General features: G+C 69.3%; 54 protein-coding genes, 1 tRNA gene and 3 pseudogenes (2 of these 58 running past the window's edge). 36 read left to right on the top strand and 22 right to left on the bottom strand.

Annotation, left to right across the window (positions count from 1 at the left end):
• From GEV43_RS12120 to GEV43_RS12110, 3 genes are all read right to left on the bottom strand, one after another.
• On the bottom strand, positions 1-494 hold the start of the coding sequence (locus GEV43_RS12120) for a hypothetical protein (RefSeq protein ID WP_160820780.1). Its footprint begins 712 nt before the window's first position; the window shows 494 of its 1,206 coding nt (coding positions 1-494); the start codon lies at positions 492-494; its stop codon lies off the left edge, out of view.
• A complete protein-coding gene (locus GEV43_RS12115) occupies positions 487-1,011 on the bottom strand; it encodes a SigE family RNA polymerase sigma factor (RefSeq protein ID WP_160820779.1) in 525 nt (174 codons plus the stop codon). Before GEV43_RS12115 ends, GEV43_RS12120 begins: the two co-directional genes overlap by 8 nt.
• Positions 1,012-1,214: 203 nt before the next feature.
• Complete coding sequence (locus tag GEV43_RS12110; protein WP_160820778.1) at positions 1,215-3,422, bottom strand: cyclic nucleotide-binding domain-containing protein; 2,208 nt, start codon at positions 3,420-3,422, stop codon at positions 1,215-1,217.
• Positions 3,423-4,235: 813 nt separating this feature from the next.
• Here GEV43_RS12110 and GEV43_RS12105 point away from each other — a divergent pair.
• The 5 genes from GEV43_RS12105 (at position 4,236) to GEV43_RS12085 (ending at position 12,777) form a co-directional block, all read left to right on the top strand.
• Positions 4,236-5,108, top strand: a complete 873-nt coding sequence (locus GEV43_RS12105; RefSeq protein WP_160820777.1) for a helix-turn-helix transcriptional regulator — start codon at positions 4,236-4,238, stop codon at positions 5,106-5,108.
• 253 nt (positions 5,109-5,361) lie between these two features.
• Complete coding sequence (locus GEV43_RS12100) at positions 5,362-5,574, top strand: DUF397 domain-containing protein (RefSeq protein ID WP_160820776.1); 213 nt, start codon at positions 5,362-5,364, stop codon at positions 5,572-5,574.
• A gap of 326 nt (positions 5,575-5,900) precedes the next feature.
• Positions 5,901-6,896: a triacylglycerol lipase gene (locus tag GEV43_RS12095; protein WP_160820775.1), complete on the top strand. Its 996-nt coding sequence runs from the start codon at positions 5,901-5,903 to the stop codon at positions 6,894-6,896.
• Between the two features lie 394 nt (positions 6,897-7,290).
• Positions 7,291-10,194 (top strand): FAD-binding and (Fe-S)-binding domain-containing protein, encoded by a 2,904-nt coding sequence (locus GEV43_RS12090; RefSeq protein ID WP_206681140.1) that lies wholly within the window; start codon positions 7,291-7,293, stop codon positions 10,192-10,194.
• 1,047 nt (positions 10,195-11,241) lie between these two features.
• On the top strand, positions 11,242-12,777 hold the full coding sequence (locus tag GEV43_RS12085; RefSeq protein ID WP_206681139.1) for an alpha/beta hydrolase: 1,536 nt from the start codon (positions 11,242-11,244) through the stop codon (positions 12,775-12,777).
• Positions 12,778-12,816: 39 nt separating this feature from the next.
• On the opposite strand, the gene GEV43_RS12080 is transcribed toward GEV43_RS12085, so the two are convergent.
• On the bottom strand, positions 12,817-13,647 hold the full coding sequence (locus GEV43_RS12080; RefSeq protein WP_160820773.1) for a maleylpyruvate isomerase family mycothiol-dependent enzyme: 831 nt from the start codon (positions 13,645-13,647) through the stop codon (positions 12,817-12,819).
• Between the two features lie 215 nt (positions 13,648-13,862).
• Here GEV43_RS12080 and GEV43_RS12075 point away from each other — a divergent pair, with 215 nt between their 5' ends.
• From GEV43_RS12075 to GEV43_RS12065, 3 genes are all read left to right on the top strand, one after another.
• Positions 13,863-15,080 carry a cytochrome P450 gene (locus GEV43_RS12075; RefSeq protein WP_160820772.1) on the top strand — a complete coding sequence of 406 codons (1,218 nt, stop codon included), beginning with the start codon at positions 13,863-13,865 and terminating at the stop codon, positions 15,078-15,080.
• Positions 15,081-15,123: 43 nt separating this feature from the next.
• Entirely contained in the window at positions 15,124-16,530 is a 1,407-nt protein-coding gene (locus GEV43_RS12070) for a hypothetical protein (protein ID WP_160820771.1), read from the top strand.
• A gap of 10 nt (positions 16,531-16,540) precedes the next feature.
• Positions 16,541-16,614, top strand: a tRNA-Gln gene (locus GEV43_RS12065).
• Between the two features lie 11 nt (positions 16,615-16,625).
• Here the strand turns inward: GEV43_RS12065 and GEV43_RS12060 are convergent.
• The gene (locus GEV43_RS12060) at positions 16,626-17,249 is read right to left on the bottom strand and encodes an alpha-ketoglutarate-dependent dioxygenase AlkB (RefSeq protein ID WP_160820770.1); all 624 of its coding nucleotides are present in this window, start codon (positions 17,247-17,249) and stop codon (positions 16,626-16,628) included.
• A gap of 37 nt (positions 17,250-17,286) precedes the next feature.
• A complete protein-coding gene (locus GEV43_RS12055; RefSeq protein WP_309239599.1) occupies positions 17,287-17,910 on the bottom strand; it encodes a L,D-transpeptidase family protein in 624 nt (207 codons plus the stop codon).
• A gap of 218 nt (positions 17,911-18,128) precedes the next feature.
• Between GEV43_RS12055 and GEV43_RS12050 the strand changes: the two genes are divergently transcribed.
• The 5 genes from GEV43_RS12050 (at position 18,129) to GEV43_RS12030 (ending at position 25,309) form a co-directional block, all read left to right on the top strand.
• Positions 18,129-21,239, top strand: coding sequence for a DUF3427 domain-containing protein (locus tag GEV43_RS12050; RefSeq protein ID WP_160820769.1), 3,111 nt, complete (start codon positions 18,129-18,131; stop codon positions 21,237-21,239).
• A gap of 139 nt (positions 21,240-21,378) precedes the next feature.
• On the top strand, positions 21,379-21,738 hold the full coding sequence (locus GEV43_RS12045) for a hypothetical protein (protein ID WP_160820768.1): 360 nt from the start codon (positions 21,379-21,381) through the stop codon (positions 21,736-21,738).
• Entirely contained in the window at positions 21,735-23,387 is a 1,653-nt protein-coding gene (locus tag GEV43_RS54805) for a YDG/SRA domain-containing protein (RefSeq protein ID WP_160820767.1), read from the top strand. The genes GEV43_RS12045 and GEV43_RS54805 overlap by 4 nt, the downstream gene beginning before the upstream one ends.
• Before the next feature lie 170 nt (positions 23,388-23,557).
• On the top strand, positions 23,558-24,223 hold the full coding sequence (locus tag GEV43_RS12035) for a hypothetical protein (RefSeq protein ID WP_160820766.1): 666 nt from the start codon (positions 23,558-23,560) through the stop codon (positions 24,221-24,223).
• Positions 24,224-25,309 (top strand): XRE family transcriptional regulator, encoded by a 1,086-nt coding sequence (locus tag GEV43_RS12030; RefSeq protein WP_160820765.1) that lies wholly within the window; start codon positions 24,224-24,226, stop codon positions 25,307-25,309.
• A gap of 73 nt (positions 25,310-25,382) precedes the next feature.
• Here GEV43_RS12030 and GEV43_RS12025 read toward each other — a convergent pair whose 3' ends face one another.
• A complete protein-coding gene (locus GEV43_RS12025) occupies positions 25,383-25,952 on the bottom strand; it encodes a pentapeptide repeat-containing protein (protein ID WP_309239598.1) in 570 nt (189 codons plus the stop codon).
• Between the two features lie 300 nt (positions 25,953-26,252).
• On the opposite strand from GEV43_RS12025, the gene GEV43_RS12020 reads away from it, so the two are divergent.
• A complete protein-coding gene (locus GEV43_RS12020; RefSeq protein ID WP_160820764.1) occupies positions 26,253-27,398 on the top strand; it encodes an MFS transporter in 1,146 nt (381 codons plus the stop codon).
• 196 nt (positions 27,399-27,594) lie between these two features.
• Positions 27,595-28,581 (top strand): DUF418 domain-containing protein, encoded by a 987-nt coding sequence (locus GEV43_RS12015; protein WP_160820763.1) that lies wholly within the window; start codon positions 27,595-27,597, stop codon positions 28,579-28,581.
• Between the two features lie 31 nt (positions 28,582-28,612).
• Here the strand turns inward: GEV43_RS12015 and GEV43_RS12010 are convergent, their stop codons facing one another.
• Entirely contained in the window at positions 28,613-30,181 is a 1,569-nt protein-coding gene (locus GEV43_RS12010) for a hypothetical protein (protein WP_241683483.1), read from the bottom strand.
• An 80-nt stretch (positions 30,182-30,261) separates the two neighbouring features.
• The gene (locus tag GEV43_RS50055) at positions 30,262-31,002 is read right to left on the bottom strand and encodes a hypothetical protein (protein WP_241682871.1); all 741 of its coding nucleotides are present in this window, start codon (positions 31,000-31,002) and stop codon (positions 30,262-30,264) included.
• A gap of 280 nt (positions 31,003-31,282) precedes the next feature.
• Here GEV43_RS50055 and GEV43_RS12005 point away from each other — a divergent pair, with 280 nt between their 5' ends.
• The 3 genes from GEV43_RS12005 to GEV43_RS11995 all read left to right on the top strand — a co-directional run bounded on the left by GEV43_RS12005 (position 31,283) and on the right by GEV43_RS11995 (position 33,830).
• On the top strand, positions 31,283-31,663 hold the full coding sequence (locus tag GEV43_RS12005) for a hypothetical protein (RefSeq protein WP_160820762.1): 381 nt from the start codon (positions 31,283-31,285) through the stop codon (positions 31,661-31,663).
• 332 nt (positions 31,664-31,995) lie between these two features.
• On the top strand, positions 31,996-32,808 hold the full coding sequence (locus tag GEV43_RS12000; protein WP_160820761.1) for an SAM-dependent methyltransferase: 813 nt from the start codon (positions 31,996-31,998) through the stop codon (positions 32,806-32,808).
• Positions 32,809-32,942: 134 nt separating this feature from the next.
• A complete protein-coding gene (locus GEV43_RS11995; protein WP_241682870.1) occupies positions 32,943-33,830 on the top strand; it encodes a helix-turn-helix transcriptional regulator in 888 nt (295 codons plus the stop codon).
• A gap of 383 nt (positions 33,831-34,213) precedes the next feature.
• Here the strand turns inward: GEV43_RS11995 and trxA are convergent, their stop codons facing one another.
• The 3 genes from trxA to GEV43_RS11980 all read right to left on the bottom strand — a co-directional run bounded on the left by trxA (position 34,214) and on the right by GEV43_RS11980 (position 36,085).
• Positions 34,214-34,528 carry a thioredoxin gene (gene trxA, locus GEV43_RS11990; protein ID WP_160820760.1) on the bottom strand — a complete coding sequence of 105 codons (315 nt, stop codon included), beginning with the start codon at positions 34,526-34,528 and terminating at the stop codon, positions 34,214-34,216.
• Entirely contained in the window at positions 34,410-34,904 is a 495-nt protein-coding gene (locus GEV43_RS11985; protein WP_206681137.1) for a MerR family transcriptional regulator, read from the bottom strand. Before GEV43_RS11985 ends, trxA begins: the two co-directional genes overlap by 119 nt.
• 776 nt (positions 34,905-35,680) lie before the next feature.
• Complete coding sequence (locus GEV43_RS11980; RefSeq protein WP_160820759.1) at positions 35,681-36,085, bottom strand: ATP-binding protein; 405 nt, start codon at positions 36,083-36,085, stop codon at positions 35,681-35,683.
• A gap of 187 nt (positions 36,086-36,272) precedes the next feature.
• On the opposite strand from GEV43_RS11980, the gene GEV43_RS11975 reads away from it, so the two are divergent.
• Both GEV43_RS11975 and GEV43_RS56015 read left to right on the top strand, forming a co-directional pair.
• Complete coding sequence (locus GEV43_RS11975; protein WP_160820758.1) at positions 36,273-37,121, top strand: helix-turn-helix transcriptional regulator; 849 nt, start codon at positions 36,273-36,275, stop codon at positions 37,119-37,121.
• A pseudogene (locus GEV43_RS56015) lies at positions 37,118-37,354 on the top strand (DUF397 domain-containing protein); the annotation flags it as partial. The gene GEV43_RS11975 and the pseudogene GEV43_RS56015, both read left to right, overlap by 4 nt.
• Before the next feature lie 162 nt (positions 37,355-37,516).
• On the opposite strand, the gene GEV43_RS50045 reads toward GEV43_RS56015, so the two are convergent.
• From GEV43_RS50045 to GEV43_RS11955, 4 genes and pseudogenes are all read right to left on the bottom strand, one after another.
• Positions 37,517-37,666, bottom strand: a complete 150-nt coding sequence (locus GEV43_RS50045) for a hypothetical protein (RefSeq protein WP_241684127.1) — start codon at positions 37,664-37,666, stop codon at positions 37,517-37,519.
• A 284-nt stretch (positions 37,667-37,950) separates the two neighbouring features.
• Positions 37,951-38,091 (bottom strand): annotated as a pseudogene (locus GEV43_RS56010) (PadR family transcriptional regulator); the annotation flags it as partial.
• Between the two features lie 268 nt (positions 38,092-38,359).
• Positions 38,360-38,575 carry a hypothetical protein gene (locus GEV43_RS11960; protein ID WP_160820757.1) on the bottom strand — a complete coding sequence of 72 codons (216 nt, stop codon included), beginning with the start codon at positions 38,573-38,575 and terminating at the stop codon, positions 38,360-38,362.
• The gene (locus tag GEV43_RS11955) at positions 38,575-38,832 is read right to left on the bottom strand and encodes a hypothetical protein (RefSeq protein ID WP_160820756.1); all 258 of its coding nucleotides are present in this window, start codon (positions 38,830-38,832) and stop codon (positions 38,575-38,577) included. The genes GEV43_RS11960 and GEV43_RS11955 overlap by 1 nt, the downstream gene beginning before the upstream one ends.
• Positions 38,833-39,082: 250 nt before the next feature.
• Here GEV43_RS11955 and GEV43_RS11950 point away from each other — a divergent pair, with 250 nt between their 5' ends.
• On the top strand, positions 39,083-39,427 hold the full coding sequence (locus tag GEV43_RS11950) for a hypothetical protein (RefSeq protein WP_160820755.1): 345 nt from the start codon (positions 39,083-39,085) through the stop codon (positions 39,425-39,427).
• Here GEV43_RS11950 and GEV43_RS11945 read toward each other — a convergent pair.
• Complete coding sequence (locus GEV43_RS11945; protein ID WP_241682869.1) at positions 39,400-39,903, bottom strand: RidA family protein; 504 nt, start codon at positions 39,901-39,903, stop codon at positions 39,400-39,402. The genes GEV43_RS11950 and GEV43_RS11945 overlap by 28 nt on opposite strands.
• 169 nt (positions 39,904-40,072) lie before the next feature.
• Between GEV43_RS11945 and GEV43_RS56005 the strand changes: the two are divergent.
• The 5 genes and pseudogenes from GEV43_RS56005 to GEV43_RS50030 all read left to right on the top strand — a co-directional run.
• A pseudogene (locus GEV43_RS56005) lies at positions 40,073-40,330 on the top strand (helix-turn-helix domain-containing protein); the annotation flags it as partial.
• Positions 40,331-40,423: 93 nt separating this feature from the next.
• On the top strand, positions 40,424-40,783 hold the full coding sequence (locus GEV43_RS50040; protein WP_241682868.1) for a hypothetical protein: 360 nt from the start codon (positions 40,424-40,426) through the stop codon (positions 40,781-40,783).
• Positions 40,783-41,742, top strand: coding sequence for an MBL fold metallo-hydrolase (locus GEV43_RS11935; protein WP_175250028.1), 960 nt, complete (start codon positions 40,783-40,785; stop codon positions 41,740-41,742). Before GEV43_RS50040 ends, GEV43_RS11935 begins: the two co-directional genes overlap by 1 nt.
• Entirely contained in the window at positions 41,742-42,095 is a 354-nt protein-coding gene (locus GEV43_RS50035) for an alpha/beta fold hydrolase (protein WP_241682867.1), read from the top strand. Before GEV43_RS11935 ends, GEV43_RS50035 begins: the two co-directional genes overlap by 1 nt.
• Positions 42,092-42,496: an alpha/beta fold hydrolase gene (locus GEV43_RS50030; protein ID WP_241682866.1), complete on the top strand. Its 405-nt coding sequence runs from the start codon at positions 42,092-42,094 to the stop codon at positions 42,494-42,496. The genes GEV43_RS50035 and GEV43_RS50030 overlap by 4 nt, the downstream gene beginning before the upstream one ends.
• A 153-nt stretch (positions 42,497-42,649) precedes the next feature.
• Here GEV43_RS50030 and GEV43_RS11925 read toward each other — a convergent pair whose 3' ends face one another.
• Positions 42,650-44,071: a DHA2 family efflux MFS transporter permease subunit gene (locus GEV43_RS11925; protein WP_309240011.1), complete on the bottom strand. Its 1,422-nt coding sequence runs from the start codon at positions 44,069-44,071 to the stop codon at positions 42,650-42,652.
• Between the two features lie 332 nt (positions 44,072-44,403).
• Between GEV43_RS11925 and GEV43_RS11920 the strand changes: the two genes are divergently transcribed.
• Complete coding sequence (locus GEV43_RS11920; RefSeq protein WP_160820752.1) at positions 44,404-45,213, top strand: SAM-dependent methyltransferase; 810 nt, start codon at positions 44,404-44,406, stop codon at positions 45,211-45,213.
• A gap of 60 nt (positions 45,214-45,273) precedes the next feature.
• Here GEV43_RS11920 and bla read toward each other — a convergent pair whose 3' ends face one another.
• Positions 45,274-46,251: a class A beta-lactamase gene (bla, locus tag GEV43_RS11915; RefSeq protein WP_160820751.1), complete on the bottom strand. Its 978-nt coding sequence runs from the start codon at positions 46,249-46,251 to the stop codon at positions 45,274-45,276.
• Between the two features lie 318 nt (positions 46,252-46,569).
• On the opposite strand from bla, the gene GEV43_RS11910 reads away from it, so the two are divergent.
• From GEV43_RS11910 to GEV43_RS11895, 4 genes are all read left to right on the top strand, one after another.
• Positions 46,570-47,091, top strand: coding sequence for an AAA family ATPase (locus GEV43_RS11910; RefSeq protein ID WP_160824471.1), 522 nt, complete (start codon positions 46,570-46,572; stop codon positions 47,089-47,091).
• A 134-nt stretch (positions 47,092-47,225) separates the two neighbouring features.
• Positions 47,226-48,059 (top strand): AraC family transcriptional regulator, encoded by an 834-nt coding sequence (locus GEV43_RS11905; protein ID WP_309239597.1) that lies wholly within the window; start codon positions 47,226-47,228, stop codon positions 48,057-48,059.
• 39 nt (positions 48,060-48,098) lie between these two features.
• Complete coding sequence (locus GEV43_RS11900) at positions 48,099-49,517, top strand: aspartate aminotransferase family protein (protein WP_206681134.1); 1,419 nt, start codon at positions 48,099-48,101, stop codon at positions 49,515-49,517.
• 67 nt (positions 49,518-49,584) lie between these two features.
• Positions 49,585-50,232: a hypothetical protein gene (locus tag GEV43_RS11895; RefSeq protein ID WP_160820750.1), complete on the top strand. Its 648-nt coding sequence runs from the start codon at positions 49,585-49,587 to the stop codon at positions 50,230-50,232.
• Here the strand turns inward: GEV43_RS11895 and GEV43_RS11890 are convergent.
• Positions 50,227-50,970: a TetR/AcrR family transcriptional regulator gene (locus tag GEV43_RS11890; RefSeq protein ID WP_160820749.1), complete on the bottom strand. Its 744-nt coding sequence runs from the start codon at positions 50,968-50,970 to the stop codon at positions 50,227-50,229. The genes GEV43_RS11895 and GEV43_RS11890 overlap by 6 nt on opposite strands.
• A 181-nt stretch (positions 50,971-51,151) precedes the next feature.
• Between GEV43_RS11890 and GEV43_RS11885 the strand changes: the two genes are divergently transcribed.
• From GEV43_RS11885 to GEV43_RS11865, 5 genes are all read left to right on the top strand, one after another.
• A complete protein-coding gene (locus GEV43_RS11885) occupies positions 51,152-51,985 on the top strand; it encodes a S1 RNA-binding domain-containing protein (RefSeq protein ID WP_160820748.1) in 834 nt (277 codons plus the stop codon).
• Positions 51,986-52,115: 130 nt separating this feature from the next.
• Complete coding sequence (locus tag GEV43_RS11880; protein ID WP_160820747.1) at positions 52,116-52,664, top strand: YciI family protein; 549 nt, start codon at positions 52,116-52,118, stop codon at positions 52,662-52,664.
• A 133-nt stretch (positions 52,665-52,797) separates the two neighbouring features.
• Complete coding sequence (locus GEV43_RS11875; protein ID WP_160820746.1) at positions 52,798-53,109, top strand: hypothetical protein; 312 nt, start codon at positions 52,798-52,800, stop codon at positions 53,107-53,109.
• A 129-nt stretch (positions 53,110-53,238) separates the two neighbouring features.
• Complete coding sequence (locus tag GEV43_RS11870) at positions 53,239-53,823, top strand: N-acetyltransferase (RefSeq protein WP_160820745.1); 585 nt, start codon at positions 53,239-53,241, stop codon at positions 53,821-53,823.
• 471 nt (positions 53,824-54,294) lie between these two features.
• Positions 54,295-55,293 carry an NBR1-Ig-like domain-containing protein gene (locus tag GEV43_RS11865; RefSeq protein WP_241683480.1) on the top strand — a complete coding sequence of 333 codons (999 nt, stop codon included), beginning with the start codon at positions 54,295-54,297 and terminating at the stop codon, positions 55,291-55,293.
• A gap of 107 nt (positions 55,294-55,400) precedes the next feature.
• Here GEV43_RS11865 and GEV43_RS11860 read toward each other — a convergent pair whose 3' ends face one another.
• A complete protein-coding gene (locus GEV43_RS11860; RefSeq protein WP_160820743.1) occupies positions 55,401-56,345 on the bottom strand; it encodes a SpoIID/LytB domain-containing protein in 945 nt (314 codons plus the stop codon).
• A gap of 33 nt (positions 56,346-56,378) precedes the next feature.
• Positions 56,379-56,439, bottom strand: the final stretch of a protein-coding gene (locus GEV43_RS11855) for a peptidase inhibitor family I36 protein (RefSeq protein ID WP_160820742.1). Its footprint extends 827 nt past the window's final position; only the last 61 of its 888 coding nucleotides appear in the window; the start codon falls outside the window, past its right edge; its stop codon occupies positions 56,379-56,381.

Here is a 56,439-nt window from a genome sequence, read left to right as displayed (position 1 = left end):
CTGCCGTCGGCACCCGCGAGCCACACCCCGCGCCGGGGCGTGACCGTGCCCTCGTCGTCCACCGATTCCGCCGTCCCGAGTACGGACCCGTCCCTGCCCAGCGCCACCGCCCGGAACCGGTCGCCGTTCGGCAGCACGCGCGGAACGACGGCGGGACCGTTCGGAGCGGGACCGGCCGCCCCCGCGCCGTTCCCGTCGCGCGAGGCGGAGACGCTGGCGGGGCCGCGACCGTTCCCGTCCGCCGGGAAGCCGAGGACCATGGGGAACGCCGCCGCCACGACCGCGCAGCCCACGGCCGCCGCGGTCGCCCGGCGCCGACGCCTGCGCGCGGCCGTCCCGGCGACGATCCGCCGCCCCAGCCCCTCCGGCAGGCGGCCCAGTCCCTCCGGCGGGCGGCCCAGTCCCTCCGGCGGGCTGCCCGGCTCCGGCGGGCGGCCCGGGTCCGGAGCGGGACGGGAGAGGCCCTCGGCCACCCGGCGTTCGAGATCATCCACGTGAGATCTCCCGCACGCCGCCGTCCACCCGTTCCTGGAGGGCCTGCTCGCGCAGCTTGGCGAGGGCGCGCGCGGCCTGGCTGCGGACGGTCCCCGGCGTGCAGCCGAGAACGCGCGCGATCTCGGCGTCGTCGAGCTGGTCGACGTAGCGCAGCACCAGGACGGCGCGCATCCGCGGCGGCAGCCCGGCGAGCACCGCGTCGAACCCCGCCCCGCCCGTCACCCGGTCGAGGTCCTGGTCGTCGACCGGCCGGTCCGGCGGGCTGGCCATGAGCCGCTCGCGCCCCGCGCGCCGCCGGCCGTTGGCCACGATCCGCACCATGACGGTCCGGACGTACCCCTCCGGGTCGTCCTTGCGCCGCACCCGCCACCAGCCGACGCCGGTACGGGTCAGCGCCTCCTGCACGAGGTCCTCGGCGTCGTGCCGGTTGCCCGTCAGCACGCAGGCGTACCGGAACAGCGCGGGCAGGCGGTGCTCGACGAACTCCTCGAACGGCCCGAGATCACGCTGCGGCACGACGCACCTCCTCCCTCCCAGGGACACCTGAGGCGCCCGTTCTGCTGCACGCCGCCCCAACCCGGTACGAACCGATCCCGTCCCCGCCGCCCACCGCGCCTTCGCGGCGGACCCGGGAACGGGACGGTCATGAGGTCGAGGACAGGGGGCCGGGGTCAGGGGACCGGGATCGGGGTCAGGGGGCCGGGGTCAGAGGATCAGGGTCAGGGGATCGGCGGGACGGTGGCCTCGGACAGATGCATCCAGCCCGTCAGCTCCGACTCCTTCACCGTGCAGTTGACGAGCTGGTAGCCGGCCGGGTTCACCTGGCCGGGCGCCTGCGCGATCACCGACTCGTACACGAACGTGGAGGCGATGAACCCCAGGTCGGCCTGCGTGATCGCCAGCCAGTCCTTCAGGACGGGGGCCTCCAGCAGCCGCGCCGTGCGGATGATCGCCGAGCCCGTCACCCCCTCCGCGTCCGGCATCACCGGCCCGACGTGCAGCGCGACGCGGAGCTGGATGCGCACCGCCGCGCTCGCCCGGCGGTTGTGCCGCCGCAGCCCCGCGGTCAGGACGGCGAGCATCGGGTCGACCACCGAACGCGTCGGCATCCACGGCGGGACGACGATCAGCGCCCCGTCGCCGCGGTCCTCCCGGTGGCACGCCTCCCACGGCACGTTCGACGCCTCGAACGCCTCCCGCGTCAGGTCGTACATCGCGCGCCGCATCGCCAGGCGGTCGTCGTCGTTGCGGTGCAGGGCCCCGAACCCCGCGATGTCGGTGAACAGGATCGAGCACATCTGGCCCGCCCACGCGGGCGGACCGGCCGGCTGCCCCGGACGCGGCGCGGCGTACGACTCGTACCGCGCGGGGATGGGCGGCGCGTTCCGGCGCGTCCGCTCCATCGGAGGCCACGCCTCCGCATGCGGCGTCTGCGCGCTCCCGTGCGGCGTCCACGCCTCTCCGCGCGTCGCCTGCGCAGCCCCGTAGGCGGTTCCCGTCGGACCGGCCTCCGGCCCGCGCACGTCCCGCGGGTCGTATCCGTCGCGCGGGTCGTACGCGTCGCGCAGGCCGTAATCGTCGCGCGGGTCTCCGTTGCGCGGGTCTCCGTACGGTACGCCTTCGTACATCACCCGCACGTCTTCGTAGAACGTGTAGGGAGGCCGCAACCCGGCGTACGGAGCCTGCGCGTCCTCGCTGGGAATCCCCGCCGGGCCGTACGGCCGCCCGGGAGGCTCGGTCAGCCGGTCGTACATCTGCCCTTCGAGAACGGTCAGCACGCGCCGGTGCGCGTAGAGGAACGCGGCGAAGTCGCGGGTCGGGAGCCGCAGCGCCTGCACGTCGTCCAGCGCGATGATCGTCGCCGAGCGCCGGTGCAGGGAGAGCGCGGCCCGTTCGCCGATGAGGTCGCCGGGACCGCGCGTCGCCAGCACGCGCTTCAGCCCGGCCCGCTCAACGCAGACCTTGACCTCGCCCGCGAGGATCACCAGCACGTGGTCGGCGACGTGGCCTTCGCGCCACACCACCTGCCCGGCCGGGTACAGGTCGGAGGACGCCGCCGCGGCGAGCGCGGCCCGCTCCCCGGTGGTCAGCGCCTGCCAGAACGACACCGTGGACACGTGGCCCCCGTGCCGCACGTGGTGCCCGCCCTGGGCCACCCCGTACGCCTCGCCGGGGAACGGCACGGCCTGCCCCGGGACCGGCCCCGGCTCCAGGCCGTACACCCCGTCCCGGCCGTACGTCTCGTCGTGGTCGTACAACTGGTCGCGGTCGTACGCCTCGTCGCGGTCGTAGTCGGTCTGGGCTTGGACCTGCGCGTGCGCCTCGGCGAGGGCCTGCGCGTACGCCTGCTGAGGGGAGAGGTCCGGCCGCGCCATGGGCTGGGTCTCGGCCGCCGCCCGAACCTCCGCCGGAAGCCGGGCCGGTGACTGCGGACGTGAGGGCAGGCAGGAAGGCTGCCCGCACTCCTGCGGGTCGTCGTACTCCTGCGGGTCGTACTCCTGCGCCTGCGCGCCGGGGTCCTCCTCCCGCGACTCGGATTCGGGCTGGGGCTGCGCTTGGGGCTGGGGGTGGGTGCAGGGCTGGCCGGACGGCTGCCCGGAAGTCTGAACGGAGGGGGAGGGGTGAGCGAAGGGCTGGGTCGGCGCCGTCGCCTCGGACCGGTCGGACCGGGTCTCCGGCTCGGCCTGGAACTCGGACGAGGTCCCGGACGGCGTCCCGGTCCCGGGCGGCGTCCCGGTCCCGGGCGGCGTCCCGGACGCGGCCTCGGGCTCGGGCTCGGTGCCGGACGACGGAGGCCGGCACGGCGGCTGGGGGTGGCTGCGGGGGCGCTGTCGGGGAGGGTGGGGCGGGCTGGCGACATCGACCGGGTGCCGGGGCGTACGGGTGATCAGGTCGGGGTCGTGCCGGCGCAGGTGGTCGGCCATCATCGCGCCCTCCTTTCGCGGCCGTCGTACTCGGCGGGCGTGATCGGGGACGGGAGGCTCGCTGGTCGGCCGGTCGTGGTCAGGGGACGGTTTCGGATGGTTGGCATGACGAGAACCCCAAGTCGAGTAACACGTCTTCCGTCGCCTCGTCCGTTCTCATGGCGGGGGTCTGCGGGATCGGATCGTTCGCAGCGGGAAGTCGTATCGCCTATGGCCTGGACGGCGTGATCGCGGTTAGACTGGGGGAAACCGTTGGGGATGTTTCGCCTGGTCAGAGCGGTGCTCCGGCGATGTCGCAGCGCAGCTCCGAGGGCCGGGTGAACGCGTCCCCGGTGGTCCCGAGAGAGCCGCTCCCGCTTTTCGCCGATCCTCCTGGCTCGCGACCCGATGATCGGCGGGAAGTGGGGGCGGTTCGGTTTATGCGTGCCCTGGTGTACGAGTGTCGGAATCCGTTTTTCGACCTCCTGATCGGTGGATCCGCCGCCGGGGAGTGCCGTCGCCCCTGTGTGCCGCCTCCTGTGCCGCCTCGCTCCTCACCCAGCGTGGAGATCCTGCTGTCTTCAGCTAGCAGGTTGCCCTATGTCGGCACGATCCCTGCTAATCTGCTACCTAGCACGCTACAACATAGTCCGCCGACATGCAGCACCCTGCCAGCTCGATCTGGAGTGTCCGGCGACGCAGCGGGGGTTTGGAGACGGTAGGTGAGATCCGTTGCCCGGAGGTACGTGCCGGTGTGGCGTCACGTACTCCGCCGGGTCCCGGACTGCCATGTAGCAGATGTGTTCCTAGCACCTACTACACAGAGTGAGCGAACCTATGGCCAGTGATCAGGGGCCGGTCGTGCAGAGCGCGCTGCTGCGCACCGAGCTCGTCAGGCTGCGCAAGGAGAAGGGTCTGACGCAGGAGCAGGTCGCGCGGCAGCTCGAATGGTCCCCGTCGAAGCTGATCCGGGTCGAGGGCGGCAAGAACGCCATCACGCGCACCGACCTCCAGGCGCTCCTGACCACCTACGACGTCACCTCCGAGAGCCGGCAGGACGCGCTCCAGGCGCTGGCCCGCGGCGCCCGCGAGCCCGCCTGGTGGAGCGCCTACAAGGGCGAGTTCGACGACGTGTTCCTGAGCTTCGTGGGGTACGCGGCGGGCGCCTCGATCATCCGGCACTTCCACGGCGCGGTCGTCCCGGGGCTGCTCCAGACCCCCGAGTACGCCGAGGTGCTCAACACGGGCATGGTCAGCCAGACCGGCCAGGCCCTCGGGGTGAAGCTGCGGCTCCAGCGCCAGCGCGAGCTCGCCAAGCGCCAGGACCCGCCGCGGCAGTACTACATCGTCGACGAGGCCGTGGTCCGCCGGCACGTCGGCATCCTGGTCGATCCCGCGATCATGCCCAACCAGCTCCGGCACATCGCCGACTCCGCCGACGCCGACGACAACCTCACCGTCCGGGTCATCCCGTTCAACGCGGGGGCGCACCTCGGCCTGCAGGGCCCGTTCACGCTGCTGGAGTTCGACGGCGGGCTCAGCGACGTCCTCTACCTGGAGGGCCGGCCGGGCGCCAGCATGATGGTCACGGGCGACGACGAGCGGATCGCCGAGTACCGCGACAGCTTCGAGTCGCTGCTGGAGCAGGCCCTCCCCGCCGACAGGTCGATCGAGCTGATCCGGCAGGCGGCCGAGGACCTGATGGCCTGACCGGCTCCCACCGTTCACGTTTCCGGAGGTGACAGCCCGATCGGGCACCCATAAGGCGACCGGCCCGCATAAGCACAGAGCGTGATCTTGTGTTCCCGTGTAGGCGGAAGAACTGGAACCGTTTACACTCGTGATCGGGAAATTTTCCACAAGGTCGTGGTTAGTTGTGCCCTGCTGAGCTCCCGCCAGGTGGGTTTCTTGTCCGATCGTTCGGTACGACGCGGCCCGCCGGCACTGGATGGAGGGTCGCTGGATGATCTATCGGTCGAATCGGGGGACGGCGCCGACCTGGCGCAAGAGCAGCGCGAGCCAGTCGGCGGACGAATGCGTGGAGGTGGCCGCGCTGGGGCCGTCGGTGCTGATCCGCGACTCGCGCGATCACGCCGCCGGCACGCTCGCCCTCGATTACGCACAGTGGAACGCGCTCCTGCGCGGTATCCGCAACGGTGACCTGGAGCGCCGCTGAGTCGCACCTGACTCGGCTTTCGTGTTCCGAGTGGGAATGGCGGTCGACGCCATCCCGACCACCCCAACCCAATCCGCCCCGCACCGACGACCCGCCTCCCCGCCCCGGCCCTCGCCGCCTCCCCGCGCAGTTCGCCTCCTTTGGTGACGCCTCGCGGAAGGCGGCGGGGTCCGCCTGCGTCAATGCGGTCACTTTCGGCGATAGTCTCATCGCTCTCCGTCCAACCCCTTGCTCCTTATTGGATTCCGGGTCTAAGGTCAGCTCGCCCGTGAAGCAAGTGAGCGCTTGCGGGCCCTGTGCGACGGAACGGACCCCTGGAGGTCGGCATGGCCGGTGAGCTGCGACGATCACGTGAGGCGCGGGAGCGCTCGGCGTTCCGGATCCGGCGGCGGCTCGCGGCGGCCGGAGTCGCGCTCGGCCTCGGCGCGTCCGCGCTGGCCGGGGCCGCGGCCGTGCAGGCGCCCGCGCACGCCGAGACGCCGAAGTACCCGGTCGGCAACGTCGGCACCGCGTTGCAGAACTTCCTCACCAGCCCCGACAAGGTGGCGGGCGCGAACGACTGGTCGTGCAGGCCGAGCGCCGAGCATCCGACGCCGGTGGTGCTGACGCACGCGACGGGCGTCAACCTGGGCGCGAACTGGGCCGTCCTGTCGCCGATGCTCGCGAACGCGGGCTACTGCGTCTACGCGTTCAACTACGGCATGGCGCCGATCTCGGCCGACCGGGTCGGCGGCCTGGGCGACATCCCGACGTCGGCGAAGGTGATGAGCGCGTTCGTCGACAAGGTGCTGGACGCGACGGGGGCGTCCAAGGTCGATGTCGTAGGCCACTCGCAGGGCGGCATGATGCCCGGCTACTACATCAAGCGGCTCGGCGGCGCGGCCAAGGTGCGGACGTTCGTCGCGCTCGCGCCCAGCAACCACGGCACGACGCTCCTCGGCCTGGTCAACCTGGGGCGGCAGCTCAACCTGCTGGGATTCGTCAACCAGGGGTTCCAGGCCGTCGGGACGCCGTCGCTGGTGCAGCAGCAGGAAGGCTCGGACTTCCAGAAAGCGCTGTTCGCGGACGGCGACACGGCGCCGGGCCCGCGGTACGTGGTGATCGAGACGAAGAACGACCTGGTGGTCACGCCGTACACCAACGCGTTCCTCAAGGGCCCGAACGCCACCAACATCCTCGTCCAGGACCAGTGCCCGAAGGACTACGTGGGCCATGTCGGAATGTTCAACGACAGCCCCGTACTCCAGAACGTCATGAACGAGCTCGGACCCCGACGGCCCGGATTCGCGCCGACCTGCACCGACTACGGCCTCCCAGTCTGAACGCCGACCGCCCCGGGACGCCGGGCCCCGGGGCGCCGGAGCCCGGGGCGGCGGGGCACCGCGGCTGCGGCTGCGGCCTGCGGGCGCGGTGATCGGGGGCGGCGCGGGCGGCGGGGCGCTGCGGCGGCGTAGCGCCGCGGGCGGTGGGTGCTGCGGCGGCATAGCGGTGCGGGCGGGGTGTGGCGGCGGCGCGGCTGCGGGACTGCGGGCGCGGTGACTGGGGTGGCGCGGGCGGGGTGGCGCGGGCGGCGGGTGCTGCGGCGGCGTAGCGACGGGGTGCTGCGGCGGCGGGGCGGCGCGGGCGGCGAGGAGCTGCGGCGGCGTAGCGGTGCGGGCGGCGGGTGCTGCGGTGGTGGGGCGGGGTAGCGGGGCGGCGCGGGCCTACGCTGGGGGCGTGCCTGATCGCGCTCGCCGGCTGGACGCCGCGCTCCCTGGGGTGTTCCGCACCGATCTGACCGTCCGCACCGCGTACTCGTCCGACGCGTCGATCTACCGCCGCGTCCCGGTCGCGGTCGCCGAGCCGCGGTCGGCGGACGACCTCGCGCGCGTGCTCGAACTCGCGGCGGACGAAGGGCTGCCGGTGACGATGCGCGGCGGCGGGACGTCCATCGCGGGCAACTCCGTCGGCTCCGGGATCGTCGTCGACACCTCGCGGCACCTGCGCCGGATCCGTTCGATCGACCCGGGCGCGCGGACCGCCGTCGTGGAGCCGGGCGTCGTGCTGGACGACCTGCGCGCCGCCGCCGGACGGTACGGGCTGACGTTCGGGCCCGACCCGTCCAGCCACTCGCGGTGCACGCTCGGCGGGATGATCGGCAACAACGCCTGCGGGTCGCACAGCGTGGCGTGGGGCGTCACCGCCGGCAACGTCGAGGCGCTGCGCGTCCTGCTTCCCGGCGGACGCGAGCTGAACGCGGAGCGCGGCACGTCCGGCGACGCGCGGATCGACGCGGAACTCGCCAGGCTGCGGGACGCGCACCTCGGGCCGTTGCGCACGGAACTCGGCAGGTTCAGCAGGCAGGTGTCCGGCTACGGGCTGCACCACCTGCTCCCCGAGAACGGCTTCCACGTCGCCAAGGCGCTCGTCGGCGCGGAGGGCACCTGCGGCCTCGTCACCGAAGCGACCGTCCGCCTGGTGCCGGTGCCTGCGGCGCGCGCGCTCGCCGTCCTCGGATTCCCGGACGTGTACGTCGCGGCGGAGGTCGCGCCGTTCGCCGCGCGCACCGGCGCGCTGACCGTGGAGGGCATGGCGTCCGACCTGCTCACCGCGCTGCGCACCCAGCCCGGACGGACGGACGCCGGGGCCGACCTCCCGCCCGGCGGCGGCTGGCTGTACTGCGAGGTCGGCGGCGACACCCCGGCCGCCGCCCGCGACGCCGCGCACGCCCTCGCCGAGTCCGTGCGCGAACGCGTCCCCGAGACGACCTCCGTCGTGGTGGACGACCCCGCGCGCATGCGGGCGCTGTGGTGGATCCGCGAAGCGGGATCCGGCATCGTGACGCGGCTCCCGGACGGCGGCGAGGCGTGGCCCGGCTGGGAGGACTCCGCAGTCCCTGCCGAACGGCTCGCGGGATACCTGCGCGACCTGTACGGGCTGATGGGTGAGCACGGGCTGCGCGGCGTTCCGTACGGGCACTTCGGCGAAGGCTGCCTGCACCTGCGCGTCAACTGGGCGTTGCAAGAGAAGAGCGGCGTCGTCGGCTACCGGGATTTCATCACGGCGGCTGCGCGCCTCGTCGTCGCGCACGGCGGATCGGTGTCGGGAGAGCATGGCGACGGACGGGCGCGTTCGGAACTGCTGACGGAGATGTACTCGCCAGACCTGCTCGGCGCCTTCCGGGCGTTCAAAAACGTCTTCGACCCCGAACGCCGTCTCAATCCCGGCGTCATCGTCGATCCCGCGCCGCTGGACGCCGACCTCCGTCCCGGGCCCGGACGCGACGCGCTCGCGCTCACCCCCGTACACGCCCTGACCCGCGACCACGGGTCGTTCACCGCGGCAGTGCACCGGTGCGTGGGTGTCGGCGCCTGCCGCAACCTGGAGACGGGCTCCATGTGCCCGTCGTTCAAAGTCACGCGGGACGAGGTGCACTCCACGCGCGGGCGCGCGCGGGTGCTGGCCGAAATGCTGCGCGGGGAGACGTTGAAGGACGGCTGGCGTTCGGAGGAGGTACGGGACGCGCTCGACCTGTGCCTGTCATGCAAGGCGTGCGCAAGCGACTGCCCGGTGAACGTCGATATGGCCACCTACAAGGCCGAATTCCTCAACCGCCATTACGAACGGCGCGTCCGCCCCATGGCGCACTACTCGATGGGGTGGCTGCCGCTGTGGTCGCGCGTCGTGACGTCCGTCCCCGGCGCGGCCCGCACCGCCAACGCGGCGCTAGCGCTCGCCCCGGTCAGCGCACTCGTCAAACGCGCAGCAGGCATCGAACCACGCCGCCACATGATCCGCTTCGCCACCCCCTCCCTGAACGCCTGGCACCGCTCCCGCAGACGCGGCGGGGGCGGAGGGCCCGGCGGGCGCGGGGAACGCAAGCGGCGCGGCGGGTACGGGTACGGGGATGGGCGGCGGAAGACGGTCGTGCTCTGGCCCGACACGTTCACCAACTTTCACGAACCCGGTGTGGGGCGCGCCGCGGTCGAGGTGCTGGAGGCTCTCGGCCACCGGGTGCTGATCCCACCGGGCCGTGTCTGCTGCGGCCTGACCTGGCACTCCACCGGCCAGCTCGGCATGACGCGGCGCGTCCTGCGGCACACGCTCGACATCCTGCGTCCGGCGCTCGACGCCGGGCTGCCGATCGTCGGGCTCGAACCGTCCTGCACGGTCATGCTGCGCGACGAGGCGCGCGAACTGCTGCCGGACGACCCCCGCGCGCACGCGCTGGCCGCCGCCACCGTCACGTTCGCCGAGGTCGTCGCCGCGCACGAGGGCGACTGGCCGTTCGCGGCGGTGACCGCCGACGCCGTCGCGCAGGTTCACTGCCACCAGGAGGCCAAGGGTTCGTACGTCCCCGACCTCGCCGTGCTGGAACGCCTCGGCGTCCGCACCGACGTGATCGGCGCGGGCTGCTGCGGCCTCGCGGGCAACTTTGGCTTCGAGCGCGGCCACTGGGACGTCTCGCAGGGCTGCGCCGAGCGCGAGCTCTACCCGAAGGTGCGCGAGGCGGACGGCGCGCTCGTCCTCGCGGACGGCTTCTCCTGCCGTACGCAGATCGCGCAGGGCACCGAACGCCGCGCGCTCCACCTCGCCGAGGTGCTGCGCGATGCCCTCCGCCCGCCCGGGGCGGCCGGCTGATCCGCGGGTGGGCGTTCCACCGGCCGCGCGCGCCGGACGGGCGGAGGGCGCGTCCTCCGACGGGGTGACGGGCCACCACCGGAGAACAGCCGCCTCCAGAGGTCTACGGGCCCTCCGGAGGACAAGAAACGATCATGCCCCCTCCACCCTCACCACCCAACTCCGGGGCACCCCCAACGCCGGAACGTCCACCCGCCGCCGCCCCGCCGAGCGCCGTTCAACTCCCTATGAGAACGTCTGGCCACCCTGAATTCCCGCTCGCGTGTCTGCTTTGGGGCCTGTATGCCTCGTGCGCTGAGGGCGGGCCTCCGGCGGCACTGATCCGTCCGCGCGTGTCTGCGTCCGAGCGGCGCTTACCTCCTAGCGAGGGGCGTCCGCGCGGTACCGCTCCGTTCTCGCGCGTCCGCTTAGGGGCGTGCCCTCTCGTGCCCGAGGGCGGGCGTCCAAAGCACACCGTTCCGTTAGCGCGTTCCGTCACCGCCCATCCGCTCGCGGTCCGTACGCCTCTGTCGAAGCGGGTGTCGGGCGGGTGTGCGGAGCGGACCCTGAGGCGACCCTGAACGCACCCTGGGCCGTCCCTGAGCACTCCGGATTCGTGGCGTTCGCGGGCTTAGCGTGATCAGCGTGGGCGGCGCAGGACGATCGGTTCCGCGACGGGGCGCACTGCCGCGCGGGTCCCGTCGTTCGCCGCACCGGCCTTAATGAGGGGCGTGCGGCGCTTCGACGGGTGGGCCGCCCGCATGACGTGCTCTCACGGAACCGTCCGACGAAAGGACGACTTTCATGTCCGGAAACCAGACGCCCCCCGGTCTCCCCGGTGCTCGTCCCTCCGATCCCGGTCTCTCGTCCGCTGAGGCGACGGCGCGGGAGGGCTCGGAGCGGAGCGTGCGGTCGGCGCGTTGGGTGCGGAACGCACGGCGGGTACGGAACGTGCGGCAGGCACGGGGTGCGGAACCTGTGCGGGGTGCGGGGCGGGGGCGGAGCTTGTGGCGGGGGCGTGGGGACGGGGCGGGGCCGGTGGGGCCGGTGGTTGGCGGGGTGCGGCGGGTGGCTGGGGCGGCGCTCGCTGTGGGGGCCGCGTGCGCGATCGCCGGAACGAGTCTCGCGGTGCTGAGCGGGCCCGCGTTCGGCACCACGCCGACCTTCACACCGGCCTCCAAGGGCATCGTCTGGAAGGCGTGCGCGAACGGCGCGGAGTGCGCGTCGTTGCGCCTGCCCGTCGACTGGGCGCGTCCGAACGGGCCGAAGTTCGGCCTGGCGCTCGCCCGCCGCAAGGCCGCCGACCCGAACGCCCGCGCCGGAACGATGGTGTTCGGACCGGGCGGGCCGGGGGACTCCGGCGTCGTCCGGGTGATCGACGGGATCAGCCGGTTCAGTCCGGAGGTGCGCAGGCGGTTCGACATCGTCAGCTTCGATCCGCGCGGCGTTGGCCTTAGCAACCCCGTGACGTGCTCCTCCGCGCTGCTTGCCCGCCGTCCGTCGCCGCTGATGAAGAGCCAGGCCGACTTCAACGCGACCCTCGCGTACAACCAAAGGCTGCGCGACGACTGCCGGGCGCGTACGGGCCCGCTGTTCGACCACGCCGACACGCTCAGCATGGTGCACGACCTGGACGCGATCCGCGCCGCGCTGGGCGACGGCAGGCTGACGTACCACGGCAGTTCGTACGGGACGCTGCTCGGCGAGCAGTACGCCGAGACGTACCCGCAGCGCGTGCGCGCGATGGTGCTGGAAAGCGTGGTCGACCACAGCGTGCGCGGTGCCCGGCGGTTCCTTGAGCTACAGGGCATTGCGGCGCAGGACGCGTTCGACCAGTTCGTTGCCTGGTGCGGCCGTACGGAGGGGTGCGCGCTGCACGGCCGCGAGGTGCGTGCCCTGTTCGCGGACCTCCGCGCCCAGGCCGAACGCGGCGAACTCCTCGATAACAAGAATCCCGGCGCCAAGCTCCCTGCCGTCCCTCTTGTCCACAGGGTGTGGAAAAACCTTTACGGCCCCGAGTGGGCAGAGACGGCGAACGACCTGGCAGCCCTGGAAAAGCTCAACTCACCACGCGCGCCGTCGGGGACGACTCCCGCGCACGGGCTTCCCCAGCCTCCCGCGTCCGGAAACGCCACCACCACACCCGCTCCCGTGCAGGGAAAGGCGGCGAAGACGGAGGCCGATCCGTTCGCTGCGATCTTCTGCTCGGACTGGGGGCTGCCCGCGCGCGACTACCGGGAGTACGCGAGCCTGACGCGGACCATGGCGAAGGTGGCGCCCGACCTGCCGTACACCCGGCCGCTGCTCGCCGTCGCGGGCTGCCTGGGCACCCCGCGTCCCGTCAGCAACCCGCAGCACCGGCTGAAGGTGCGGGGCAGCGCCCCGATCCTGCTGACGAACGGGCTGCACGACCCGGCCAGCGGCTACGCCTGGGCGACGAACGTGACGCGGCAGCTCGGCCGCACAGGAACGCTGCTCACGTACGCGGGGTCCGGCCATGGCAGCACGTTCCGCGGTCCCTGCATGGTGAACGCCACGGACCGTTATCTGCTCACTCTCACCCTCCCTCCGCGCGGAGCCCGTTGCCCCGCCGTAGACGAGTAACCAACCGCACCGCTCGGCGCACCTTTCCTCTCCTGGCGTTCAGTAGAGGAAAGGCGGGCTCGGCGGCGGTTTTCCGTCTTCAGTGCTGAGCGCGCTGCCGTCCGTACGGCCCATCAGCCAGGCGAGGAGCTCCGTCTGAGGGCCGCTGACCACGGGGACGTCGGCCTCCGGCGTCAGTTCGTACCGCGCGTCCGTGTCGGTCGCGTGCAGGTGCAGACGCATTCCCGCCGCGTAGTAGCCCGACGCCGCCTTTCCCTTGCGCCGCGCGAACTCGTCGTCCACCTCCCACGTCCCGCGCGCGGCCGTTCGCCGATTTCCCGCGGCCTTTTCCGTCGGCCGCGGTCTCCGCTTGGCGAACGCCGCGACCGCCCGTCCCAGCATGTCGGTGACGAAGTCGGCGGGCCAATCGCTCGGACGGAACGCGCCGCGCAGATCGACGTGATGGACGAGAACCTCGCAGAGCCGAGCATCTGCGGCTCGTTCCGCCGGGTATTCGGCCCCGGACGTCCACCGGACAATGCGTTCCCATGCGTCGGACGGCATCCGGCGGTATGCGTCCGAGAACCGTTGGGCGCTTTGCCGTACGTCCGCCAGCAACGCCGCCCGGCCGCGTCCGGCGCCCTCCTCGATCTCCGCCGCCCGCGCCTCCATGCTCGGGTACTCGTACGACTCCACCCCCGTACGCGCCCAGTCCAGCAGCCGCGTACCGCCGTCGGCGTTGCGCGCCACATGCGTCAGCACATGCCCCCGCGTCCACCCTGGAAGCAGCGACGCCTCCCGCAACTCCGCCTCCTGGAACCCGGCCGCGGTGGCCAGCAGGCCCTCCGTCGCCGCGACGATCTTCTCCAGCTCCGCATCCGGCTCGAACATCCCTCCATCCTCCACCGCGTTCCGTGCCTTGCCCGGCCGGCGTCACGGACTGCCTCGTCCCCCTCCGTCCTCCGCCGCGTTCTGTGAACAGCCCCGCCGGCGTGATGGACTTCCTCCTCCCTCCGTCCTCCGCCGCGTTCAGGCGGTAATCGGGCTATCGGTGCGAAACCGGGCCGGGTTAAGGTGCGGTCAACCGGTGCGCGAAGGGTGATCACATGGCCTTGGGCGACGTCTACGACCCGCTGGGAACCCACCTCGACGACCCGTTCTCGTTCTACGCCCGCGCCCGCGAAGCCGAACCGCTGTTCTACTCGCCCGCCATAGACGCGTGGGTGGTGACCCGCCTCGACGACGTACGGAAAGTGCTGCGCGACGGCAAGACGTACAGCTCCGCCAACGCGCTCAAGCCGTTCCGCCCGTTCAACGACGAGGTCCTCGCCGAACTCGCGAAGGGCTATCCGCCGCGCGCCATGTTCATCACCATGGACGGCGAGGAGCACCGCCGCCTCCGCACGCCCGCGACCGCCGGCCTCTCCGCCGAACGCGTCGCCGCCGCCGAGCCGTTCATCACCGAACGCGCCACCGCCCTCCTCCCGGAACTCTCGGGTGAGCGCGTCGACTTCATGGCCGCCTACGCCAACCGGCTCCCGGTCGACGTCATCTGCCATCTCGTGGGCTTCCCCCTCTCCGAGAGCCAGGCCCTCGGCGACGACAGCCGCGCCGCCGCGTCCCTCTCCATGGGCCACCGCTTCAAGCGTCCCGGCGAGGAACTCGACGCGGCCCGCGCCTGGGTGCGCTTCCAGCGCCAGATCGCCCGCCAGATCAACGAGCACCGCCGCGAGCCCCGCGACGACATCATCGGCGACCTCCTCAAGGCGTACGCCCCAGGAGACGGCCCGCTGACCCCCACCCAGGAGGCCGATCTGGTCGGGCTCGTCTTCAGCGTCGCGCTTCCGGGCCACATCACCACGTCCGCCCTGCTGGGCAACGGCCTGCTACGCCTCCTCAACACCGGTCAGTGGAAGCTCCTCTGCGAACGCCCGGATCTCGCCCCGAACGCCGTCGAGGAAATCCTCCGCTACGACAGTCCGACCCACGTTTTCCTGCGCGTCACCACACGGGAGACGACTCTCGCCGGCCACACCCTCCCTCCCGGCACCGAACTTGCCGTCTGGCTGGTCAACCGCGACGAGACCGCCCCATCCCACCCGAACGACTTCGACATCACCCGCCCCGTCCAGCCCGGCCACATCGCCTTCGGCCACGGCGCCCACTTCTGCCCCGGCGCCGCCCTCGCCCGCCGCCAAGCCGAAATCTCGCTCCGCCTGATCTCCCAGCGCTACCCGTCTCTCCGCCTCACCCCAGGGCAACAGATCCAGTACCGCCCGTCCCTAGACCACCACGGCCCCGACACCCTCCTCATCGACACCTAAAACCGCTTTCGCCCCCTCTCGGCTTGCCCGCATCATGGTCGGCATGAGCGATCACGCCTCCGCGCTCACCGAACTCCACGCCTCCCTCGACCAGCGCCACCGTCCCGAAGAGATCGCCGATCTGATCCTCGCGACCGGCCGCCCCTTCACCCCCTCCGAACGGGCCCTCCTCGAACGCGCCGCGAGCCGTTCCGCCCGCCGGCTCGGTTACGTCACGTCCATGAACGAGACGTTCGCCCGGCCCATCGGCGCATCCCGCCAGCTAGCCACTCTCAACCACCTCTTCACCCCCGATCTCGCTCCCGTCCCCTCCGTCGACGCCGAATCGCCGGAGGCGGTCATGGCGGTCGCCGCCCGCGCCGGACGCGCGATCGGCTGGAACCCCGGCGAGGACGACTTCCTCAGCGACCGGCTGGATCGCGAGCAACGCCGCGCCGCCGGAATCGAGCTGTCGAAGCGCCAGTACAACCGGCGTTTCCGTGCGCTGCGCCACCTCGCGGCCAAGACCGAACGCCTCGCCGCCGAACAGGACAAGCGCCGCCTCGTCCTGCGCGGCCGTAGCGGCTTCGCCGACGCGATCACGCTCGGAAGCTTCCAGGCGGACCCCGACGCCGCCTGCTTCGTCGCGTACTACGTGGCCCGCCGCAACCTGCGGCGCGCGTACACCCTCTCCGGCCGCCAGAACGCGATCGACGAGATCGCCGAGATGCTCCTGTCCCGCTGCGGCGACGGCGCCGACTGGTGGATGATCGCCCAGGTCAACCCGTCACCCGGGATCCTCACACGCCTCACTGACATTCAGCGCGGCGAGCTGCTCGGCCGCTGGTCAGCGGCCATGCGGGAGTGCGCCGACCGGCTGGAGACGGTCTGGCGCGGCAACGACTTCGACCGCGAAGACATGATCGTTTTCCGCCGCGACGACTCGTCCACCTGGAACACGCTCGCGCAGGCGTACAACCGCGCCCGTTCCGCCTGGCTGTCCTGCCTCGCCGCCTCGGACGCCCTGGAACTGCTCGACGCAGCCTGCCCCGGAAAGGTGATGCGCCTCATGGCGTACGACCTCGTCCGCTGGCATCGCTCCATCGGCGGCGACGTCGACCCGGAGACCCGGGTCTGGGCGCGGCTTCCGTTCCCCTGGGACGTCCTCAACGGCCGCGCCCGCTGCACCCGCCGCACCGTTGAGATGGCCTGCCTGCGCGCGGGCATCAACGCCGGCCAGCGCGGCTGGACGGCCCCGCTCGGCCGCGCCGCCGTCGCCCCTTTCCAACCCACCCCCGAACTCGTGCACGGTGTGACCGTGGCCGACCCCGTATGGGCTTCCCTCCTCCGCACTGCGGGCGCGTTCAGTGGCAAACACGTCAAGCCGGAGCTCGCCGCCGCCGTACGCCATGCCTGCGCGACGGGAGTCGTCCCGGAAATCAGTGGCGACCCAGGCGCGGGCCCTTCATGATGGCCATGGCCTCGCTGTAGCTCAGTGGTAGAGCGCCCGGCTCTGACTTCCGGGTGGACGCCGGTTCGAGCCCGGTCAGCGAGGCCGCTCTCACATCAGCGGACGCCGCGGGGGCGGAACTGGATGCTGATGCGGGGGCCGATGGCCTTTCCGGACTTGGGGATGGCGTGTTCCCACGTGCGCTGGCAGCTTCCGCCCATCACGATGAGGTCGCCGTGGCCGAGGTCGTGCCGGAGTGTGGGGCCGCCCCCGCGCGGGCGCAGGAGCAGTGAGCGCGGTTCCCCTACGGAAACGATCGCGACCATCGTGTCGTGCGTCCGCCCACGGCCCGTACGGTCGCCGTGCCAGGCGACGCTGTCGCGGCCGTCGCGGTAGAGGCACAAACCCGCCGTACGGAACGGCTCGCCCAGTTCCGGCTCGTAATGCGCGTCGAGCGCGCATTTGGCCTCGTTCAGCACCGGATCGGGCAGCGGCTCGTCCTCGCCGTAGAACGCGAGCAGGCGCGGCACGTTCACGACCCGCTCGTACATCTGCCGGCTCTCGGCCCGCCACGGCACGACCTCGGCGAGCCGTTCGAAAAGGGCGTCGGCCCCCGCGATCCAGCCGCGCCTGATGTCGATCCAGGCCCCATGCGCCAACGGGGTTCGCACAGGGGTCAGCGAGCGGGGGCCGGACTCGTCGGAGCAGTCCAGCAGCGAGCCTTGGAACGCGCAGGTCATGCCTCCAACGTACCCGCCGAGTCAAACATACGTTCGATCAACGGACGTAGACGCGCATCCCCAGCGGAACGAGCTTGAACAGCAGGTTCGCCGTGTGCGGCATCGGAATCCGCGCGCACCCATGCGACGCGGGCGTCAGGGGCACGCTCGACAGCCCGTGCATGGCGATGCCGCCGTTGAAGTAGATCGGCTTGTAGAGGTTCCCGAGCGGGGCGTGCCGCCAGCCGTTGATTTTCCGGTACACCTTGAAATCCCCGGACGGCGTCTTGGCGACCGAGCAGGACCCCTTGTGGCAGTACCGCCTGCCCGACCCGGTCGACGTGTGCGTGATGAGCCGAACCCGTCCGCCCTTGTAGACGACCACGAGTTGCCGCTTCTTCGAGATCTCCACCCGGTCCGCAGGGGAGCTCTTGAGCTTGACGGGCGCCTTCGGACGTCCGAGCGCCCGCCAGGTGCGCGTCCCGATCGTCCCCGTGGGCTTGAGCCCGTTGACCTTCTGGAACGCCCACACCGCGTACCGCAGATCCTGCCCGTACCGCCCGTCGACCGCTCCCGGGTCGTAGTGCAGAGCCCGAAGCCGCGTCTGCACCACCTTGACCGACTTGCCTTTCGCCCCGTAGTGCAGCGTCGGCCGTCCAGCGGCCTCCGCACTGACCGGCACGGCCAACGAAGCAGCGGCCGCCAGGACAACAACAAGAATTCTCTTACGCAACCAGCACTCCCACCACTCGAAGGACCCTCCGCATCCTCCCGCCCCACCCCACCCCCCGAAAGACCAGTATCCAAACCGTTAACCACCCCCGCGTAGCTTCCAACGCCCCGAAGATTGATCGACTTCTACACGCCCAGGCGTCCGACGTCTCCCATACGGTTGGCCCCATGACTGAGCTTGCCCCCGGGGTTTTCGAGACCGTTGTGACCAACGAGATGCAGCGCCGGCTTCGTGCCGTCGAGGGAGACCTCGTGCATCGCGGGAGCCTGGAGTCGCTTGATGCAGAAGAGATGCTCGTTCGACACGTCGCACGACTCGTCCGTCGCGCGTTGAGGGTTGCGGGGGAAGACGGCGACAAGGACGAAATCGTGCAACGCCAGGTCGAGGCAGCCAACACGATCAGTGAGGCCATCATCGCCGCTGTGCCTGGTTCCGCGCTTCCGGATGACCTCCTCGCCCAGGATCACGATGTCCTGCTAGCCATCGCTTCAGGCCGGCAACCTGACGGCCAGGTGTTCTTCCCCCAGCGCCCGGAGATTCCGCTGTCATCTAGCGCGCTTTTGGTCAACGGACGAGAGCAGCCTCAGATCGGACGTGAGGTAGCTAAGGAACTAGCCTCCGCCGACCGCGTGGACCTCCTGTGCGCCTTCGTCAAGTGGCATGGCTTGCGACTGATCGAGAACCCGCTTCGCGAGTTCATCGGGCGCGGCGGCCAACTCCGCGTGATTACCACGACTTACATGGGCGCGACCGAGCTTCGTGCTGTCGAGCGGCTCGTCGACCTGGGTGCCGAGGTTGCTGTGTCTTACGACACTCGACGCACTCGCTTGCATGCCAAGGCATGGCTCTTCCGTCGTTCCTCTGGACTCGATACCGCTTACGTTGGTTCATCGAACCTGTCGCGCGCTGCCATGCTCGACGGGCTCGAGTGGAACGTCCGTCTGGCACAAGCCGAGCAGCCACATCTCACCGATACTTTTGCTGCGACGTTCGAGGAGTACTGGAACGATCCGTCGTTCGAGCGTTATGTTCCAGAGCGGGATCGGGAACGCCTAGAGAAGGCACTCGCCTCTGAGAACAAGGACGCTGTTGACCTGCCTCTACAAATCGCAAACATTGATGTCACGCCGTACCCTTACCAGCAAGAAATTTTGGACGAACTTCAAGCTGTTCGTGAGGTGCACAATCACTGGCGCAACCTTGTTGTCATGGCTACTGGCACTGGGAAAACAATCGTTGCAGCTCTAGATTACGAACGTTTGCGAGCGAAGAAGAGAGTTGAATCTCTACTCTTCGTTGCGCACCGCAAAGAAATCCTCGAGCAAAGCCTGGCTAGCTTCCGTACTGTCTTGCGTAACGGCGCATTTGGCGAGCTCCTAGTAGACGGCAGACGGCCACAAGAATGGCGTCACGTCTTCGCCTCTATCCAATCTCTTGCGCAGCTCCCAAGTCTCGAACCAGAGCACTTTGACATGGTCATCGTGGACGAGTTCCATCATGCGGCGGCGGCCTCCTACGGCAGATTTCTCGGACACGCAGAACCTCGTGTTCTTCTCGGACTCACCGCCACCCCGGAACGGACGGATGGTGAGTCGATCCTGCACTGGTTCGATGGCCAAAAACCTGACGTCGAACTGCGACTCTGGGAGGCCCTTGAACGTGCCCTCTTGGTGCCATTCCACTACTTTGGAATTCACGACGACAGCGATCTGAGCGGCATAACCTGGAAGAGGGGAGGCGGTTACGACGTTGAAGAGTTGACCAACCTCTACACCGGCTTGCATACGCGCGTAGACATGATCTGCCAGGCGCTAGAAGACAAGCTCACAAACGTGTCCTTGATGAAATCCGTAGGCTTCTGTGTGAGCATCAATCATGCGAACTTCATGGCCGACGAATTTAACCGCCGAGGTATCGCGGCGCGGGCTGTGACCTCACAGCTTAGCAGTCAAGACCGTAAGGCTGCTTTGCAAGATCTCAAGGACGGCTCAATCAAGGCGGTCTTCACCGTTGACCTCTTTAACGAGGGCGTAGACGTACCAGATATCAACACTATCCTCTTTTTGCGCCCTACCGAGAGTGCGGCAGTCTTCTTGCAGCAGTTGGGGCGCGGACTGAGGCTGACGCAAGACAAAGCAGTACTCACAGTGCTCGACTTTGTTGGCCATCAGAACAAGCACTTCCGGTTTGACAAGCGCTACACCGCGCTTACGGGCATTCCTCGTGGGCGCCTGGCTGACGAGGCCGAGGCCGGATTCCCAACTCTGCCGGCAGGCTGTTCCATTGATCTCGACCGAGAGGTTAGCAAGATTGTTCTGGAGAACATCAAGCGGTCGCTGGGCTTCAAAGTCAAGGAAGCGGTGGCCGAACTCAAGGAGATTGGTGATGTGGGTCTGGGTGAGTACCTCGACCAGAGCGGCCGAGAGCTAGAGGACCTCTATAGCGGCAGCCGCGGTGGCTGGGCACGCCTACGTCGCGAAGCTGGTTATGACACGCGTTCTATCGCCGACGAAGGGGATGATCTCGCAGTCGGTCGAGCGATTGGTCGTATGCTCCACATTGACGATCCTGAACGCCTGCATTTCCTCCGTGAAGCTCTTGCAGAACCTGAGCCGCCGAGGTGGAAGTCTGCTGATGCTCGACGCCGACGCCTGCTGGCCATGCTGCATGCATCACTGGACAGTAGCCGTTCTATCAGCGTGGTCGAGGAAAATCTTGCACGGCTATGGCGCAACTCGGGCCGGCGAGACGAGCTGATGGCTATAACGGATGTGCTCTTCGACCGCATCCACCGCGTGACTCCCGTCGTTCCCGAGGTGGCTCACCTACCGCTACACCTGCACGCGCGCTATAGCAAGGACGAGCTGCTGGCAGCGTTCGGCGTGGACAAGCCCCGCTCCTGGGTGCAAGGCATCCGTTGGGTGGAGCAAGAGAAAGCCGACCTGTTTATGGTGACTATCAACAAGTCAGGGAAAGGCTTCAAGCCTTCGACCATGTACAACGATCGGGCCATCAGTCCAACCCGCTTCCAGTGGGAGTCCCAGAGCGACACGGTCGAGAACTCACGTGATGGCCAGCGCTATATTCACCACGTCGAGCGAGGCTCTACGGTGCACCTGTTCATCAGGGAGACCAAGGCCGGAGCCCCGCCTTACCTCTACGCAGGCCCTATGACGTACGTGCGGCACGAGGGTGAGCGGCCCATGCGCATCGAGTGGGACTTGGCTCACCCCCTCCCTGCGGACGTGTTCCACTACGCCAAGGTGACCTCAGGCTGACCGGGGCCCCTACGCCCCAGGCGCCGAGATGCTCGAAGTGTCTGTTTTGTGCTGCTGCTTGTCGGGCTCCCTTGCTATCGTCAGCCCGAAGGCCGCGGTGGCTCTCGGTGCGCGCGTGGTTTGGGGAATGGAGGAAGCTGTGTCGGTTCTCATCTACATGAGCGGCTCGGGCGCTGAGGAAGAGCTGCGCTCCCTGCACGACTGGTTGTTGAACGAGCCCGACGTCCGGCGATACTCTCGCCTGTCGCTACGAACAGCTGAGGTGAAGCCGGGTGAGATGGGCGGCGCTCTCGAAGCCGTTCAAGTGATGTTCGAGGACAGCGCCACTCTGATGAACCTCCTCTTGGCATTCGCGGCGTGGCGTGGAACTCGTGGTCGCCGGCGTAACGAAGCGACCATCGCCGTCTTTGAGCGAGATGGCATCAAGGTGACCATTGAGAACGCGTCTCCCGAGGCCATCGAGGCTGCGGCCAAGGCGTTGAGGGCGGAAGAGTCGTGAGTTCGCCCGATCCGCAGAAGTCTCGCGCGGTCCTCATTGGCACGTCGAGATACCAACATCTTCCAAATCTCGAAGCGGTCACCAACAATTTGGTCGCGCTTCAACAGGGACTGTGTCAGGAAGACGTATGGGGCCTAGCGCCCCAGCACGTTCAAATCGTCGAGAATCCAATAAGTCAGTCGAAGATGCTGGACCCGCTACACGAGTCCGCCGAGGAAGCGCAGAGCGTGCTGCTCGTCTACTATGCGGGGCATGGAGTCATCAGTCGAAGCAGCGACCTTCTTCTCGGGTTGCCTGAGACTGACGATGATCCCTCGCGCAGCATCTACACTGCCGTCCCCTATAATTTGCTGCGGTCCGTCCTCATGGGAAGCCGTGCACAGTATCGAATTCTCATTCTGGATTGCTGCTTTAGCGGCCGGGCTGTTGGCGCGATGGGGACATCCAATGTTGCAGCAGCCGCGGAGACGGATGGGGCCTACATTATGGCCTCAGCTCCGCCGAACAAAGCGTCCCTGGCTCCCGAAGGTGCTCAGTTTACGGCTTTCACGGCGGAGTTGGTGGAACTGATTCAACAAGGAATCGAAGATGCAGGGCGCCACCTGACGCTTGATGAGATTTTCTCGGACATCAGGCAGTCCATGAGTCGGAAGAACCTGCCGCAGCCCTGGTGTCGCGATCACAACGACGCTGGAGCTCTACCCCTCCTCAAGAATCGTGCCGCCGTAAAAGCTGGACCACCTCCGGGATACGGCGAGATTCCGGGTGTGGAAGAAGGGGATATTTTTGCTTCTAGGAAAGAGTTGTCCTATCAACGGGTGCATAGACCACTTCAAGCGGGTATCTGTGGCCGGCATGCCGCGGGCGGGGCGGAATCCATCGTGGTCTCCGGCGGCTATAGCGATGACCATGACCTCGGAGATGTGATTATCTATACGGGTCACGGGGGACAGGATGACCGAGGACGTCAGGTTAGACCGCAAGACCCAAGTGACCCGGGCAATGCAGCCTTGATGGCCAATATTACAACACGCTACCCCGTTCGAGTAATCCGGGGTGCAGGTGGTGACCGCGATTATTCGCCTGCTGAGGGTTTCCGCTATGACGGCCTGTACTCGGTTGAAGAGTACTGGACTACCGAAGGCCAGGATGGGTTCCGGATCATCCAGTTCCGGCTTGAAAAGCTTCCTCAAGGTGAACAACCCGTGGTTCCGTCCAGTTCCATGGATCGTCGCGCCGGAATCAACCTGTCACACTGGGAGCCGGTGTCTGCTGGTATCTACATGAATCGCCGTCTCGCTGAGAAGGTGAAGCAGGCGCATGACTACGAATGTCAGATCTGTGGATACAGCATCCAGACGCCTGCCGGTTTTCGCTTCTCTCCTACTTTTCATTTGCAAAGCCTGGCCAGACCACACAAGGGTCCGGACATCCCGGAAAATATTCTCTGTGTTTGTCTGACGCATCGGGCGGAATTGGAGTTGGGGGTCATCACGATCGATGACGACCTGAGTGTCATCAATGAGAATGAAGGCATTCCCATCGCCACTCTATCGTTGTCTCCAAAGCATCGCGTAGGGCGCCAATACTTGCGCTACCACCGTGGCCTTTACCGTCGGCAAGGTGGGACCGGGCCTCATCACCCGTAGTAGCCCTCGGACTACAGCCTTGGTTTGGGATGTTGAGGTCCCGGGCACGTGGAATGGTCACCTGACGGTGTTGGCAGTCGCGGAGCCGCTTCACAATAGGTATCGAGGGTGGACGCGGTCCTGGCTGGCTTCGGGTCGGAATGTCGGTGGGGGTGGTTAGGGTTTGGGGGGTGGGTGAGGAGCGGGAAGCTTGGGGTGAGTTGCGGGCGGCGGGGGTCTTGCATGGGCTGGCTGAGGCTCATCGGGAGGCCACGCTCGCGGTGTTCGGGGCGCTGAGTCGGTCGGCCGGGTTCAAGGAGCGGTCGTTCGGGGTGACGGCGTTCGACGTGCTGGAGACGCAGCTCGACCGCGTGTTCCGGGTCGGGGAGAAGGGGGCGGTCGTTTCGCGGGACGACCTCAACGGGTCGCCGGGGTGGCGGTACGGGCCGTTCCGGGTGCTGTTGAAGCGGCACGAGTTCGGCGCCGTACGGGAGATCCGGTGGGATCGCGACAGTCCCACGAAGCAGTTCGTGGCGCGGCAGGGGTTCGCGGACGATCCGCAGTTGAGTCTGGACCTCGGGATCGACGTGGGCGACACGCCCGGGTTGGTGACCCTCGTTCTCGCGCACAGCGCGAGTGAGGAACCGCTGGAGATGGAGCTCTTCCTGGGGAGACCCAGGCTGAACGCCGATGGGGGATCGCCCTGGCACTGGGTGCGGCCGTTGAACGACGAGACGCTGGGACGTGATCCACGCCGTAAGCTCGTCGAGCGCACATTGCCGTTGTGGACCGACGATGAGGCCGACGTGCCGATGCGGCTCCGCGGGCAGCGAGAAACGAGCATTGAAACGGCCTAGGTGAACGACCGGATCTCCCAGAGGGTCGCCGAGGCACGGCTGCTGTTCGACTGCGAACGGCTGACGTTGGCGCGGCGGCTCCGAGGCCTGCGCAAGAACCAGCTCGCGCAGGCCGTGGGAACGACGCCGGGCAAGGTCGGGCAGTACGAGGCCGGAGTGCACCGGCCGTCGGAGCAGACGCTGTCGTTGCTGGCGATCGCGCTGGGCGTTCCGGTGGAGTTCTTTCAGGGAGGGCGCAGTCCCGTTGCGCTGGACAGCGCGCATTTCCGGTCGTTGAGGTCGACGACGCAGATCGAACGGGACCAGGCGCTCGCGTACGGGCGGATCGCTACGGACATCGTGGCGGCACTGGAGGCGTTGGTCGATTTTCCGGCCGCGGACCTGCCGGAGTACTCGGTGCCGCCGGACGAGATCGCCGGGCCGGGGCCGGTGGAGGCGGCGCGGCTCGCGCGTAAGGCGCTCGTCGGGGAGCCGGGGCCGGTCGCTCATGTGGTGCGTCTCCTGGAGAAGCACGGGGTCATCGTGCTGGTGCTTCCGCCCTCGACGGAACGCGTGGACGCTTTCAGCGTCGGGGCGCATCCGCGGCCGATGGTGTTGTTCAACCCGGCCAAGGGCGACTATTGGCGGAATCGGTTCGATGGGGCCCACGAGCTAGGGCACCTGGTGATGCACGCCGACGCGGAACCGGGGAGCAAGGTCACCGAAGACCAGGCACATCGGTTCGCCGCCGAGTTCCTGATGCCCGAGGCCGATATCGCGGACGCGCTGCCGGGTGAGGTCGATTGGGAACGGCTCGCGGAGCTGAAGGCGACGTGGGGCGTGAGCATCGCGGCGTTGCTCTACCGCGCGCGAACGCTTCGGATCATGAAGGAGTCCACGTACCGCAACGCGATGAGCTCCATGAGCACGCGGGGATGGCGGCGGCAGGAGCCGGGGGCCGCGAAGGCGCTGGAGCAGCCGACGATGCTCACGCGGGCGGTCGAGATCGTGGCCGGCGCGGGCATCGACAGGGACGGCCTCGCGGAGCGGGCGCGCGTGACCCGAGCCGATCTGGACTTGCTGGTCCCGGTCCGAACGTTCCGTTGAGCGGCGGCCCGCTGATCGCCGGGTCTATCTGGATACGGTTGCCGTTCGGGCTGTGGCTTCCTGGGGGCGCTGGTTAGGCGTCCTCGATGGTGATGCCCATTTCGGCGGTGAGGCTGGAGAGTAGGCCGGGGGCGTCGCCTGCGGCCACGATGACGCCGCGGAGGCTCTGGACGCCGCCGATTCCCCGCAGGTCGCAGCCTGTGAAACGGGCGCCGGCCATGTCGGCGCCGCTGAACTGGGCTCCGCTCAGGCGGCAGCGTTCGAAACGGACGTTGCGGAGGTCGGCCTTCTGGAACGTGGCGCCTTCGAGGTTGCAGTCCCGGAAAATCGTTCGGCGGAAGACGCTGAAGCGGAAACCGGCGAGATCGGCCCGGCACGAGTCGAAAAGCACGTCCTGGATGCCGCAGTCGGTGAACGCTGCGCCGGTGAGTCGGGATCCGTCGAACGCCGTTGTGAAGAGGCGGCTGTTGCTGAAACGGGCGTTGGCGAGGTCGCATTCGTTGAACGCGACGTCGTTGAGCGCTGCGCGCTGGAGCGTGATGGCCGACAGGCGTGTTCCGGTGAACGAGCAGCGTTCGAACTCGGTGTCCTCCGCGGTTCGTCCCACCAGGTCGGCGGGGCCGTAGGCGAGCGACAGGTACACGCCGTCATCAACGAGATCGTGCTCGCCGTCAGGGACGGCCGAGGCGAGTGATGCGGGGAGCTTGGGCGGCGTCGGGTCCTTGAGACGGGCTCTGGTGGCGTGTGCGCGCGGAGGCATGCGCCCGACCATATCGGCGCTCGGGAGGCGCGTTCGCCACTCTGCCGTTGCCCTCAGAACGGTCCGGGGAGGGGTGTTGCTGCGGCTTCGGGCGGGTGCTGGGCAGGGTGTGTGGGCTTGCTGTGATCGGGGCGGCACGGAATGTCAGAGGGGGCGCGTAGGTTCGGGGGCGTGTACGGGGAGGTGCCGCAGGCGGCGAAAGCGCTGGTCGGGGTGCGGGTGCTCAACCAGGTGGGGGCTTTCGCGCTGGCGTTCCTGGCCGTGCTCGCTGGGCCGGGGGCGGCGCCTGTGGTGCTGGCGGTGTTCGGGGTGGCGGCGCTGGTGTCGCGGTGGGGCGGCGGGGTGCTGCTCGATCGGCTGGCGCCCCGTTCGGTGATCGTGCTCGGGTTGGCGGCGACCGGAGCGGCGCTGGTCGGGCTCGCGTGCGCGCGGACGTCCGCGGAGCTCGTGGTGGCGACGGCGCTGGTCGGGCTGGCGTTCGAGATCTACGAGCCCGCGACGCAGGAGATGCTCGCGCGGGTCAGCGCGGGCGGTCGGCGAGAGGAGGCTTACCGGCTGCTGGGGACGTCGCTGGTCGCGGCGGGAGCGATAGGTGGGCTGATCGCGGCGGTGCTGCTGCCGTTGGGAGTGCGGTGGCTGCTGGCCGCGGACGCCGTGACGTGCGTCGCGGCCGCTGTGGTGGCCGCGTTCTTCCTGGAGAAGGGAGGTGGGCGAACGGTACGGGCGCGCGGACGGTGGCGGCCGACGCCGTTGCTGCTGCGGCTGACGCTGGCCGGGACGGCGTTCGCGTGCGGATACCTGGCCGTGATGATGTTCGTCCCGTTCCTGCTGCTGGAACGCGGGGCGCCCGGGTGGTTGCCCGGGGTGCTGCTGACGGCGGCTGCGTTGCTGGCTCCGTTGACCGCGCAGTTGGGGCGCGGAGCGCTGGGCCGAGCGTCGCACGTGGTGGTGCTGGCGGCCGGGACGGCGTTGCTCGGTGCGTTCGCGTTCCTGTTGGCGCTTGCGGGCGGTGTGGTGGTGACGGTGGTCGGCTACCTGGGGTGGGTGGCGGCCGACAGCCTTCTGCTGGGGCGCTGGCAGGCGTTGATCGCCGATGCGGCGCCTGAGGCGGACCGGCCGCGATGGTTCGCGTTCCACGGCTCGTCGTGGGGCATCGCCCAGCCGGCCGTTCCCGTGCTGGTGGGCGGCGCGGCGGGTGTGGCGGGCGGCACCGGAACGGCGGCCATGCTGGTCGGCGCTGTCGCGTTCATGCTGGTGCCACTCGCCATGGCAACGGGGGGAGGGCGGAGGGTGAAGGAATCGGAGACGGAGGAGGGAGCCGGCGTATGAGGTAGGCGTACGGCTGAACACCGGGGCCGTCGTGGGTGCGCTTGGCCGGGCGGACGTGCGCGCCGGTCGAGGGCAAGGCCAAAGGCCACAACCGTGAAGGGAGGGCGTGGCTCGTTCGGTACGGCGTAGCCAGGGCCAGCGAGGTACGTAGGGCTTGGTTTTGACGCGCTGGGCGGATGGCTGCACGGTCGTCCTTATGGAGGCAGCGTCTGGCGCCATCCGGAGGGCGGGCGCGGGGCCGAGCCCCAGCGGCGCGGCAGGCGAGCCTGAACGGCTGCTGTGGGTCGATGCCCTGCGCGGCCTCGCACTGTGCGGCATCGCGTTCGTGAACGTGGGTGGCCTGACGGGGACGCCGGTGGACGGGAACGGGCTCGGGCATTGGGTTTACGAGCTCGGGTTCCATGGGCGGTTCTTTCCCGTCTTCGCGTTCCTGTTCGGATTCAGCTTCACGCTCTTTCTGAAGGGGCGGGAGGCGTCGCGGGTCGTCGCGTTGGCGCGGCTCGGGTTCCTGATTCCGATCGGTGTTCTGCATCGCGCCCTGCAACCGGACGAGGTGCTGTTGTCGTACGCGGTGGTGGGGATCGCCGTTCTGGTGCCCGCCTCGTTCCTGCCGCGGAACGTGGTGGCGGGGTGCGGTGCGGTCGCCACGGCCGCTGCGCTGGTCGCGGGCGGGGGCAGTCTGCTGATTCCGGGGCTGTTCCTCGTGGGCTCGGCGGCTGCCGAGTACCGGCTGAGGAACGGGTTCGGCGCGTGGGTCGCGGTCGGGTTCGTGGCGGTCGCGCTGAATGCCATGCAGGTCGCGAACGGTTCGGCGACGGTCGCGGCAGCCGCAGGGGTCGCTACGGGCGCCGCCTACTCGGTGGGGTTGGCGGCTCTGATCGGTGCGTCCGGGCGGGCGGCCGGGTTGGCCGCGGCGGTGCTGGAGCCGTTGGGGCGTACGGCACTGACCAACTACCTCGGGGCGACCGTTCTGATCCTGGCGGCGGATCGCTTGTTCGCGGACGAATGGAGGTTCGGATGGGTGGCGGCGATCCTGGCCGTTCAGATCGTGCTGGCCCGCTGGTGGCTGGCGCGGTTCCGGTACGGGCCGGCGGAATGGGTGTGGCGCTGCCTCACCTGGTGGCGCCTCGTTCCGAACGGAAACCGACGGGCCGGAACCCTGGATCGACCCCGACGGACCTGAACCGACGATCGGAGGTGGACGCTCGGGAGAATCAGAGGAGGTCTAGGGCGGTGGCTATGACGCTGTCGGTGTCCAGGCCGTGGTGGCGGTAGACCTCGTCGATGTCGCCGGACTGGCCGAATCGCGTGACGCCCAGGTGCGCGGCGCGGACGCCGTTGATCCCGGCCAGGAACGCGAGCGTGTGCGGATGGCCGTCCAGCAGCGTGACCAAGGGCGCGGCGCGGCGTGCGGGGAACGCGGCGTCCAGGATCCACGTGTCGGCCTTCGCGAGGCCGGAACGGCCCTGAACGGCGTCGAAGAGCAGGCCGGGACTCGTCACGCAGACGACGTCGACGGACGTTCCGAGTGATTCCAGCCGGGACGCGGCGGCGAGCGCCTCGGGCACGAGGGCGCCCATCGCGGCGATCGTGAGGTCGGGCGCGTCCGCCGAACGCAGCAGCGGGTACGCGCCCGCGACGACTTGGCGGCGGCGGCGTTCGCGCGCGGCCGGATCGTCGGGGACGGCGGCGAGGCCCTGGTCGACGGGCCTGGTCGACAGCCGCAGGTACGCCGAGGTGCCGTCCGGGCGGCCGAGGCGCGACATGGCGGCCAGCAGCGTCCACTCGGTGTCGATCGCGAACGCGGGCTCGTAGGTGACGCAGCCGGGCTGTTCGAGCCCGACGGAGGGGGTGGTGATCGACTGGTGCGCGCCGCCTTCGGGCGCGAGCGTGACGCCGGACGGGGTGCCGACCAGGATCGACTGGCCGCCCGCGTAGATGCCGAACGACCACGGCTCCAGGGCGCGTTCGACGAACGGGTCGTACAGCACGCCGATCGGCAGCAGCGGCTCGCCCCACCGCGACCACGTCGCGCCGAGCTCGCCGAGCAGGCCGACGAGGTTGGTCTCGGCGATGCCGAGTTCGAGGTGCTGGCCGGTCGGGCGCTCGCGCCAGTGCAGGATCGTCTCCGGGTCGTCCTCGAACCAGTCGCGACGCTCGCGGGCCGCCCACACGCCGACCTTGTTGACCCAGCCGCCGAGGTTGGTCGACGAGCTGACGTCGGGGCACAGGGTGACGACGCGGCGCGCGGCGTCCGGGGCCGAACGGGTCAGGTCGAGCAGCGCGCGGCCGAGCGCGGCCTGCGTCGACTTGGTCCCGGTGGGCGTACGGCCGAAATCGGCGGGAACGGCGGGCGGCGCGGACGCGGGAACGGCGGGGCGGCGCAGGCGTTCGGCCGTCTCGGCGCACAGGGCCGCCTCCGGGCCGTCCGCCGGGAACGGAGCCCACGGGTCGGCGGGGTCGGCGCCGACGTTCCGGGCGAGATCGGCGAGCTGGTCGGCGGTGAGCAGCGCGGAGTGGTTCTGCGGGTGGCCCTCGCTGGCGAGGCCGTAGCCCTTCACCGTGTACGCGAGGATCACCGTCGGGCGGGAGTCGTCGATCGCGTCGAACGCGTTGCGCAGCGCGTGCAGGTCGTGCCCGCCGAGGTTGCGGATCGCGGCGTGCAGCGTCGCGTCGTCCAGCGTCGCGACCAGGGAGCGGAGCGCGGGGTCGTCGCCGGGGAGGCGGTCGCGGAGCTGCGCGGGCGTGCAGCGCAGGAGCCGCTGGAACTCGGGATTGGTCATCGCGTCGATGCGGCGGCGCAGCCCGTCCCCGCCCGGCCGTTCGAACAGCTCCTCCAGCAGCCGCCCGTACTTGACGGTGATCACCTGCCAGCCGGCCGAGGCGAACATGCCCTGGAGCCGTCCGGCCCCGATCTCCGGGACGACCCGGTCGAGGGACTGCCGGTTGAGGTCCACGATCCACACGACCTCGCCCAGCTCGCCGACCATCGGGTCGAGCACCGCCTCCCAGCAAGCCCCCTCGTCCAGCTCGGCATCCCCCAGCAACGAGTACTGCCGCCCCACCCCGACCCGCCCACCGCCGCCGCCGTCGCCGGGGGCGGGGGTGGCGGTTTCGGTGGTGTTGTTGTTTTCGGGGAGGGGCTGTTGATGACGGAGGAGACGTAGCGGCGGGCCAGGGCGCCCCAGATCGGGGCGGTCGCTCCGATGCCGACCGAACCCGTCGAGTAGTCGACCGGGTCGGGGTCCTTGGACCGCGACGGGTAGCTCTGCAATCCGCCGAACGAGCGCAGCGTCGTCAGGTATTCGGCGTCCAGCTCGCCGAGCAGGTGGTTGATGGCGTGCAGCACGGGGGAGGCGTGCGGCTTCACCGAGACCCGGTCGCCGGCGTGCAGCCGTTCGAACCACAGCTCGGTCATGATCGAGACCATCGACGCGCAGGACGCCTGGTGTCCGCCGACCTTCAGCCCGGTCGGGTTGGGCCGCACGCGGTTGGCGTGGTCGATGATCGCGGTCGCGAGCCACAGCACCCGCCGCTCGACGTTGCGCAGCACCGCGTCCCGGTCGGGTGCCTCCTGGGCCGGACGAACGGAGGTGGTGTCCATGCCGCATTCCTCCTGGGCGCGCCCGCGCCGTGGGTGGGGCGCCGGGCGGATCAGCGTCAACGTTCCCCCAATCATCACCCGTTCCGCGACGTGCCCGGTACGGGGAGATGGTGTTCGCGATCGGCTCTGCCCTTGGCCTCGGTCTCGGACTGGTGACGATCGGCCGGTGGCGGGGGCGTACGGGGGTTACGGACGCGTCACGCCTTGTGGAGGGGGTCGATCCGGGCTTAGATCACCGATAAGTTTGCTTGACGGAATACCGTTCGCGGGCGGGGTGGCCATGGGTATGTATCCGGTGGGTGACGAGCCCATTCTCTTCCAGATCGGCGACATCGCCGTGACGAACTCATGGGTGATCGTTCCGCACGGGCGTTTTCCCCTGCGCGGCACGGTGTGGAATGTGCAGGACTCCACGCAGGTCACGGAGGGCATTCCGCCCGTCGCGATCGTGTTGACGATCATTTTCGTGTGGTTCTGTCTGCTGGGGCTGCTGTTCCTGTTGATGAAGGAGCGCAAGTACAGCGGTTTCGTCGCCGTGACCGTCACGGGCCCTGGGTTCCACCACATGGTGCAGCTGCCGCCGGGGCCGCAGAGCGGCGGGTGGGCGACGCAGATGGTCGCGCAGGCGCGTTCGATGGCCGCCGTCGCACCTCCGCTCTGAGCCTGAGCCGGAGTCCGAGTCCAGCGGTGCCGCGAGGCCGTTTCACCTGGCTCGTGCTGGGTTTCGGGCTGTCGTTCCGTTTTCTTGTCGTGGTGCGTCGAGACGCTGCGGGCCCGTTGCCGTGACGTGACGTCATGGCTGTTGTCCGTTGTTGTTGTTGATGTTGTTGCGGGACATGACACGGGCCTTGGCCCGCGGTGATGGGCTGTGTCCTTGCGGTAAAGCTTTTCGGTGCCGTCCAAATTCGGCGTTCCCGTTGCCGTGTCGGCGGTGAGGTCTAAGTTGGGGTGACAAGTGGAACGCGGCAGGACCCATGGAAGGAGCGTCATATCATGGCGGATGCCACTCCGGAACAGGCTCCGGGGATCCCGGCGAAGATCAATACTGACGTTCCGCAATCGGCCCGGATCTGGAACTACTGGCTCGGCGGCACCGACAACTACGAGGTCGACAGGGTCGCGGGCGACGAGTACAAGGCCGTGTACCCGCCGATCGTCGACATCGCCCGTTCCGGCCGCTACTTCATGGCCCGCGCGATCAACTTCCTGGCGAAGGAGATCGGCATCCGGCAGTTCCTCGACTGCGGAACGGGGCTGCCGACCGTCGACAACACCCACGAGGTGGCGCAGCGGGCCGCGCCGGAGGCCCGCATCGTCTACGTCGACAACGACCCGCTCGTCCTCGCGCACGCGCGGGCCCTGCTGACCAGCGCCACTCCGGCCAACACCACCTACATCGACGTCGACCTGCACGACCCCGACAAGATCATCAAGCAGGCCGGCCGGTCCCTCGACCTCTCCAAGCCGGTCGCCGTCATCCTGATCGGCGTGATGGGCCACGTCATCGACGCGGACGAGGCGCAGTCGGTGATCCGCAAGCTGATGGGGCCGCTCGTGTCCGGCAGCTATCTCGTGCTGCACGATTCCACCAACGCGGACGAGGCGTTCAACGCCGCGCAGAAGTCGTACGACGACACGGGCGCGATCCCGTTCAGGCTGCGGAGTCCGGAGTTCATCGCGCACTATTTCGACGGGCTGGAGCCGGTGGAGCCGGGAATCGTTCCCGGGCCGCGCTGGCGTCCCGAAGTGGAGCCCATCGACGCCGCTGACCTGCCCACACTCTGCGGAGTGGCGCGCAAACCGTAGCCGCCGAGCCGTCCCGCCGGGACGCATGCGGCACGCGGCCGGGAGCTTGACGTCGCGTACGGTCCCATGGCCGACGCGCTGCGTGAAGCTATAGTCAATGTGGTCGTGCACCGCCATTTCGATGAGGAGTCCCTTTGGCCTCCATCGCGATCACCGGCAACAGGAACGCGGCACTCGCCGAAGGCGATCCGCTCGTACCGCGCATGCTGCTGGGCCGGACGCTGCGCCGGCTCCGCGGCGAAGCGGGCGTGACCAGGGAGGACGCGGGCCGGGCCCTCGGCGGTTCGAGTTCGAAGATCAGCAGGCTGGAGCTCGGGCAGGTCGGCTTCAAGACGCGTGACGTGGCCGTCCTGCTCGACCTCTACGCCGCGACCGACGACGCCGAGCGCACGACCCTGCTCGCCCTCGCCGAGCAGTCCACGAAGCGGCCGTGGTGGTACGGCGACCGCGCGCTCATCCCGTCGTGGGTCCGGCCCTACCTCAGCGCCGAGCAGACCGCGAAGCTCGTCCGCTCCTTCGAGGACACGGTCGTGCCCGGCCTGCTCCAGACCGAGTCGTACGCGCGGGCGCTGATCCGCCGCCAGCATCCCGCGGACGAGGTCGAACGGCGCGTCGCGTTCCGGATGGGACGGCAGCGCGTGCTGCGCCGCCGTCCCCGCCCGCTCAACCTGTGGGTGGTCCTCGACCAGGCCGCGCTGTTCCGCCCGGTCGGCGACGCCGCGGTGATGCGGGAGCAACTCCGCCACCTGGACCAGATGTCCTGGCGGCCGAACGTGACCATCCAGCTCGGCCCGTTCGGCATGAGCCGCGACCTTCAGACCGAGGGCCCGCTCACGCTGGTCCGCTTCCCGCAGCAGGGCCTGCCGGACATGGTCTACCTCGAACGCGCCGACACCGCGCTCTACCCGGTCGGCCGGGCGCAGATCGAGCGCCACTGGCACAACTTCAACACCCTCGTCACCGAGGCGTCCCCACCCGAACGCACCCCGGACATGCTCCGCCAGATCCTCGCCATGTACTGACCCGGAGGCGAGGACGAGTCGGCAGGAGGTTGTTGGCCTTTGCCGCTGGGCGGAGCCTCGTTTCGGAGCGCGTTTGCGGAAGTTGGGTTTTTGCGGGTGGATGCAGGGCCCTTTTGGGATGGACTCGCTGGGCGTTGGTCTGTGTCGGTGGGTGCAGGACCGTTTCTGGGGTGGATTCGTGGGGGTTGGCTCGGACGCCAGGTGAAGGCTCGTTCTCGGTGCGGGCTCGTAGGGAACGGGTGCTCGCCTTTGAGTGGAGGCTCGTTGTCGGGTCGAGTTTGCGGGGAACGGCGACATTGCCCCTAGGCAGAGGCTGGTTGTCGGGACGCGGTCGGGGGAAACAGCCTTTGTCTGTGGGGGAGGGCCGTTCTCAGGAGGTTTGCTCAGAAGTGGCCGTCGAGGTCGGCGAGGAGCATGCGCTTGGACTTGGCCCCCACGATCTGCCGGACGACCTCGCCGTCGCGGTAGAGGTTGAGCGTGGGGAAGCCCATGACGCCGTAGCGCGTGACGATGTCGGTGTTCTCGTCGCCGTTCAGCTTGCCGACGGTGAGGCGGTCGCCGTACTCGGCCTCGATCTGCTCAAGGATCGGCGCGATCATCTTGCACGGGGGGCACCACTCGGCCCAGAACTCGACCAGGACCGGCTTGCCGGCGCCGAGCACACGGTCGTCGAAGTTCTCGCTGGTCAACGTGATCATCTCGGTCCTTCGGGAACAGGACGCAGCCGGGACAGGCCCGCGTCAGGTGATCGGCCAGATCGGCCCTACGCCTGACCAGGGTGCGGATCTCGGCGTCGATCTCGGCGAGCTTGCGGTAGTAGACCGCGACCGACTCCGGGCACGCGTCGCCGGCGTCCTCGCCCGCCCGGAGGCAGTCCACGAACGGCCGCGCGTCCTCCAGCGTGAACCCCTCCGCGAGCAGCGAACGGATCTCCGTGACGAGCCGGACGTCGGACTCCTCGTACTGCCGGTAGCCGTTGGCCCCGCGCCGCGCGGAAAGCAAGCCCTGCTGCTCGTAATAGCGCAGCGCCCGCGTACTCACACCCGCGCGTTCGGCCAGCTCACCGATACGCATCGGCCCTCCCCTGATTCATGGCCGCCAACGACGCTAATCCTTGACACCGGCGTCAAGGTCAAGCCCGTCTCGGCCTCCCGTGTGGGCTCTGGTCCGGTCCGAGTCTGTCCGGGCTCCCGTGTGCGTTCGCGTTCGGTCCGAGGCTGGCCTGTCCGCCGCCTCGTCTCGTTCGTGCCTGTCGCGGTCCTGGCTGCGTCCGCGTCCGATCCGTCTCGTCCGCGCCCGCGTCCGCGCCCACGTCACGCCCATGATGCCTGCTTCCTCCGCCGCCTCTTCCTCCAGCCCTGCGCCCTCTGCCCTGTGCTTTCCGTTCTTCCGGTCAGTGCTCGGTGAGTCGTCCGCCGCCGTTGGCGGGGGCGGGCAGCCGGCCGCCGCTCGCGTCTCGCTGCCTCTTCCGCCTGAGTGGGGGCGCGCGTGAACGGGTACGGCGTGCGCCTCGTCATGAAGCCGGTGAATTCCGAGGGCCGCATTGTCAAGGTGGCGGTGGGGGAGTGCTGGCTGCTCTGCCGTACGTGTGGGCGCGGCCTTTCACCAGGGTGGGCCGCCCTGGGTTGCCGCCCATACCCATACGTAGAGCAGGAAGGCTCCGGCGACCAGGCCCAGTAGTGACGGCCAATTGGGCCGGGGTGCGCTTCGTCCACGCTTGCCGCTCATGCTGACGATCCGTTCTCTCGCTGGGTGTTCCCGCCAGGGAGTTGATGCGGTCAGACCACGCCCCGGTAACCCCATCAACAGGCAAACAAGCACCGTTTCGCCGCATACGGCCCGGAGCTCGTTCAGCCTCTAAGTTCGAACCAGACCGCGTGGCCTCGGCCGCGCCGGTCGGCGCCCCAGGCGGAGGCCAGGAACGACACGATGCGCAGGCCGCGACCGCTGACGCCTTCCTCGTCCACGTCCGCGAGGCAGGGAACGGTCGCCGACCCGCCATTGTCGAGGACCTCTACGCGTACGGCCCGTTCGGAGAAGCTCAGCTCCACGTGTACCTGGCCGCCTTGTCCGGAGTCGGTGTAGCGCATCGCGTTCGTCACCAGTTCGCTCAGGCAGAGCAACGCGTCGTCCAGAACGGGATGGTCATCGCCGAGCTGGTCCAGGCACCAGCGCCGCACATGCGACACCGCCCGTTCCGTGCCCGGTATCCGGATCGCCTCGATCTTCATCGCCGTCGTCTCGCCTGTGGGCATCGCCCCACGTCCTTCCGGTCGCCAACGCCGAAAGAATGAACCGGACACACGATGCGAGGCCACGCACTCGGTGCGTTCGGCCTCAGGTCCTCAGGACAACGGGACTCAGTCACTTTTGACCGGGGCACTTTGGCCAGATCGCCGCGAAGCCTTCTGTGATCGCATTCCGTTACCTCATGATTACTTCATGAGCGAGGCTGATCGTCCGACCATGCGGAGTCGCAAGCTCGGCCGGAGGCTGCGCCAGATCAGGGAGGAACGGAACCTCAACCTTCAGAAGGCCGCGCGCCTGCTCAACCGCACGCCGTCCTCGTTGAGCAAACTGGAGACGGGCAAGCGAGGCATCCGCCGCCCGGCGCTGGAGAACATGCTCGACCGTTACGGCTTCACCGATCCGGACGAACGCGAAGCCCTCTTCACCCTCGCCCGCGACGCCACCAAGAGGGGATGGTGGGACCGATACGAAGGAAAGGTCTCACGGTCGACTCTCGACTACATCTCTCTTGAGACCGACGCGTCCTTGATCAGGAGCTTCCAACTTCATCTGGTTCCGGGATTGCTCCAGAACGAGGACTACGCGCGTGCCGTTGTCGCGTCCACCGTCTCTCTGAACGGGCCCCCCGACATTGAGGGGCTCACAGCGCTTCGGATGCAGCGCCAGGGCGTCTTGAGGAAGCCTGCGGCGCCGAAGCTGTGGGCGATCATGAGCGAGGCCGCGCTGTGCCAGGAGATCGGCGGTCCGGAGGTCAGGCGGGCGCAGCTTCAGCGGTTGGTGGCGGAGTCTCGGCGGAGCAACGTGACGCTCCAGGTGCTGCCTTACGCCGTCGGTGCCCATCCCGGTGTGAACGGGTCCTTCACGAGTCTGACGGTGAAGGACCTGTCGGTGGTGCTGGTGGAGAACGTCTTCGCAGGTATGTACCTCGAAAGCACTGAGGAGATTCGGGGGTACGCCAAGACCTTCGATTTGCTCAGCGAAGCCGCTCTCCCGCCATTGGACTCCCGTCTCCTGATCGAACGGCTAGTGTCGGCGGTATGACGCGGCTGAACGTTGTTCGTACTGGGTGGCGTAAGAGCAGTTACAGCGGGACGGGCGGTGCGGAGTGTGTGGAAGTGGCGGCATTCCGCGGTGGACGTGGTGAGGGCGGTGGCGCGCCAGTCGAGTTCGCTGGTGCCCGGGTGAATGGTGGACGTAGCGGCGGTGGGGGTGGTGCGGTGGCCTTGGTGAGAGTGGTGGGGGTGCGGGACTCCAAGGCGCCGGAGGGGCCGGCGCTTTTGTTGGGGCGGGTGAGTGGTGGGGGTTGGTTGAGCGGATCAAGGGTGGGGGGCTCGATCTGGTGCGGTGAGGGCGGCGGGCGTGGGGGCGTTCGCACCTCGGGGGGGGGGGGGGGGGGGGGGGGGGGGGGGGGGGGGGGGGGGGGGGCGTTGCGACGGTCAGTGGTCGATGGCGCCCTTTTCGGCCCAGTCTGCGATTTCTTCGGGGACGTGGCCTGTCTCGTGGTAGCCGCGCCATACGTCGAGTCCGGCCAGTGTTCCCTGGGTGAGGTCCTCCAGGAGGACGCGGACCCAGTCGGCCTCGGCCACGCGCAGGGCCAGGTCGTATTCGGTCTCGACGAGGAAGATGCGGGGGAGGCCCTCCGCGGCGGCGAGTTCGGTTCGGTGCTCGCAGATCTGCGTTTCGAGTGCCTTGAGGCGTTGGCGTAGGAGTTCGGCCGCCTCGTCGGGGGCAGGACGCCGAGGGACGAGAGCGCGGCCTCGAACCGGGGAAACTCCCGTTCGGGCACCGCGACCAGTTCGCGGACCCAGTCGGTCATCTCCTCGCGGCCGAGGTCGGTGATCCGGTAGACGGTGCGTTCGGGCCGGGCGCCGTGCCTGACGTTCTGCGCGACCTCTAGGAAGCCGTGTTTCTCCAGGTTGCGGACGACGGTGTAGAGCGTCCCCCACTTGATCTTCATGTCCTGGTCCTTGCCGCGGGCTCGCAGCAGGGACGCGATCTCGTACGGGTGCATGGGCCGCGCCGACAACGTCACCAGCACGGCGAGACCGAGGATGTTGCTCACCTTGCGCCGCTTCGGCATCGGCCGTTCCCCCATCCGGGCTTGCTCGTGCACGAGTGAGGCCCCTGTGTGCTCGTGGGCCAGTGGGTATGGGCGAGTACGTCGGGATCGGTCCTCAACGATGCCACCAGTACCTGGGAACTCGCTGGATGCGCCCTGAGGCCGCCGTACCGACCAGACTTGGCCAGTTGCCACTGGCAAGGTTTGCGGGGGGTGGTGCCTAGGTCGCGGCGGTTTCCAGGGACGTCGCCAGGGCGTCGATGGCGTGGACGGAGAAATCGCTGTCGTGGTCCGGCGTGACGATGGTGATGAGGGAAAGGCCCGTCGCGATCAGGGTGGTCTCGTACGGCTCGTAGGCGAAGCCGGTACGGCAGTACGGGTCGTTCAGGGCGAGCATCCGCAGGCGCGAGGCCGGGCAGGGCTCGTAAGCGAGCATCAGGGGGCCGTCGCCCGACGGAGACAGGTGATATCCCTTTTCGTCCCATGCGGCGACCATTTGGTCGTCTGCGGCGAGGAGGATTTCGGCGCGGTCGGGTGGGGAGCGGTCTGCTCGGCGAGCGGGAGGAAGGGCGAGTCGTCGAGCGAGACGCGCATCGCGGGCCACCGGTCCGACGACCAGCGGCGCAGGAAACGGCCCACCGGGCCGCCCGCGGGTCCGGCGGTGATGAGAACGGTGTCGTATCCGCTGATCACCTGGGGATCCAATCGTCGGTCGGACGCGGGCGACGTTACCGGTCGGGGTGGTGGCGGCGCGGGGCGTCTGCCGGTATTTCGCCTATTTCGTTTCGTTGGGGAACTGCCCTGTGAACTGCTGTTTTTGCAGGTCAGAACCTTCTTGTTTTTCGTGACATTTCTCTGGAGGCGGGGAGGGGACCGGGGCTCTCCGTGGTGCACTCGGGTGTGTCCGTCCCACTCCCGTCCTGATCCCGGAAAGGAAGAGAACATGCCCCGAGACTCCATCGCCGTACCGCGAGTCCGCCGCGCCATCGCGGTCTGCGCCGCCCTCGGCGCCGCCCTGGTGGTCGGCGCGCCCGGGACGGCCCACGCCGGCGGCCCGTTCGCCTGGGCCGCGGCCGCCACCGTCGGCAAGCGCCTGACGGTCTGCGCGAACGACCTCGACCTGCGTTCCTCCAGGGGCGGCGCCCCGTTCGCCCACCTGCACAAGGGCGACCAGTTCAAGGTCGGCGCCGTTGACCACCCCTATCTGAGCGAGTGGGTGCACGGCTTCGCCTACGGCAAGGTCAACAAGAACGCCTACGTTCAGAACGGCTGGTTCTGTAGTACGTGACGGCTCCGTCCGCGGCCCGGGGCGTCCGCGAGCGCTGACGGCGGCCGCACCGGGAGCGGACGGCGGACGGCGGCAGTGTCAGGAGCGGACGGCGATCGCGTCGATCTCGAAACGCATGCCGGGCAGGGCGAGGGCGGCCACGCCGAGCAGCGTCTGCGTCGGCGGCTTGTCCCCCAGATCCGTCCGATGGCGGTGCCGATGACGGCCAGCTTGTCGGAGTCGTGGTCCACGATGAACGTGCGGAGCTGGGCGACGTCCCGGTAGCCGAGCCCCGCCGATTCGAGGGCCTTGCCGAGGTTGGCCAGAGCCTCGTCGACCTGTCCGGCGAAGTCGGACGTGGTCACCTGGCCTTCGCCGTCCGAGGCGTACTGCCCGGCGATCAGAACGAGCTCGCCCGCGGTCACCTTCGCGACGTGGCTGTATCCGAAGCCCACCGGGTCGTGCAGCGTGGACGGATTGGAGATGGACAGCGGCATGTGCGTATTTCCCTTTCTCGCGGAGTTACAACGACCACTTTAGGTAGTGCAACGGCCGTTTTACTCTACTGGGCGGGGCGGGCGAGGCGTTCCCGGCGTTGACAAATTAAGTGAGCGCTCATTAAATATACGGCGTGGACGATCGTGAGGCAACGCACGCCGCCCCGGCATCGCCCGGCGCCGTCGCCCCGGCAACGCCCGGAGCCGTCGCGCCGACATCGCCCGGCGCCGTCGCCCCGGCGGCGGCTCGGCGGCGGGGGCGGCCGCCCAAGGGGCCGGGCCGGATACCCGGGAACTGCTGCTGGACGCGGCGCTGGAGCTGTTCGCGCGGCAGGGGTTCGCGGCGACCACGGTTCGGCAGATCGCCGCCAAGGTCGGCGTACGGGACAGCGCGATCTACGGGCATTTCGCGAGCAAGCAGGCGATCTATGACGCGCTGTTCGCCGAGGCGGGCCCGGCCTCGTTCGAGGCGCTGCGGCTGGACGTGGAGGCGCTGGTGCGGGCGGGGCCTCGGGAGGCGGTGCCGGATCTGGTGGCGCGGGTGATGGCGGGCTGGTCCAGCCCACGGGCCCGGCGGTTCAGCAGCGTGCTGCTGCGTGACGGCAGCGGGGGCGGCGGGCTGGACGGCCTCGCCGCCGCGATCGAGAGCGCCCGCGACCAGCTCCAGGAGCCGTTCGCGCGCTGGCAGGAGGCCGGGCTCGTCCGCGCCGACCTGCCCGCCCGGCAGGTGGTGTGGGAACTGTTCGCGCCGCTCCAGGTGCCCCGCCTGCTGCATTTGCACGCCGATGCCGCCCCGGACGACCTGGACGCGGCGCGGCGGCTGGTCGACCAGCACGTGCGGTTCTTCCTGAGCGTCATCCTCACCGAAAGGAGTTCGTGATGGACGGTCACCTGCCCGTCGCGCACGAGATGGGCGAACGCCCGCCGGGGTTCGTCGCGCCGAACCTCAGCCCGGCCGGACTGCGGCTGGAGCCGCGGGAACTGGCCGACGGCGTGTTCGCCCTGATGGCCAACCAGGTGCCCAAGGACAACAACGGGCTGATCGTCGGCCGGGACGCGGCGCTCGTGGTCGATGCCGGGATCACCCCCGCCGTCGGGCGGCATCTCCGGCAGGTGGCGGCGGGCCTGACCGGTAGGCCGGTCCGCTACCTGGTCAACACGACGTACCACGGCGACCACACCTTCGGTAACACCGCGTTCGACCGGGACGTCACGCTGTTCTCCTCGCGGCTGAACAAGGCGGCCATGACCGACCTGGAGGCCGAGAAGCGGCTGCGCGCCGAGAGCATGTACGGCGACGACTCCCTGAACACCGTGCACACCTGGCGCAAGCCGGACGTGGTGGTCGACCGGTTCTGCGAGATCGACCTCGGCGGCCGGGTCGTGCACCTATGGCACCTGGGCCCGGGCAACGGATCGGGGGACACCGTCGTCCATGTGCCCGATGCGAACGTGGCGTTCACCGGCAACTTCGTCCTGCCTTACGGGGTCACGCCGATGGCGCTGATCGGCGACCCCGTCGGGTACGCCCGCAGCCTGCGGACCATGCGGGCGGTGCTGGACGTGGAGACCATCGTTCCCGGTCACGGGTTCCTCGGGCCCGCCGAGCCCGGTCTGTCCGCCTGGATCTCCTACCTGGAGAACCTGGCCGCCGCCGTCCAGCGCGGCCGGGACGCGGGCGTCCCCGTCGAGGTGCTGTACGACGAATTGCCGATGTGGGGCATCCAGCCGTTGCCCGACGCACCCGAGCAGTACCGGGCGCTGGTGCGCTCCCTGCACCGGATGAACATCCTGCTCACCTACCGCTGGCTCGCGGGACGGTCGGCCGAGGCCGCCTGATGGACGTCCCCGCCTGGATCATCGGGTCCGGCCCGCACCGGGTGCTCGTGGCGCACGACTGGTTCGTTCCGACCGGCGCGTGGGGGTGCTTCCCGGAGTATCTCGACGGCTCCCGTTTCAGCTACGCCTTGATGGACGCCTGCGGCTACGGCCGTCGGCGCGACGTTCCGGGCGAGTACACCGTGGAGGAGATGGCCGGCGACCTCATCGCCCTCGCCGACCAGCTCGGCTGGGACCGGTTCTCACTCGTCGGGCATTCCATGGGCGGCAAGGCGATCCAGCGCGTTCTGGCCGACGCGCCGGAACGTGTGCGCAGGCTCGTCGCCGTCACCCCACTCCCGCCGGACGCGTGACGCTCACCGCCCGGCAGCGGGCGGCGTTCGCCGCCGCGGCGCACTCGCCCGCCGGACGGCGCGAACTCCTCGACCACGCCACCGGCAACCGTGCCGGCACCGCGTGGCTGGACCACATGGTCAACGTGTCGATGCGCGGATCGACGCCCGCGGCGTTCGCCGCCTATCCCCGCTCGTTCCTCCACACCGATTTCGCGGGCGACGTCACCGGCGACCCGACGCCGGTCAAGGCCATCGCCGGGCAGTACGACCGGGCCATTCCGGAGGACGCCGTCCGCGCCGCCTGGTCGGCGTGCTACCCGAACGTCCGAATCCAGGTGCTCGCCAACACCGGCCACTACCCCATGCACGAGACCCCTGTGGCGCTCGCCGCCTCGATCGAGTCGTTCCTTCTTTCCTGAGCCCTTTCGGACGTCTTTGAGGGGCGCGCGGTGGTTCCCCGGGGCAGCGGCCGACGGGCGGCTGCCCCGGGGAGCGCCGGATTTCAGCGACGCTGCGGCGCAAAAGCGCAAAAGCGCGAGGGCGCGGAATTCAGCGGCGCGGGGTGGGCGGGGTCAGTCCTGGTGCGGGTTGCGGGCCAGGATGCTGAAGCCGACCGCGGCTGCGGTGACCGCGACGAGCGCGCAGCGGAACGCGACCCGGAAACCGTCCGTTTGCGCGGCGATGTCGCCCGGCGCGTGGGCGGCGATCGCGGTGGCCGTTCCCACGAGGACGGCCAGGCCGAGCGCGCCGCCGAGCTGGTCCACGGATCGCTGCACGCCGGAGGCGATACCGGCGTCCTGTTCGGTGACGCCGTGCAACGCGGCGTTCTGCAAGGCGATCAGGCCGAGCGCCATACCGGCCGCCATCGCGATCATGCCGGGCAGGACGTCGATCCACAGGTTCCCGTCGACGGGCAGCCGGGACAGCAGGCCGGCGCCGAGCGCGGACGCCAGGAGGCCGGCGAGCGCGGTGCTCTTCATCCCCAGCTTCCCGATCACCTTCTCGGTCAGGACGAGGGTGACGAGCAGCACCGCGCAGAACGGCAGGTACGCCAGGCCCGCCTGGAGCGGGGTGAACCCCAGCACGTCTTGCAGGTAGAGGGTGACGATGAAGAAGGTGGTGGACAGGGCCGCGCTGAGCAGTACCGTCGCGGCGTTCGCGACCGTCCGGGTGCGGTTGGCGAAGAAGGACAGCGGGACGAGCGGCCGCCGCGAACGGTGCTCGACCAGCACGAACGCCGCCAGCGCCGCGACACCGCCCACGACCGGCAGCGCGACGGCGAGGTCGTTCCACGGACGGTGCGCGGCCTGGAGCACTCCGAACACCAGCGCCAGCGGACCGGCGGTCAGCAGTACGGCTCCGGGCACGTCCAGGCCGCCCCGGCGCTCCGGAGCGCGGTCGGCGCGTACGAGGCGCGGGGTGAGCGCGAGCACCGCGGCCGTGACCGGCAGGTTGACCAGGAAGATCCAGCGCCAGTGCAGCAGCTCGGTGAGCACGCCGGAGAGCAGGACGCCGCCGGCCATGCCGAGCCCGGAGATCGCGCCCCAGACGCCGAGCGCTCGGGCCCGTTCGGACGGCTCGGTGAACAGCAGGGCGATCAGCGACATCGCGGCGGGGGAGGCGAGCGCCTCGCCGGCGCCCTGCCCGAACCGGGCGGCGACCAGCGTGGGCAGGTCGGGCGCGGCCGCGGCGAGCAGCGACGACAGCCCGAACAGGGCCGCGCCGGCGAGGAAGACGCGGCGCCGTCCCAGCAGGTCGGCGATCCGGCCGCCGAGCAGCAGCAGACCGCCGCCGACCAGGGCGTACCCGGTGACGACCCAGGCGAGCGCGGCGGGGCCGGCCCCCAGGTCGGCGCCGATGGAGGGCAGCGCGACGTTGACCACCGTGACATCGACGGCGATGAGGCACTGCAACAGGGACAGTACGGCCAGGGCTTTCCATCGGCTCGCGGCCCGGGATGCGGGCAGGGCAGGACGGAACGCGGTACGGAACACGTTCAAGGAAGTCAGAACTCCAGGTCGGGCTCCCGAGGACGACGGGAGCCGGGTGATGGATGTGCACCCGCGTGCCGGCGTCGACGGGATCGGCGATCGACCGTCGGCGGCACACCTGGAGTTACTTAGTGAAAACGCCCATGACGTCACCAACGGTAACGGCGCACGGAGCCCACCGTCAAAACGGAACGCGTCCGCCGCGGACCGCCCCCTCGGACGCAGCGGCACGCCCCGCACCTCAACGGAGGGAGGTCCGGGCGTGGCCGGGTGCGGGACGTCCGGATGCGGTCGTTCCGTGGAGATCATCTGGGCGTCCGGCCTAGCCTCGCGGGGTGAACCAGCGCCCGCCGCCTCCGGGGATCGACGCCTCGGTGCCGTCGCCCGCCCGGATCTACGACTCCCTGATCGGCGGGAAGGACAACTACGCCGCGGACCGGCAGGTCGCCGCCCGGCTGATGGAGATCAACCCCAACATCCAGAGCAGCGCGATCGAGAACCGCGCGTTCCTCGGCCGCGCCGTCCGCTACATCGCCGGGCAGGGCGTCGACCAGTTCCTGGACATCGGCACGGGACTGCCCACGCGGGAGAACGTCCACCAGGTCGCGCAGGCGTTCCACGCCGACGCCCGCGTGCTGTACGTGGACTACGACCCCGGAGTCGTCGCGCACGCGCGGGCACTGCTCGGCAAGGCGCCGAACGTGTCCGTTCTGGAGGCCGATCTCCGCGACCCCGACACGATCCTGGACGAGGCGCGCCGCACCCTGGACTTCGACCGTCCCGTCGCGGTGCTGCTGATCGCCGTCCTGCACTTCATCCCCGACGCCGACGACCCGCACGCCCTCGTCCGGCGCCTTCGCGACGCGCTCCCGCCGGGCTCGTACGTGGCGGTCTCGCACACCACCGCCGACCTCGGCGCGGAGACCGGCGACACCGCGACCGCGGAGTACTCCCGGATGTCGTCGGCGCAGGCCGTGCACCGCGACCGCGCCGCGATCGCGCGGTTCATGGACGGCCTCGAACCGGTGGAGCCCGGAGTCGAGTTCATCACCCGATGGCGTCCCGATGGCGCCCCGCGCCCACCCGAACACGCGGTTTTCTACGGCGCCGTCGGCCGCAAACCACTCAACAACGCCGACGGGTAGAACGCGCCACAGTCTCTCGGTGTGGACGGTCGCCCTCGGCCTGGTGGACGAGCGGCTCGGTCAGAGTTTGCCGAGCGCCTTGGCCAGGGCGGTCGCGGTGGAGGCGATCACCTTGTCGTCGTGCGGGACGCCGTCGGTGGCGCGGTTGGTGAGCACCGACAGGATCAACGGGGCGTTCGACCGGGGCGGCCAGACGATCGCGATGTCGTTGGCGGTGCCGTGGTTCCGCGCGCCGCCGGTGCCGGTCTTGTCGCCGACCGTCCAGTCCTTGGGGAGTCCGGCCCGGATCCGGGTCGCGCCGGTGAGGCTCGCCTTCAGCCAGGCGACCACGCGCGCGCGGTCGCTGGGGTGCAGGCCCGTCCCGGCGGTGAGCTCGGCGAAGGTCCGCGCGGCGGCGGCCGGGGTGGTGGTGTCGCGCTCGTCGCCGGGTTCCCACTCGGTCAGCCGGGGCTCCGGCCGGTCCAGGCGGCTCACCCGGTCGCCGAGGGAACGGAAGAACGCGGTCAGGCCGGGCGGCCCGCCGATCTGCTTGAGGAGCTGGTTGCCCGCGAAGCCGTCGGACTTGGTGATACCGGCGCGGCACAGTTGCGCGGGTGTCATGCCGGTGTCGGTGTACTCGGTGGTCTCCGGGGAGTTCCCGGTCAGCTCCGCCATCTCGCCCGGTGTCCAGTGGACGACCTTGTCCATCAGCCCGGGACTGCTCGTGCGCGCCTTGTGTAGCACCGCGGAGCACGCGAACACCTTGAACATGGAATTGAACGGGAACCGTTCCCCGGCCCGGTAACCGACGGTCTTACCGGTGCCCAGGTCGATGCCCACCGCGCCGATACGCCCGTGGTACGACTTCTCCAGTTTCCGCAGCGTGTCGTTCAGAACGGGGTTTGAGGCGGCGGTGCCGGAGCCGCCGGTCTGGGCGGCGGCGGGCTTCGCCGTACGGGTATCGCCGGTAGCAGTGCCGGTCGCGTAGGCCGCACCGCCGAGCAGGGCGCAGGCGGTCAGTGCCGCGGCGCCCAGCCGCAGCCGAGGAGCTCGTGTCATGCCCGGCAGGAGATCATCTCCTTCCCGGGCAAGTCCAATATTTATATGAATCAGAAATTGATATGAGGATGGATATGTGCGCTGCTTGAGTGTCGGGTATGGACGGTGCCGCGCCGCCCGAGGTCCGGTCCATGTTCTGGCCTGGTGCACTGGGATGGGGGCCGCCTGGCGTGCGCGGGCCGATCCGTGCGGTGCAGTGTCGTTCTCACGTTAACCTGTCACGTTCTTGTGCTCAGCGGTGTCTTATGGGCGGCGATTCAGCAGTAGGCAGCGCCCAGGAGGAGGAAATCCGATGGCGGATGGGGGACCGGGTCGGTCATCGTGCTGACCGGTCCGTGCGGTGCGGGCAAGAGCACGGTGGCCCGAGTGCTGGCCGGACGGCTGACACCGAGCGTGCGCCTGCACGGCGACGACTTCTTCGGCTTCATCGAACGCGGCGCCATCGCGCCGTACCTGCCGCAGGCGCAGCACCAGAACGAGACGGTCATCGACGTCCAGGCCACCGCCGCCGCCGGATACGCGGCGGGCGGCTACCACGTGGTCTTCGACGGGGTCGTCGGCCCCTGGTTCCTGGCGCCGTTCCACCGCGCCGCCGCGGAGGCCGGTGTTCCGCTCGATTACGTCGTCCTGCGTCCCGAACGCGACGTGGTCATGGCCCGCGCCACCGCCCGCGGGACGGGCGCTCTCACCGATCCCGAGGCGATCGGGCAGATGTTCGACGAATTCGCCGACCTGGGCGATCTCGAACCGCACGCCCTCGACTCCGGGGCGCTCACCCCCGAGCAGACCGCCGACACCATCGCGTCCGCCCTCGCCTCCGGCGCGTACCGCCTGCGCTAGGACGGAATCGGACGCGCGAGGGGCCGAGCGCCGTCGCGATCGTTCGGCGGGCTCCATGGCGCCGGCCGCCGCAAAAGGCCGAAGCCGCGCAGGATAGAAATGCGCCCGCCACGCAGTACGAAAGGAGGTGGGCCGTGGCCGCGTCGCCGGTACGGCTGTGGCGTCTGGACGGGCTCAGGGGCATGCAGTTGATGCGCGCCCACTTCACCCGTCACGCCTTCGCCCGGCATGGCCACGAGACGTACGCGCTGGGCGTGGTGCAGGACGGCGTGGAGGAGATCGGCTTCCGCGACGGGATCGAACGCGTCGGCGCGGGCGGGGTGGTCCTCATCGAGCCGGAAGTGGTTCATACCGGACGTGCGGTGGCCGGTGACGGCTGGCGGTACCGCGTGCTGTACCCGTCCGTCGAGCTCATGACGGAGCTCGGCGGCGGACGGGGAACGCCGTCGTTCCGCGACCGGATCGGCTACGACCGCCGGAGCGCCGAACTGATCGTACGGGCGCATCGTGCCGCCGAAACCGAGGATCTGCTCACCGCCGAGTCGTTGCTGTGCACTGCGTTGACCGGGCTCCTCCTGCTGAACGGCACGTCGCGGCCCGTTCCGGCGCGAACGGCCGAACGGCGGGGTTCTGTAGCCCGCGCGCACGAGATCCTGCGCGAGCGGCTGCTGAATCCGCCTTCTCTCGAAGAACTCGCCGCTGAGACCGGGGCGCGGCCGTTCACCCTGCTGCGTTCGTTCCGCGAGGCGTACGGGCTGCCGCCGCACGCGTTCGTCACTCAGTCGCGGGTCAGGAACGCCCGGCGCCTGCTGGAGCGGGGGCTGCCTCCGGCCGAGGTGGCCGCGGCGGTCGGATTCTTCGATCAGGCGCACCTGACCCGCCACTTCCGGCGGATGGTGGGCGTGACCCCGGGCGCCTACCAGCGCGATGGCAATTTCGTACAAGCGGCCAGGACATCGCCTCCCTAACCTGGCGGCACTCGTTGGCCAGGAGCAGGAGGTACGGCTGTGCACGCGGAACCGGACGCGCTGGAGTCCGATCACCGGACGGTCGAGACGATGGGCCGTACGATCATGGCCCGGCTCGCGCGGTACGCCGATGATCTGCCTTCGGCGCCCGCCGGCCGTTTCGGCGAGGCGGACGCGGCCGTCCGGCGGATGCGGCGGCCTCCCGCCGAGGACGGCGCGGAGCTGGAGGCCCTTCTCGACGCCTTCGAGGACGCCGCCGCGCATGGAGCGAATCCGGCGTCTCCGGGCTACTACGCCTACTTCCCGTCCGGCGGACTGGTGTCCTCGGCGCTCGCTGACGCTTTCGCCCAGGTATACAACCGCTTCACCGCGGTGGCCGACCTCGCGCCCGCGCTGGTCGCGATGGAGCACGGCGTCCTGCGCTGGCTCGCCGCCCGGTTCGGCCTCCCCGAGGAGGCGGGCGGCCTGGTCACCACGGGCGCTTCGCTGGCGACGCTGACGGCACTCGTCGCGGCGCGCCACGACCGGCTCGGTGAGGATTTCGCGCGCGGCACCCTGTACGTCACCGAGCACACCCACTACTGCATCGCGAAGGCGGCCCGGATCGCCGGCCTGCCGCCCTCGGCCGTCCGGGTGGTGCCGACCCGCCGCCTGCGGATGGACGCCGCCGCGGCCGCCCGCATGATCGAGGACGACCGGGCCGCCGGGCTCCGGCCGTTCCTCCTGGTCGGAACGGCCGGCACCACGAGCACGGGAACCGTGGACCCGCTGGACGACCTCGCCGGACTCGCCGCGCGCGAACGCCTGTGGTTCCACGTGGACGCCGCGTACGGCGGGGGCCTGCAACTGACGGCGCGCGGCCGGGCGCGCCTGGCCGGGATCGACCGCGCGGATTCCATCGTGGTCGATCCGCACAAAAGCCTGTTCTTGCAGTACGGGACCGGTGTCCTCCTGGTCCGGGACGCGGCCGTTCTCCCTGCCGCCCACGCCGATGGCGGCGACTACCTCCAGGACCTGGAAACAGTGGAGCAACTGCCCGACTACGGAAATCTCGGCCCGGAACTGACCCGCGAATTCCGGGGCCTGCGCCTGTGGCTTCCCCTGCATCTCCACGGAGTCGCCGCGTTCCGCCGAGCGCTCGACGAGAAACTCGACCTGGCCGAACTCGTTCACCGCCGACTGGCCAACGACCCGCTCTTCGAACTGCCATGGAAGCCGGACCTGTCGGTCGTGGTGTTCCGCCTGCACGGCACCGACGAGCTGAACCGCCGCCTGCTCGAACGGATCAACGCCACCCGACGCGTCTTCCTGTCCAGCACCAAGGTCGAAGGACGCTTCTTCCTGCGCATCAACCCGATGAGCCACCGAACCCACCTGTCCGACGTCCAGAAAGCCCTGGCCACCATCAAGGAATGCGCCCAACAAGCACTCGACTCCCAATACGCAGCCCCTGGATAACCGCCCCTCGACTCGTCGTCGGAGCAACGGCGGGGAGGGGTCCCAGCGGGACGGTTACTGTTGCCGCATGGGCTTCGATCCCAGCACGGAGTTCAACCTGGAGCATGTCGGCGACTGCGCCAAGGCCCTTGTCCGGGCCCGCGGGCTGGCGCAGTCACTGCACGATGATCTGTCCGACGGCTCCCATCCCGTGGACGAACTGGTCCTCGACCGCGCCGGACGACTCGTCCAGATCATCGATTTCCTGCATGAGCACACGTCGGAACGGCAGGATCCGCGGCCCCTCCACCGCCGCGATTCCGCAGACCTCGAACGTGCGGGCGAGCACGCGCGGCGAATCACTCAAGCCCTCAGGGAAGAGATGAGCGGCGGTCGCGGACCGCATACGGGTTATGCGGGCGGCAGCAATCTGGTGCACCGCCACGGCGCTGACCCCGCCCTCGTCCGCGCACGTGACAGTGCCCTCCGCAGCAAGGCCCGGCTCGCCGTCCTCCGTGCCGCCGAGAAGACCATGTTCGCGTTGCATCCCATCAGGATCGACGTATCGCGCAGCGACCTCTCCGAGCTGAACTGCCACAACATCAACCTCCTTTCCGGCTTCGCGTGGACGAGGAAGACCCGATGGCCCGATTACCTTTCGCGCCAGGAGGTACGACAGCGCTCTTCCCGGGTCTTCGGTGTGCGAGCGAAGTGGCGGGTGACCTACCGGCTATGAGCCGGCCCCGGCGGGCGGAATGCGGCCGCGGATGTCCTTGACCATGGTCAGCATCGCCATGCGGAAGATCTCGGCCTGATGGTCGCCGATGAACGCGGTGTGCCCGAACACTTCCAGGACGACAAGACCGTGCATGTGCCCCCAAGCGCTCAGAAAGAGCGAGGCTCCGGCGGGCGGCAGGTCTCCGAGCCCGTCCGCCGGCAGCCGTTCCAGATACTCCCGGAGCGTGGGCGAAAGCGCGGGCGTGTCGGCGGCCCTCAACTGCTCCGCGGTGAACCCGTCGAACAGTTCCCGCCGGAAGATCGTGCCCATCCGGCGAACCGCCTGTGTGGTGGGCCCCTCGGCAGGCGCCTCGTAATGACGCAACGGCGCCCCGTAAACAAGCTGGAACCGTTCAGGATTGGCGATGGCCCAACGCCGATAGCCCTCGGTCGCCAACACCAGCCGCTGGAGGGACGTCTCGTCGGGCGCGGCGTCCACGGCCTCTTGCACGGCATCGCTCAGATCGCCGTACGCCTTGGTGATGAGCGCGGTGACGAGGTGGTCCCGGCTCGGAAAGTAGTGGTAAAGCGCTTGCACGGTCATTCCGAGATTCCGGGCTACCGCGCGCAGGGACAGGGCGTGCGGCCCGTTCTCGTCGATGTGGCACTCGGCCGCGCCGAGGATCTCCCGGACGGCGACGGCCCGCCGCCGCTCGCGCAAGGAGAGCTTGGCCGCTGCGCCTTCCACAGGAGACATGCCGCAACCGTACGACGCCGCTCCCCGGCCGCGGAATCGTGAGGCGCCGTCTGCGACAGGCTGCTGGGACCCGGAACGCCGCGAACATCCGTGCTGATCTGGCAAGACGACTGCCTTGCCCAACGCTTTCGTCGATGGCGGGGCTTGTCCGCGACGGAGCAGGCCATGGAAGTCTGGGGTCATGAGCCGTTCGAAAGATGATCCGTCGCTGACGGGCTTCCTGTCGACGGTGAACGTTGGAGACGTTCTCACCGGCACCATCACTGCGGTTGAGCGGTCGGACGCCCTTGTCCTTCTCGATGACTTCCCTGACGCTCCGATCGGTGTCATTGGCTCGCTCGATTTCTCCTGGCGGTCCTCCGGCGCGATGGCCGAAATCCTTGGGCCCGGGGACCGGGTCCACGCTGAAGTGGTCGCCGTCGACTTCGCACAACGCCGAGTTCGGCTGTCGAGGTCGGCGACGGAGAACCCCCGGTTGTGGGCGTTCCTCAAAGAACTGCGGCCAGGACAGCGACTGTCGGGAACGGTGGCGGCGATCGAACGGTTCGGTGTGTTCGTCGCCCTGGACGAAGGGCCGGACCATCCGGTGTTTCCCGGCGTCGGGTTCATCACCATGCCGGAGCTGACTTGGAGGTGGTTTCAGGACCCATCGGAAGTCATCTCCGTGGGCCAGTACATCACCTGCGAGCTCCTGGCCTTCGATACCAGCAACGGCGAGGCCCGCCTGTCGCTACGCGCCACCCAACCGGATCCGTTCCGGCAATTCGCCGACCACACCCGCGTCGGACAAGTGGTCGACGGGACCGTCACCCAACTCGTTCCGTTCGGCGCCTTCGTTCGCCTTGCCGACGGTATCGAGGGCCTGCTTCACAGCACCGACGACAACACCACTCCTGGCGCGCCATCCCGGACAGCAGTCGAAGTCGGCGACCACGTCTCGGTCACCATCGCTGCCATTGACTTGCAACGACGACGCGTTGCCGTGTCACGACCCTGTCCCCACGTTCGCCCGTGACGGCAAGCCCCGATCCAGGACCCGGGCCGGTCGTGCCCCGGCCCTGACCGGCGGGGATGCGTTGGCCGTACGACGACGCTCCGCGGGGCGGTATGGACGAGGCGTTTGTGGCGGGGGAGAGACTAGGGGAATGGAGTTTCTCTGTTATCACCGTGACCGGGCCGGGTCTCTGGCGCTGCGTGAAGAGCTGGGGGAAGAGCACTGGTCGTATATGGATCGGTACGCCAAAGAGATGATTGCCAGGGGGCCGACGCTCGCGGACGACGGCGAGACGCCCACCGGCAGCGTGCACATCCTTGATCTGCCCGATCCCGCTGCTGCCCGCGCGTTCGCCTTTGACGAGCCCAACTACCAGGCCGGCGTGTACCGGGACGTGCTGCTGCGGCGGTGGCGCAACACGCTGGGACGTACGATGTGGGATTTCCCCGGCGGGCCGACTGACGGCGACCGGTACCTGGTGTTCGGCTTCGGCGCCGGGCAGGCCGCCGACCTGGCCGTTCCTGCCGAGCAGGACGAGTTGATCGCGTACGGGCCGCTGCTGTCCGACGACGGCACCACCTGGGTGGGCACGGCGCTGCTGGCCCGGGCGCCGGACCCGGACGCGGCACGCGCCATCCTGAGCGAGGAGCGGTACGCCGACATCGAGGTGCACAACTGGCAGTTCGGCGGGCGGAGGTGATGGTCCGGGCCGTCCGGGAGCCGTAGAGCCGTCTCACCCGGCCGCCCTCAGTAGTCACTCTCGGTAGCTATGCAAGGACATTGCGTGCCTATTGAGTGGGTGGAGTGACATCCACCCCCTGGGAGGGATTGCTGTGCTCAAAACACGATCGTGGGCGGCCATCACGGCGGCCGCCGCTGCCGTCGCACTGACGGCCGTGCCCGCCTCGGCCGCCGACCAGGAAGGACGCATCTACTGCACGAGCGGGTTCAGGGTCGGGCACACCGACTTCTCCTTCAGTGCCGACGGCTGCGAGCCGAGCGTGACCGATTACAACAGCCGCTTCTTCGTGGAGACGCTGTACTTCAACCTGACCTGGAACCACCACGTCCGGGTCACCTGCGAGCCGCCCGCGGTGGCGACGTCCCCCAGCAGTTGGGAGGCGTACTCCTGCAATTTCGGCTGATCGAACGTACGGCGACCGCTCAACGACGCTGATCCGATGAACGAGCCCGGGATTGTCGGGAATCCCGGGCCCGCAGATCGGGGGCTCGGATTCCGGTCGGCGTTCGGGTGGGCGGCTTACTGTGGGCTCATGGTCGAGGTGCGTACGGGTCGTAAGGACGAGGCGCGGCTGTTGGGGGAGGTGCTCGCGCGGGCGTTCGCGGACGATCCGGTGATCCGCTGGATCCTGCCGGACGGGCGTGGGATGACCGGGATGTTCGTGACGCTCGCCCGCCACACGCACGCGGCACCCGGCACCGCCGAGATCGCCTATGGCGAGAACGGTCCGCTGGGAGCGGCCCTGTGGGATCCGCCGGGGTACGCCGCGTCCGGTTGGCGAACGGCGTGCGCGGTGGTGGGCTTCGTGCGGTCGATGCGCGGCCGTGTGCGGTACGGCCAGATCGTGGACGATCTGCTGCGGAAGGAGCGTCCCCCCGAGCCGCACTGGTACCTCGCCCAGATCGGTGCGACCGAACCCGGCAAGGGCGTGGGCAGCGCACTGCTGCGCTCCGGTTTGGAGCGCTGCGACCGTGAGCGCATGCCCGCCTATCTCGAAAGCAGCAACGAAGTGAACATCCCGCTCTACGAGCGGTTCGGCTTCACCGTCACCGGCGAGATCCACATCCCGGACGGCCCGACCTGCTGGCCCATGTGGCGTCCCCGGCGGGATTCCTAGGAACGGGTGAGGGCGAGCGGCGGGGCGACGAGTGGTCCGGCCGCAGGATCGGCCTTGAGTTAGGCGGGGCCTAGGGAGTAAGTGGAAAGTGGGAACGGACTACAGGGTGTAAGGAGCGCGGTAAACCTGAGGCGGAGGGGTAGGCCGGTGCTTTCGTGGGGAGCTTCGCGGAGCAGGGGTACGTCCTACTCAATAGTCGGTGAATGATGCGCGAACTTCCTTGCAACCTCGCGGAACGGGTCACGTTGTCCGGTCATGGCCGGGCTTCGGAAGTACGAAGTGGGCGCAGGGGTAAAGGGTCACTGGGCGATCACGCAGCGCGGTCCCAGGGCGCTAGTCGAGGATACGTCCTCGGGTGCGGATGATCTAGATCTGATCGGTTCGTATCCGGTTCGCCTCGCATCGGCCGCCGATACCAATTCGAGCTTGAGTGAAGACGTTGGGCGCTGTTAGCTTCGGCCGGTGGACGACATGCGTGCACAGGCGGAGGCGATCGCGGACTTCGCGGCGCGCCTCCGGGAACTTCGCAGCTCGGTCGGCAACCCGCCTTTCCGCGAGATGTCCGGCCGGTCAGGGGCGATCTCGCACACCACGCTTCATGAGGCCACGAAGGGCAACCGGCTCCCGAGCTGGGGAACCACCGCCGAGTTCGTCAAGGCGTGCGGGGCCGACCCGGCCGCGTACCGCGAGCGCTGGGAGGAGGCCAACCGGGCGGTCAGGTCGGCGAACGCCCGGGGGGTCGAACCCTCCGCGGCCCTTCCGCCGGGCGGGCTCCCGGCCTCTGCGATGGACGTCGCGGAACGTCCTGCCGTGCACCTCGCCATCGACTCGCAGGAGCTCCGCGCGGTGGGCGAGGCGCCGCCGCCGGAGGAGGAGATCGCGGGCGACTCCCCGAACGGGGGCCGCAGGCGGTCGCGGCTGACGCGTCCGGCCGTCGTCGCGCTCGCGGTGGCGGCCGTCGGCATAGGGACGGTGGTCGTGATCGCCGTCGAGCGCGGTTCGGGGCAGGAGCGGAACGGTCCGAAACCGTCCGCCGCGGCGTCGAAGGCCGCGTTCTCCCCGGCCGACTGCCCCGTGCCCGTGACCAACCCGGCGGCGGCCCCGCCGGCGCACAGCGGCGACGCGGCCGCGTTCGTCGCGGACGTCACGCTGCCCGACTGCGTGCGCGTCGGCGCCGGCAAGACCATCACCAAGATCTGGCGGCTCAAGAACGCCGGGACCGTGCCATGGGAGGGGTATTCGCTGCGCCGTCTCGACACCCCGCAGCGGGCCGACCAGTGCCAGACCATTTCCGACGTGCCGATCAACGACACGCGGCCGGGCAAGATGGTCGACATCCGGGCCGACATCACCACGCCGAGAAAGCCGGGCCTGTGCTATGTGCGGTTCAAGATGGTGGACGCCGCGGGGAAGGTGGCGTTCCCGGGGAACCGTCCGGTCAACTTCCAGGTCATCGTCGAAGGCTTCTAAGTCCTGCTTCACGGGGGCTGCATCCTGGGGGCCGGGACAGGAAAGTCCGTCCGGTTTCCCGCCGCAATGGGATGCGGCGGGAAACCGGACGGAGGCGGTTCACGGGATCAGGAGAGAGCGATCCCGCTGTAGTAGTACTTGAGGATGCTGGAATAGCTCGATCCCGCGTTGGCCTTGTCGCGGGAGCCGTACTGCGACATCCAGTCCCCGGTCACCCATCCGCCGCACGCCGTGGTGGTCGAGCAGTAGTGGGCCTGGAGGATCTTCCCGCCGCGGGTCATCCTGGTGTCCCACGTCGCGTCCACCGCGGCGTTCGTCGTCGCCGTCGCCGTCCCGGGCTTGTAGACCTGGCTGGACGTGGTGTCGTAGACGTCGAAGCACTGGCCGCCCGACGTCTTGCGCGTCGAGTGCAGCGCCCAGTACCAGCCGTAGCTCTTGACGGCCATCGCGCCCGCCTTGAGCGACTCGCTCGGCCAGCTCGGCACCCACTCGTTGGGCAGAACGTTCTGGACGTAGGTCTTGAACGTCACCCGTTCCACGCGGTTGAGCGACACCCGGTAGACCAGGATCGACGTGGGCAGTTTGCTGTCGGTGCCGTCGGTCTTGCATCCGTTCGGCGGGTTGGAGCCCAGGAGCTCGTGCGAGGCGTTCTGGTTCTTCAGGCTGGAGTTGAGGTTGCCCTTGGCGCCTGCGGCGAAGTCCTGGTGCGTTCCGCCGTAGTTGCTGTTGAAATAGACGCGGACGGTCTTGGTGGTGCGGTTCCAGACCGAGGCGGCGGCGTTCTTGACGCACTCGCCCTTTCCGGCGCCCGCGCCCTTGAAGTCGTAGCAGGAGGGCTGTTCGGTGCCGTAGTCGGCGACCGAATCGGTGAAGTCGGAGATCGAGCCCTCGTTGTTGCTGTTGAAGTAGTAGCAGAACTCGCCGTTGTCGCACACGCCGTCGCGGCTCGCCGCCGAGGCGGGTGACGCCGGGATGAGGACCGTTCCGCCGAGCACCGTCGCGGCCGCCGCCGCGGCGAGCCGCGAGATCAGGCGCGCGGTTCGTTTCGACACAGTTGTCTCCCTCTTCCGTGAGGCCGCCGCGCGCTATCGGACGTTGTAGCCCTGGGAGTTCCAGAACGAGGTCGGGTTCGGGTTGTCCAGGGTC

The sequence above is a fragment of the Actinomadura sp. J1-007 genome, from assembly GCF_009793335.1.
GTDB classification, from domain to species: Bacteria; Actinomycetota; Actinomycetes; order Streptosporangiales; family Streptosporangiaceae; genus Spirillospora; species Spirillospora yumaensis.
This window is presented reverse-complemented; position numbering and strand designations above follow the sequence as displayed.

Bases quoted from the DNA above. Each gene is read 5' to 3' on its own strand.
- GEV43_RS12110 (WP_160820778.1), bottom strand. From the start codon at position 3,422: ATGATGGCCGACCACCTGCGCCGGCACGACCCCGACCTGATCACCCGT.
- GEV43_RS12105 (WP_160820777.1), top strand. From the start codon at position 4,236: ATGGCCAGTGATCAGGGGCCGGTCGTGCAGAGCGCGCTGCTGCGCACC.
- GEV43_RS12100 (WP_160820776.1), top strand. From the start codon at position 5,362: ATGATCTATCGGTCGAATCGGGGGACGGCGCCGACCTGGCGCAAGAGC.
- GEV43_RS12095 (WP_160820775.1), top strand. From the start codon at position 5,901: ATGGCCGGTGAGCTGCGACGATCACGTGAGGCGCGGGAGCGCTCGGCG.
- GEV43_RS12080 (WP_160820773.1), bottom strand. From the start codon at position 13,647: ATGTTCGAGCCGGATGCGGAGCTGGAGAAGATCGTCGCGGCGACGGAG.
- GEV43_RS12075 (WP_160820772.1), top strand. From the start codon at position 13,863: ATGGCCTTGGGCGACGTCTACGACCCGCTGGGAACCCACCTCGACGAC.
- GEV43_RS12070 (WP_160820771.1), top strand. From the start codon at position 15,124: ATGAGCGATCACGCCTCCGCGCTCACCGAACTCCACGCCTCCCTCGAC.
- GEV43_RS12060 (WP_160820770.1), bottom strand. From the start codon at position 17,249: ATGACCTGCGCGTTCCAAGGCTCGCTGCTGGACTGCTCCGACGAGTCC.
- GEV43_RS12050 (WP_160820769.1), top strand. From the start codon at position 18,129: ATGACTGAGCTTGCCCCCGGGGTTTTCGAGACCGTTGTGACCAACGAG.
- GEV43_RS12015 (WP_160820763.1), top strand. From the start codon at position 27,595: ATGGAGGCAGCGTCTGGCGCCATCCGGAGGGCGGGCGCGGGGCCGAGC.
- GEV43_RS12010 (WP_241683483.1), bottom strand. From the start codon at position 30,181: ATGACCAATCCCGAGTTCCAGCGGCTCCTGCGCTGCACGCCCGCGCAG.
- GEV43_RS50055 (WP_241682871.1), bottom strand. From the start codon at position 31,002: ATGGACACCACCTCCGTTCGTCCGGCCCAGGAGGCACCCGACCGGGAC.
- GEV43_RS12005 (WP_160820762.1), top strand. From the start codon at position 31,283: ATGGGTATGTATCCGGTGGGTGACGAGCCCATTCTCTTCCAGATCGGC.
- GEV43_RS12000 (WP_160820761.1), top strand. From the start codon at position 31,996: ATGGCGGATGCCACTCCGGAACAGGCTCCGGGGATCCCGGCGAAGATC.
- trxA (WP_160820760.1), bottom strand. From the start codon at position 34,528: ATGATCACGTTGACCAGCGAGAACTTCGACGACCGTGTGCTCGGCGCC.
- GEV43_RS11985 (WP_206681137.1), bottom strand. From the start codon at position 34,904: ATGCGTATCGGTGAGCTGGCCGAACGCGCGGGTGTGAGTACGCGGGCG.
- GEV43_RS11980 (WP_160820759.1), bottom strand. From the start codon at position 36,085: ATGCCCACAGGCGAGACGACGGCGATGAAGATCGAGGCGATCCGGATA.
- GEV43_RS11975 (WP_160820758.1), top strand. From the start codon at position 36,273: ATGAGCGAGGCTGATCGTCCGACCATGCGGAGTCGCAAGCTCGGCCGG.
- GEV43_RS11960 (WP_160820757.1), bottom strand. From the start codon at position 38,575: ATGCTCGCTTACGAGCCCTGCCCGGCCTCGCGCCTGCGGATGCTCGCC.
- GEV43_RS11950 (WP_160820755.1), top strand. From the start codon at position 39,083: ATGCCCCGAGACTCCATCGCCGTACCGCGAGTCCGCCGCGCCATCGCG.
- GEV43_RS11945 (WP_241682869.1), bottom strand. From the start codon at position 39,903: ATGCCGCTGTCCATCTCCAATCCGTCCACGCTGCACGACCCGGTGGGC.
- GEV43_RS11935 (WP_175250028.1), top strand. From the start codon at position 40,783: ATGGACGGTCACCTGCCCGTCGCGCACGAGATGGGCGAACGCCCGCCG.
- GEV43_RS50035 (WP_241682867.1), top strand. From the start codon at position 41,742: ATGGACGTCCCCGCCTGGATCATCGGGTCCGGCCCGCACCGGGTGCTC.
- bla (WP_160820751.1), bottom strand. From the start codon at position 46,251: ATGACACGAGCTCCTCGGCTGCGGCTGGGCGCCGCGGCACTGACCGCC.
- GEV43_RS11895 (WP_160820750.1), top strand. From the start codon at position 49,585: ATGGGCTTCGATCCCAGCACGGAGTTCAACCTGGAGCATGTCGGCGAC.
- GEV43_RS11890 (WP_160820749.1), bottom strand. From the start codon at position 50,970: ATGTCTCCTGTGGAAGGCGCAGCGGCCAAGCTCTCCTTGCGCGAGCGG.
- GEV43_RS11885 (WP_160820748.1), top strand. From the start codon at position 51,152: ATGAGCCGTTCGAAAGATGATCCGTCGCTGACGGGCTTCCTGTCGACG.
- GEV43_RS11880 (WP_160820747.1), top strand. From the start codon at position 52,116: ATGGAGTTTCTCTGTTATCACCGTGACCGGGCCGGGTCTCTGGCGCTG.
- GEV43_RS11870 (WP_160820745.1), top strand. From the start codon at position 53,239: ATGGTCGAGGTGCGTACGGGTCGTAAGGACGAGGCGCGGCTGTTGGGG.
- GEV43_RS11865 (WP_241683480.1), top strand. From the start codon at position 54,295: ATGCGTGCACAGGCGGAGGCGATCGCGGACTTCGCGGCGCGCCTCCGG.